48 protein-coding genes (1 of these 48 cut by a window edge) are annotated in these 57,671 nt (G+C 70.7%); 35 read left to right on the top strand and 13 right to left on the bottom strand.

Annotated features, from left to right (window positions below; translation table 11 throughout):
- From ACFYQA_RS20305 to ACFYQA_RS20260, 10 genes are all read left to right on the top strand, one after another.
- Positions 1 to 1,595: the 3' portion of a GNAT family N-acetyltransferase gene (locus tag ACFYQA_RS20305; RefSeq protein WP_388919464.1), read on the top strand. 1,315 nt of this gene lie to the left of the window's left edge; only the last 1,595 of its 2,910 coding nucleotides appear in the window; its start codon lies beyond the left edge, outside the window; it ends in the stop codon at positions 1,593 to 1,595.
- 566 nt (positions 1,596 to 2,161) lie between these two features.
- The gene (locus ACFYQA_RS20300; RefSeq protein WP_388919460.1) at positions 2,162 to 5,005 is read left to right on the top strand and encodes a Na+/H+ antiporter subunit A; all 2,844 of its coding nucleotides are present in this window, start codon (positions 2,162 to 2,164) and stop codon (positions 5,003 to 5,005) included.
- The gene (locus ACFYQA_RS20295) at positions 5,002 to 5,571 is read left to right on the top strand and encodes a Na(+)/H(+) antiporter subunit C (RefSeq protein WP_388919457.1); all 570 of its coding nucleotides are present in this window, start codon (positions 5,002 to 5,004) and stop codon (positions 5,569 to 5,571) included. Before ACFYQA_RS20300 ends, ACFYQA_RS20295 begins: the two co-directional genes overlap by 4 nt.
- Positions 5,568 to 7,127: a Na+/H+ antiporter subunit D gene (locus ACFYQA_RS20290; RefSeq protein ID WP_388919454.1), complete on the top strand. Its 1,560-nt coding sequence runs from the start codon at positions 5,568 to 5,570 to the stop codon at positions 7,125 to 7,127. The genes ACFYQA_RS20295 and ACFYQA_RS20290 overlap by 4 nt, the downstream gene beginning before the upstream one ends.
- Positions 7,124 to 7,810 carry a Na+/H+ antiporter subunit E gene (locus tag ACFYQA_RS20285; protein WP_388919451.1) on the top strand — a complete coding sequence of 229 codons (687 nt, stop codon included), beginning with the start codon at positions 7,124 to 7,126 and terminating at the stop codon, positions 7,808 to 7,810. The genes ACFYQA_RS20290 and ACFYQA_RS20285 overlap by 4 nt, the downstream gene beginning before the upstream one ends.
- The gene (locus ACFYQA_RS20280; protein WP_386396125.1) at positions 7,807 to 8,073 is read left to right on the top strand and encodes a monovalent cation/H+ antiporter complex subunit F; all 267 of its coding nucleotides are present in this window, start codon (positions 7,807 to 7,809) and stop codon (positions 8,071 to 8,073) included. The genes ACFYQA_RS20285 and ACFYQA_RS20280 overlap by 4 nt, the downstream gene beginning before the upstream one ends.
- 5 nt (positions 8,074 to 8,078) lie before the next feature.
- Entirely contained in the window at positions 8,079 to 8,453 is a 375-nt protein-coding gene (gene mnhG, locus ACFYQA_RS20275; RefSeq protein WP_388919447.1) for a monovalent cation/H(+) antiporter subunit G, read from the top strand.
- Positions 8,454 to 8,566: 113 nt separating this feature from the next.
- The gene (locus ACFYQA_RS20270; protein WP_042173127.1) at positions 8,567 to 9,154 is read left to right on the top strand and encodes a DUF5998 family protein; all 588 of its coding nucleotides are present in this window, start codon (positions 8,567 to 8,569) and stop codon (positions 9,152 to 9,154) included.
- The gene (locus tag ACFYQA_RS20265; RefSeq protein WP_388919444.1) at positions 9,154 to 10,413 is read left to right on the top strand and encodes an alkaline phosphatase family protein; all 1,260 of its coding nucleotides are present in this window, start codon (positions 9,154 to 9,156) and stop codon (positions 10,411 to 10,413) included. Before ACFYQA_RS20270 ends, ACFYQA_RS20265 begins: the two co-directional genes overlap by 1 nt.
- 98 nt (positions 10,414 to 10,511) lie before the next feature.
- Positions 10,512 to 11,156, top strand: coding sequence for a thymidine kinase (locus tag ACFYQA_RS20260; RefSeq protein WP_388919441.1), 645 nt, complete (start codon positions 10,512 to 10,514; stop codon positions 11,154 to 11,156).
- A 94-nt stretch (positions 11,157 to 11,250) separates the two neighbouring features.
- Here the strand turns inward: ACFYQA_RS20260 and ACFYQA_RS20255 are convergent, their stop codons facing one another.
- The 4 genes from ACFYQA_RS20255 to ACFYQA_RS20240 form a co-directional block, all read right to left on the bottom strand.
- Entirely contained in the window at positions 11,251 to 11,892 is a 642-nt protein-coding gene (locus ACFYQA_RS20255; RefSeq protein WP_388919438.1) for an NADPH-dependent F420 reductase, read from the bottom strand.
- Positions 11,893 to 12,199: 307 nt separating this feature from the next.
- Positions 12,200 to 13,231: an EcsC family protein gene (locus tag ACFYQA_RS20250; protein WP_388919435.1), complete on the bottom strand. Its 1,032-nt coding sequence runs from the start codon at positions 13,229 to 13,231 to the stop codon at positions 12,200 to 12,202.
- 135 nt (positions 13,232 to 13,366) lie between these two features.
- Positions 13,367 to 13,975: a hypothetical protein gene (locus ACFYQA_RS20245; RefSeq protein WP_388919432.1), complete on the bottom strand. Its 609-nt coding sequence runs from the start codon at positions 13,973 to 13,975 to the stop codon at positions 13,367 to 13,369.
- Positions 13,976 to 14,100: 125 nt separating this feature from the next.
- Complete coding sequence (locus ACFYQA_RS20240) at positions 14,101 to 14,721, bottom strand: hypothetical protein (protein WP_388919429.1); 621 nt, start codon at positions 14,719 to 14,721, stop codon at positions 14,101 to 14,103.
- A 232-nt stretch (positions 14,722 to 14,953) separates the two neighbouring features.
- Between ACFYQA_RS20240 and ACFYQA_RS20235 the strand changes: the two genes are divergently transcribed.
- Genes ACFYQA_RS20235 through ACFYQA_RS20220 form a run of 4 tightly spaced genes read left to right on the top strand, consistent with a single transcriptional unit; the run spans position 14,954 to position 23,217 of the window.
- Positions 14,954 to 17,095, top strand: a complete 2,142-nt coding sequence (locus ACFYQA_RS20235) for a hypothetical protein (protein WP_388919426.1) — start codon at positions 14,954 to 14,956, stop codon at positions 17,093 to 17,095.
- Between the two features lie 17 nt (positions 17,096 to 17,112).
- Positions 17,113 to 18,735 (top strand): type I restriction-modification system subunit M, encoded by a 1,623-nt coding sequence (locus ACFYQA_RS20230; RefSeq protein ID WP_388919423.1) that lies wholly within the window; start codon positions 17,113 to 17,115, stop codon positions 18,733 to 18,735.
- Complete coding sequence (locus ACFYQA_RS20225) at positions 18,728 to 19,945, top strand: restriction endonuclease subunit S (RefSeq protein WP_388919420.1); 1,218 nt, start codon at positions 18,728 to 18,730, stop codon at positions 19,943 to 19,945. Before ACFYQA_RS20230 ends, ACFYQA_RS20225 begins: the two co-directional genes overlap by 8 nt.
- On the top strand, positions 19,942 to 23,217 hold the full coding sequence (locus ACFYQA_RS20220) for a type I restriction endonuclease subunit R (RefSeq protein ID WP_388919417.1): 3,276 nt from the start codon (positions 19,942 to 19,944) through the stop codon (positions 23,215 to 23,217). Before ACFYQA_RS20225 ends, ACFYQA_RS20220 begins: the two co-directional genes overlap by 4 nt.
- A gap of 59 nt (positions 23,218 to 23,276) precedes the next feature.
- On the opposite strand, the gene ACFYQA_RS20215 is transcribed toward ACFYQA_RS20220, so the two are convergent.
- Together ACFYQA_RS20215 and ACFYQA_RS20210 are read right to left on the bottom strand one after the other, a co-directional pair.
- The gene (locus ACFYQA_RS20215) at positions 23,277 to 23,492 is read right to left on the bottom strand and encodes a DUF397 domain-containing protein (RefSeq protein WP_388919414.1); all 216 of its coding nucleotides are present in this window, start codon (positions 23,490 to 23,492) and stop codon (positions 23,277 to 23,279) included.
- A complete protein-coding gene (locus tag ACFYQA_RS20210; protein ID WP_388919411.1) occupies positions 23,489 to 24,436 on the bottom strand; it encodes a helix-turn-helix domain-containing protein in 948 nt (315 codons plus the stop codon). Before ACFYQA_RS20210 ends, ACFYQA_RS20215 begins: the two co-directional genes overlap by 4 nt.
- Before the next feature lie 150 nt (positions 24,437 to 24,586).
- On the opposite strand from ACFYQA_RS20210, the gene ACFYQA_RS20205 reads away from it, so the two are divergent.
- The 5 genes from ACFYQA_RS20205 (at position 24,587) to ACFYQA_RS20185 (ending at position 32,328) form a co-directional block, all read left to right on the top strand.
- Complete coding sequence (locus ACFYQA_RS20205) at positions 24,587 to 25,105, top strand: ATP-binding protein (RefSeq protein WP_388919408.1); 519 nt, start codon at positions 24,587 to 24,589, stop codon at positions 25,103 to 25,105.
- A gap of 404 nt (positions 25,106 to 25,509) precedes the next feature.
- Positions 25,510 to 27,954, top strand: a complete 2,445-nt coding sequence (locus ACFYQA_RS20200; protein WP_388919405.1) for an AAA family ATPase — start codon at positions 25,510 to 25,512, stop codon at positions 27,952 to 27,954.
- Entirely contained in the window at positions 27,954 to 28,382 is a 429-nt protein-coding gene (locus ACFYQA_RS20195; protein WP_388919402.1) for a hypothetical protein, read from the top strand. The genes ACFYQA_RS20200 and ACFYQA_RS20195 overlap by 1 nt, the downstream gene beginning before the upstream one ends.
- Before the next feature lie 130 nt (positions 28,383 to 28,512).
- Positions 28,513 to 30,591, top strand: a complete 2,079-nt coding sequence (locus tag ACFYQA_RS20190; protein ID WP_388919399.1) for a hypothetical protein — start codon at positions 28,513 to 28,515, stop codon at positions 30,589 to 30,591.
- 66 nt (positions 30,592 to 30,657) lie between these two features.
- The gene (locus ACFYQA_RS20185) at positions 30,658 to 32,328 is read left to right on the top strand and encodes an Hsp70 family protein (RefSeq protein WP_388919396.1); all 1,671 of its coding nucleotides are present in this window, start codon (positions 30,658 to 30,660) and stop codon (positions 32,326 to 32,328) included.
- 66 nt (positions 32,329 to 32,394) lie between these two features.
- Here the strand turns inward: ACFYQA_RS20185 and ACFYQA_RS20180 are convergent, their stop codons facing one another.
- Entirely contained in the window at positions 32,395 to 35,397 is a 3,003-nt protein-coding gene (locus tag ACFYQA_RS20180; protein ID WP_388919393.1) for a helicase-related protein, read from the bottom strand.
- Positions 35,398 to 35,583: 186 nt separating this feature from the next.
- Between ACFYQA_RS20180 and ACFYQA_RS20175 the strand changes: the two genes are divergently transcribed.
- Positions 35,584 to 35,910: a hypothetical protein gene (locus ACFYQA_RS20175; protein ID WP_388919390.1), complete on the top strand. Its 327-nt coding sequence runs from the start codon at positions 35,584 to 35,586 to the stop codon at positions 35,908 to 35,910.
- Positions 35,911 to 36,252: 342 nt separating this feature from the next.
- On the opposite strand, the gene ACFYQA_RS20170 is transcribed toward ACFYQA_RS20175, so the two are convergent.
- Positions 36,253 to 37,053 (bottom strand): VOC family protein, encoded by an 801-nt coding sequence (locus ACFYQA_RS20170; RefSeq protein ID WP_388919387.1) that lies wholly within the window; start codon positions 37,051 to 37,053, stop codon positions 36,253 to 36,255.
- A gap of 330 nt (positions 37,054 to 37,383) precedes the next feature.
- Between ACFYQA_RS20170 and ACFYQA_RS20165 the strand changes: the two genes are divergently transcribed.
- On the top strand, positions 37,384 to 38,235 hold the full coding sequence (locus ACFYQA_RS20165; protein ID WP_388919384.1) for a sulfurtransferase: 852 nt from the start codon (positions 37,384 to 37,386) through the stop codon (positions 38,233 to 38,235).
- Between the two features lie 94 nt (positions 38,236 to 38,329).
- On the opposite strand, the gene sepH is transcribed toward ACFYQA_RS20165, so the two are convergent.
- A complete protein-coding gene (gene sepH, locus ACFYQA_RS20160) occupies positions 38,330 to 39,382 on the bottom strand; it encodes a septation protein SepH (protein WP_388919381.1) in 1,053 nt (350 codons plus the stop codon).
- Positions 39,383 to 39,863: 481 nt separating this feature from the next.
- Between sepH and ACFYQA_RS20155 the strand changes: the two genes are divergently transcribed.
- Positions 39,864 to 40,748 (top strand): hypothetical protein, encoded by an 885-nt coding sequence (locus tag ACFYQA_RS20155; protein ID WP_388919378.1) that lies wholly within the window; start codon positions 39,864 to 39,866, stop codon positions 40,746 to 40,748.
- Here the strand turns inward: ACFYQA_RS20155 and ACFYQA_RS20150 are convergent.
- The gene (locus ACFYQA_RS20150; RefSeq protein ID WP_388919375.1) at positions 40,672 to 42,000 is read right to left on the bottom strand and encodes a D-arabinono-1,4-lactone oxidase; all 1,329 of its coding nucleotides are present in this window, start codon (positions 41,998 to 42,000) and stop codon (positions 40,672 to 40,674) included. The genes ACFYQA_RS20155 and ACFYQA_RS20150 overlap by 77 nt on opposite strands.
- On the bottom strand, positions 41,960 to 43,219 hold the full coding sequence (locus ACFYQA_RS20145) for an MFS transporter (protein ID WP_388919372.1): 1,260 nt from the start codon (positions 43,217 to 43,219) through the stop codon (positions 41,960 to 41,962). Before ACFYQA_RS20145 ends, ACFYQA_RS20150 begins: the two co-directional genes overlap by 41 nt.
- 167 nt (positions 43,220 to 43,386) lie before the next feature.
- Between ACFYQA_RS20145 and ACFYQA_RS20140 the strand changes: the two genes are divergently transcribed.
- Together ACFYQA_RS20140 and ACFYQA_RS20135 are read left to right on the top strand one after the other, a co-directional pair.
- Complete coding sequence (locus ACFYQA_RS20140; RefSeq protein ID WP_388919369.1) at positions 43,387 to 44,514, top strand: ferrochelatase; 1,128 nt, start codon at positions 43,387 to 43,389, stop codon at positions 44,512 to 44,514.
- A gap of 8 nt (positions 44,515 to 44,522) precedes the next feature.
- Positions 44,523 to 45,338 (top strand): inositol monophosphatase family protein, encoded by an 816-nt coding sequence (locus tag ACFYQA_RS20135; protein WP_388919366.1) that lies wholly within the window; start codon positions 44,523 to 44,525, stop codon positions 45,336 to 45,338.
- 133 nt (positions 45,339 to 45,471) lie between these two features.
- On the opposite strand, the gene ACFYQA_RS20130 is transcribed toward ACFYQA_RS20135, so the two are convergent.
- Entirely contained in the window at positions 45,472 to 45,645 is a 174-nt protein-coding gene (locus ACFYQA_RS20130) for a hypothetical protein (RefSeq protein WP_388919363.1), read from the bottom strand.
- Between the two features lie 534 nt (positions 45,646 to 46,179).
- On the opposite strand from ACFYQA_RS20130, the gene ACFYQA_RS20125 reads away from it, so the two are divergent.
- The 4 genes from ACFYQA_RS20125 to ACFYQA_RS20110 all read left to right on the top strand — a co-directional run bounded on the left by ACFYQA_RS20125 (position 46,180) and on the right by ACFYQA_RS20110 (position 49,781).
- Entirely contained in the window at positions 46,180 to 46,833 is a 654-nt protein-coding gene (locus tag ACFYQA_RS20125; RefSeq protein WP_332431102.1) for a response regulator transcription factor, read from the top strand.
- A 4-nt stretch (positions 46,834 to 46,837) separates the two neighbouring features.
- On the top strand, positions 46,838 to 48,085 hold the full coding sequence (locus ACFYQA_RS20120; protein ID WP_388919360.1) for a sensor histidine kinase: 1,248 nt from the start codon (positions 46,838 to 46,840) through the stop codon (positions 48,083 to 48,085).
- Between the two features lie 393 nt (positions 48,086 to 48,478).
- The gene (locus ACFYQA_RS20115; protein ID WP_003993510.1) at positions 48,479 to 48,775 is read left to right on the top strand and encodes a DUF4193 domain-containing protein; all 297 of its coding nucleotides are present in this window, start codon (positions 48,479 to 48,481) and stop codon (positions 48,773 to 48,775) included.
- 13 nt (positions 48,776 to 48,788) lie between these two features.
- A complete protein-coding gene (locus ACFYQA_RS20110) occupies positions 48,789 to 49,781 on the top strand; it encodes a hypothetical protein (RefSeq protein WP_388919357.1) in 993 nt (330 codons plus the stop codon).
- 120 nt (positions 49,782 to 49,901) lie between these two features.
- Here the strand turns inward: ACFYQA_RS20110 and ACFYQA_RS20105 are convergent, their stop codons facing one another.
- Positions 49,902 to 50,363 (bottom strand): DUF3093 domain-containing protein, encoded by a 462-nt coding sequence (locus tag ACFYQA_RS20105; RefSeq protein ID WP_388919354.1) that lies wholly within the window; start codon positions 50,361 to 50,363, stop codon positions 49,902 to 49,904.
- A 222-nt stretch (positions 50,364 to 50,585) separates the two neighbouring features.
- Between ACFYQA_RS20105 and ACFYQA_RS20100 the strand changes: the two genes are divergently transcribed.
- From ACFYQA_RS20100 to ACFYQA_RS20070, 7 genes are all read left to right on the top strand, one after another.
- On the top strand, positions 50,586 to 51,170 hold the full coding sequence (locus ACFYQA_RS20100) for a PaaI family thioesterase (RefSeq protein ID WP_388919351.1): 585 nt from the start codon (positions 50,586 to 50,588) through the stop codon (positions 51,168 to 51,170).
- Positions 51,167 to 51,742, top strand: coding sequence for a dUTP diphosphatase (gene dut / locus ACFYQA_RS20095; RefSeq protein WP_388919348.1), 576 nt, complete (start codon positions 51,167 to 51,169; stop codon positions 51,740 to 51,742). Before ACFYQA_RS20100 ends, dut begins: the two co-directional genes overlap by 4 nt.
- A gap of 1 nt (position 51,743) precedes the next feature.
- Complete coding sequence (locus ACFYQA_RS20090; RefSeq protein ID WP_386396181.1) at positions 51,744 to 52,505, top strand: DUF3710 domain-containing protein; 762 nt, start codon at positions 51,744 to 51,746, stop codon at positions 52,503 to 52,505.
- A gap of 304 nt (positions 52,506 to 52,809) precedes the next feature.
- Entirely contained in the window at positions 52,810 to 55,476 is a 2,667-nt protein-coding gene (locus ACFYQA_RS20085) for an ATP-binding protein (RefSeq protein ID WP_388919345.1), read from the top strand.
- Positions 55,473 to 56,162, top strand: a complete 690-nt coding sequence (locus ACFYQA_RS20080) for a response regulator (protein WP_388919342.1) — start codon at positions 55,473 to 55,475, stop codon at positions 56,160 to 56,162. The genes ACFYQA_RS20085 and ACFYQA_RS20080 overlap by 4 nt, the downstream gene beginning before the upstream one ends.
- Before the next feature lie 151 nt (positions 56,163 to 56,313).
- Positions 56,314 to 56,712, top strand: coding sequence for an OB-fold nucleic acid binding domain-containing protein (locus ACFYQA_RS20075; RefSeq protein WP_332431112.1), 399 nt, complete (start codon positions 56,314 to 56,316; stop codon positions 56,710 to 56,712).
- Between the two features lie 3 nt (positions 56,713 to 56,715).
- Positions 56,716 to 57,495 carry a DUF3159 domain-containing protein gene (locus ACFYQA_RS20070; RefSeq protein WP_388919339.1) on the top strand — a complete coding sequence of 260 codons (780 nt, stop codon included), beginning with the start codon at positions 56,716 to 56,718 and terminating at the stop codon, positions 57,493 to 57,495.
- The last annotated feature ends 176 nt before the right edge of the window (positions 57,496 to 57,671 follow it).

Below are 57,671 nucleotides of genomic sequence, written 5' to 3'. Positions count from 1 at the left end.
AGTTCACCCGCCTCGCCCGCCGCACCGCGGCGGTGAAGCCCCTGGTCGTGGTCCAGGGCGCCCGTCACAGCTCCGGACCCCGCGGGCACGCGGTGCGCGCGACGCGTCTGCCCCACGCCACCGTCTCCGCGCTGCTGCGGCAGGCCGGGGTGATCCGGGTGGACACCATCACGGAACTGGTCGACGCGGGCCTGCTGCTCGCCCGCCAGCCGCTGCCGTCCGGGCCCCGGGTGGCGATCCTGGGCAACTCCGAGTCCCTGGGGCTGCTCACCTACGACGCCTGCCTCGCCGAGGGGCTGCGCCCGCACCGCCCGCTGGACCTCACCACCGGGGCGTCGGCGGAGGACTTCCACGCGGCGCTGTCCCGGGCCCTGGCCGACGACACCTGCGACGCCGTGGTGGTGACCGCGATTCCGGCACTGGGGGAGACGCCCACCGACGACACGGCACTCGCCGGGGCGCTGCGCTCGGCCGCCGCCGCGACCCCGTCCAAGCCGGTCCTGGTCGTCCACGTGGAACTCGGCGGTCTGGCCGAGGCCCTGTCGGCGGCGGCCGGCACGGCCCCGCGGCCGGCCCCGGCCGCCCCGGCCCGCCCGGAAGCGCAGGCCGCGCACCCCGCCCCGCCCGAAGACGGGCGCCCGGCCGTCACAACGACGCCGGTCACCGCATCGACGCAGGCCACTCCGCAGGGCCCGGTCACCCCGCCCACCCCCGAGAGCCTCCCCGAGGACGCCCACCTCATCCCCGCCTACCCCGCCGCCGAACGCGCGGTCCGGGCCCTCGCCCACTCCGTCACCTATGCCCAGTGGCGACGGGACGCCGCCGACCCCGGCAAGGTGCCCGCGTACGAGGACATCGACGAGCGCAGCGCCGCCGCCCTCATCGACGCGCAGCTCACGCGCGGGGAGAGCCTCACCCTCGGCACCGAGGAGACCTGCGCGCTGCTCGGCGCCTACGGCATCCACGTCCACCGCGCCCTCCCCGCTCCCACCGCCGACGACGCCGTCGAGGCCGCCCGCACCCTCGGCCGGCCCGTGGCCCTCAAGGTGACCGCCCCGCACCTCAGGCACCGCGCCGACCTGGGCGGCGTACGGCTGGACCTGGCGGACGAGGAACAACTGCGCCGGGCCTACGCCGAGCTGACGGACCAGCTCGGCACGCCCGAGGAGTTGCGCCCCGTCGTGCAGCGGATGGCACCGCGCGGTGTCGACACCATCGTCCGCGCGGTGATCGATCCCGCCGCCGGGGCCGTGCTCTCCTTCGGGCTCGCCGGTGCCCCGTCGCAGCTGCTCGGGGACATGGCGCACCGGCTGATCCCCGTCACCGACCGGGAGGCGACCTCCCTGGTGAGGTCGATCCGGACCGCGCCCCTCCTGTTCGGCTGGCGCGGCTCGACCCCCGTCGACACCCCCGCTCTGGAGGAGCTGTTGCTGCGGGTGTCGCGGCTGGTCGACGACCACCCCGAGGTCGTCGCGGTCAGCCTGGAGCCGGTCGTCGTCGCCACCCACGGGGTGAGCGTCCTCAGTGCCTCCGTACGCCTGGCCCCGCCCCCCGTCCGTGACGATCTCGGCCCCCGGACCCTCCCGGCGTACTGAGAGCGGCGTGAGCCCCTGAGCGTTCCGACTCGGCAGATGGCCGTGCGTTTGACGGTGCGTCGAGCGGGCTACCCGTGCCCCCGGCCGGCAGCGGCAACTGCCGCAGGTGCGGGGCCGGCTCCCGGGCCTGCCGGCCGCGACGGCTTCCCGTCCGAGACGGCCTCCGGGCCGCTGTACGGGTGCGTCCGGACCGGCACGCTCGATGAACGGAGAGAACGGCATGCGACTCGGGGTCCTCGGCGCCGACAGGATCGGCTCCCCCCTCGCCCGGCACACCGCCGGCCACGCGAGGTCGTGGCGGCTGTCGGCCGGTGCGGATTTCCGGCCCCGTACACGCACCGGGTGCCGGCGCTGAACCACCCGCCGGCCGCGGCTCGCCGCGCCACGGGTCGCAGGCGCACGCCGGGCCCCGCTTCCGGCGCGGCGGCGCCCCGCCGGACGACTCCCCCTGCTACACAGAGCACTGCATATCGAAATGCTGATAAACGGGATATATCCTCCAGGGTCGAGTGGCAGGACCCGACCATGCGTCAGCGGTCGGCCAGCGCGAAGGAGTTGGTGCTGACGTGCTGGTCCTGCTGGCCGCCTACGCGGTGGCCGCAGTGTCGATGCCCTGGTGGGAGAAGAGGCTCGGCCGTGCGATGTGGGCCGTGGCGGCCCTGGTGCCGTTGGCGACCGTGGCCTGGGCGGGCACCCGGGCGGCGCGCGTTCTGGACGGCGACGCGTACCAGGAGTCCCTGTACTGGGCCCCGTCGCTCGGCCTGACGGTCGATCTGCGCCTGGACGCCCTCTCGCTGCTGATGCTGTGGGTGGTGGCCGGCGTCGGAGCCCTGGTGCTCCTGTACTGCCGGTACTACGTCGAGCGCGACGCCGGCCGGCTGGCCGCCCTGCTGCTGGCCTTCGCCGGGGCGATGACCGGACTGGTGCTGGCGGACAACCTCTTCGTGCTGTACGTCTTCTGGGAGCTGACCACGGTCGCCTCCTTCCTGCTGATCGCGGGCCGCGGGGCGCGGGTGGAGCAGCGGCGGGCCGCCCGTCAGGCCCTGCTGGTGACCGCGGCCGGCGGCCTGGCGATGCTGCTCGGCTTCATCGTGCTGGGCCAGGAGGCCGGCACGTACCGCGTCTCGGCGATCCTCGCCGACCCCCCGCGGGGCGGCGCGGTCCCCGCCGCCGTGGTGCTCGTCCTGGTCGGCGCGTTCACCAAGTCCGCGCAGATGCCGGTGCACGGCTGGCTGCCCGCGGCGATGGTCGCCCCCACACCGGTCAGCGCCTTCCTGCACGCGGCGGCGATGGTCAAGGCCGGGGTCTACCTGGTGGCCCGGCTGGCGCCCGCCCTGGCCGACGTGACGCCGTGGCGGCCGATGGTGCTCGGCGTGGGACTCGCCACCATGGTGGTGGCCGCGTGGCGGGCCCTGCGCGAGACCGACCTGAAGCTGCTCCTCGCCTACGGAACCGTCAGCGAACTCGGTCTGCTGACCGCCCTGCTGGGCGCGGGGACACGGACGGCTGCGCTGGCCGGGGTGGTGATGCTGCTGGCGCACGCGGCGTTCAAGTCGGCGCTGTTCCTGTCCGTCGGGATCGTGGACCACCACACGGGCACGCGCGACATCCGGGAGCTGTCGGGACTGGGACGCCGACTGCCCGTGCTGTTCGGCATCACGGCACTCGCCGCCGCGTCGATGGCCGGTCTGCCGCCCCTCGTCGGCTTCCTGGGCAAGGAAGCGGCCCTGGACGCGTTCCTGCACGGCACCGAACTCGCCGGCCACTACCAGTTGACGGTGGTGCTCGTGTGCGGCTCCGCGCTGACCGTGGCGTTCGCGGCACGGTTCCTGCACGGTGCCTTCGGCGGGCGGTCGCCGGGCAAGGCGGCGCGCGCCGTACGGAGCCCGGAACCGGGATTCGTCGTACCGGTGGCCGTGCTGTCCGCGGCGGGCCTGGTGCTGGGCGTGGCGTACCCCGGCACGGCAGCCCTCACCACGGCCTACGCCGACGCCTATCCGCCCGGGGCCGACGGACCGTACGAACTGTCCCTGTGGCACGGGTTCACGCCGGTGCTCGGCCTGTCGGCGCTGTCGCTCGTCGTCGGTGTGCTGATCCACGTGCTCCTGCGCCGCGGTACCGCGCCCGCCCGCCTGCCGCGCCTGCCCGACGTGCAGCACGCGTACGACCGTGTGGTCGAGGGCGTGGACCGGCTGGCCGTGACGCTGACCCGCAACACCCAGGTCGGCTCGCTGCCCGTCTATCTGACCGTGCTGCTCATGACGGTCGTCGCCGTGCCCGGCACGGCACTCGTGGCGGCGGCCCCGTCACTGGGATCACCGCCCCTGTGGCGGTACTCGCTCGAACCGGTCCTGGCCGTGGTGATGCTGGCCGCCGCCGCGACGGTGGTGGCCGCCCGGCACCGGCTCACCGCCATCCTGCTGACCGGGGCCGTCGGATACGCGGCGGCGGGCCTGTTCCTGGTGCGGGGAGCCCCGGACCTGGCGCTCACCCAGTTCCTGGTCGAGACGATGACGCTGGTCGTCGTGGTGCTGGTGCTGCGCCGGATGCCGGCCCGGTTCGATCCCGGCCGGAGGTCGGTGCCGGGGCGCGTGCTGCGGGGCGCGGTGGCCGTCGGGGTCGGCGCCGTCGTCACCTGCCTCGCGCTGGCGGCGGCCTCCGCGCGTACGGCTCCGGTGATCTCGACCGGGTACCTGCGCCGAGCGGCGGAGACGGGCGCCCTCAACGTCGTCGACGCGATCATCGTCGACTTCCGGGCCCTGGACACGCTGGGTGAGATCTCGGTCGTGCTCGTGGCGGCGGTCGGAGTGGGCAGCCTGGTCCGGTTCCGCGACCGCGACGCGGTACCGGTCGCCGACGAGGAGCCGCCCGCCCCGTTCCCCACGACGCACTGGGACGAGCCCCGGCAGGCCTGGCTGCCGGGAGCCGGCGAACGCCCCGGCGGCGAGCGCTCGGTGCTGCTGGAAGTGGCCATCCGGCTGCTCTTCCCCTCGATCCTGGTGCTCTCGCTGTTCCTGCTGTTCTCCGGGCACTACCGCCCGGGCGGAGGATTCTCCGGCGGCCTGGTGGCGGGGCTGGCGTTCGTCCTGCGCTACCTCGTCGGAGGACAGGCCGACCTCGGCGCCGCCGTACGCCTGCGCCCGGTCGCGATCGCGGGCGCGGGCCTGGTGGTCGCGGCGGTCGTGGCCCTCGTGCCGCTCGCCGTCGGCGGTACGCCGCTGGACAGCGACCTGGTGACATGGCACCTGCCGCTGGTGGGCGAGGTGAAGTGGGCGACCAGCCTGTTCCTCGACGTCGGCGTCTATCTGCTCGTGGTCGGTGTCGTCCTCAAGCTCCTGTCGGCGGTGGGCGTCTCGCTGGACCGGGGCGAGACGGCGGCGGTCCGGAAGGAGGAGGGATCCGCTCGATGACCGACGCGGTGGACAACACGGTGAACACCCTCGACGTGACGATGGCCGTCGTGGTCGGCGGCCTGTTCACGATCGGCTTCCACCTCATGCTGCAACGGTCCCTGATGCGGATCGTCCTCGGCTTCATCCTCCTGGGCCACGGCACCAACATGCTGCTCCTGGTCGCCGGAGGCACCCCCGGCCGGCCCCCGGTACTGGAGGGGCGGCCGGTGAACCCGGCGGAGCCCGCCGATCCGCTGCCCCAGGCCATGGCGCTGACGTCGATCATCATCACGTTCGGTCTCACGGCGTTCCTGATGGCCCTCGCCTACCGTTCCTGGCGGCTGTCCGGCAGCGACGAGGTACGCGACGACGTGGAGGACCGGCGCATCGACTTCGCCCTCCAGCGTGCCGGGACCGACGAGGTGACCGGCCCGCCCGAAAAAACCGACGGTGACGCCCTCGGCGACGGTGCCGGCCCCGACGGCGGCAGCGAACCCGACGGCGGCAGCGACCCCGGTGGCGGGGGCGACGGCAGTGAGCCGGACCACCGGGACGACGGCACCGCTCCGGGGGGACACCGATGACCGCACTGCTGCTCGCCCTGCCCGTGGTCCTGCCGGTCCTGTGCGCCGGGGTGACCCTGCTCGGACTGCCCGGCCGGGTGATCCGAGGGCTGAGCGCCCTCGTGCTGGCGGGCGTGCTGGCGGACGCGGCGGCCCTGTTCGTCCTCACCGACACCCGCGGCCCGCAGTCCGTGCACATCGGAGGCTGGCCGGCGCCACTGGGCATCACGCTCGTCGCCGACCGGCTGTCGGCACTCCTGCTCACCGTGTCCGTACTGGTGACCCTGGCCGTGCTGCTCTTCGCCATCGGCCAGGGCACCGCGGAGAAGCGCCGGAGCTCGGCGGAGGTCTTCCACCCCGCCTACCTGCTGCTCGTCACCGGGGTCAGCCTGGCCTTCCTCACCGGCGACCTGTTCAACCTCTTCGTCGCCTTCGAAATCCTGCTCGCCGCCTCCTACGTCCTGATCACCCTGGACGCCGACGGAAACCGCACCCGGGCCGGCATGACGTACACGATCATCAGCCTGACGTCCTCCCTGCTGTTCCTCACACTCGTCGGCCTGGTGTACGCGGCCACCGGCACGGTCACCCTGGCCCAGCTCGGGCCGCGGCTCGCCGAACTCTCCGACGGCCTGCGCGGCGCGCTCGCCCTGCTGCTCCTGGCAGTCCTGGGCATCAAGGCGGCGATCGTCCCCCTGCACTTCTGGCTGCCCGACAGCTACCCCACAGCTCCGGCGCCGATCACCGCCGTGTTCGCCGCACTGCTGACCAAGGTCGCCGTCTACGCCCTGCTGCGCACCCAGACCCTGCTCTTTCCGCGCTCCAGCGTGTGGACCCTGCTGGCCTGCGTGGCGATCGCCACCATGATCGTGGGCATTCTCGGCGCACTCGCCCAGGACGACATCAACCGGCTGCTGTCCTTCACCCTCGTCAGCCACATCGGCTTCATGCTGTTCGGGCTCGCGCTGTTCGACACGATCGGCCTCACCGGCACGGTCCTCTACATCGTCCACCACATCGTCGTCCAGGCGGCGCTCTTCCTGGCCGCCGCCCTCACCGTGCGCCACACGGGAACAACGGGCCTGGACCGCATGGCACAGAGTCCGCCCCCACGGCCGCTGGTGGCCGTGCTGTTCGCGGTCCCCGCTCTGAGCCTGGCTGGGATCCCGCCGTTCTCCGGGTTCGTGGCCAAGCTGACCCTGCTGCGGGCCGGCGCGTGGCAGGGCGGCACCGCCGCGTACGCCCTTGTCGCGGCCGCCCTGCTCACCAGCCTGCTGACGCTCTACGCCATGACCCGGGTGTGGACCAGGGCCTTCATGCGGCAGGAGCCGCACCCGGACCGCCGTGACGCGCCACCGCCGTGGAAGCCGGCCCCCGACACCGCCCGCCGCCCGGAGCGCCGCGCCGACCGGTACGGAGCCGGGCTGATGAACGCCGCCACCGTCGTCATGGTGATGACCAGCGTCGCGGTCGCCGTCTGCGCGGGCCCGTTGGCCCGCGTCGGCGAACGAGCCGCACACGAACTGCTCGACCCACGGGAGTACCGTTCCGCCGTCCTGACCGAGGAGGACCGTTGACCCGCCGGGAGAACGCCCGCCGAGTCCGGCACCACTGGCCCATGGTCGGATGGCTGTGGCTGCTGTGGATCCTGCTGTGGGGGTCCGTCGGCCCGGTGGTCCTCGTCGGAGGCCTGCTCGTCGCCGTGGCCGTCGTCAGGTCCTTCTCCCTGCCGCCGATCCTCCCCGGGGCCGTGCCCCGGCCACTGGCGATCGGACGCCTGCTGATCGACCTGCTGACGGATCTCGTGGGGTCCGGGGTCACCGTCGCCTGGCAGGTCCTGAGGTACGGAGGGAAGACGTCCGCGGCGATCGTCGAGGTCCCGCTGTACGTCGACAGCGACCTCCTGATCACAGCCGTGGCCGAACTCACGACGATCGCCCCCGGCACGCTGGTGGTGGAGATCGACCGGCGCCGGCAGCGGCTGTACGTCCACACGCTCCCGGTCCGCGCCGAAACCGACATCACCCGCCGCAGAAAGGCGGTGCAGACCGTGGAGCGCAGAGTGGCGCGGGCGGTCGGCCGCGGCCGACGCACCGGAGCGAGCGGAGACGACGCCTCCGGGTCCGTCGGCGATCTCGGGTATTCCGCCGGCCCCGGGTACTCCACCGGCTCCGAGTCCTCCACCGACCCCGAGTCTTTCGATCACCCGGACTCCCGGGACCACCCGAATCACCCGGATGAAGGAGGCAGAACCCCATGACCGCCCTGTACACCGCCACCCTGGCCGTGCTGTCGGCGGCCGGCCTGCTCACCCTGCTGCGCCTCGTGCGCGGTCCGGACGCGCTCAACCGCATCGTGGCGCTGGACGTCCTCCTGACGATGATCATCGCCGGGACCGCCGTGGGCATGGTCCTGCGCGAGGACACCACGCCCCTGCCCGTGCTCGTCGTCCTCGCGCTGCTGGCCTTCACCGGATCGGTGACGGCCGCCCACCTGATCGAGAAGCGGGAAGGCCTGCGGTGACCGCGGTGTCCGACGTGATCACCACCGTCCTGCTTCCGACCGGCGCGGTCTTCTGCCTGCTCGGCGCCCTGGGTCTGCTCCGCTTCCCGGACATCATCAGCCGCCTGCACGCGGCCGCCAAGGCCCAGACCCTCGGCCTGATGTTCATCCTGGTGGGAACCGCCGTGCAGCTGCCCCTGCGCTACGCGCCGGTGCTGCTGCTCGTCGTTCTGTTCCAGCTGCTCACCGCGCCGATCACCAGCCAGATCGTCGGCCGCACCGCCTACCGCGTCCAGGCCCTCGACCGCGGCGCGCTGTTCCGGGACGAACTCGCCGACCGTCTCGCGCGGGACGGCACTCCGGTGGACGAGCAGCCGCCGTACGAGGACGCGGACCAGTGAAGCCTCCTCGACCGAACGGTCCGGGCCGTTCCCGGCCCGGATCGGCCCGGCCCGCGCGGGGGAGTGCGCTGACCGGTGCCTCGCAGTCAGCGGTCCCCCGTAGGATGGGCGTCATGGCCAAGACCAGTACGACGACCCAGGGGCTGCGGGCGGCGATCGAGCGCAGCGGCTACTACCCGGCCCTCGTGGCCGAGGCGGTGGAGGCCGCCGTGGGCGGCGAGCCCGTCCGGTCGTACCTGGTCCACCAGGAGACGACATTCGACCAGAACGAGGTACGGCGCCATGTGACCGTGCTCGTCCTCACCGGCAACCGCTTCATCGTCAGTCACACCGACGAGCAGGCCGCCGACACCACGTCCCCGACCCCGTACGCCACCACGTCCACGGAGTCGGTCAAGCTCGGCCGGATCTCGTCGATCGTGGTCAGCCGCGTCGTCGCCAACCCGGAGTCGTACAAGCCGGGCACACTGCCCCGCGAGATCGTGCTCACCATCGGCTGGGGCGCGGTCGCCCGCCTCGACCTGGAGCCCGCCGCCTGCGGCGACCCCAACTGCGAGGCCGACCACGGCTACACGGGCAGTTCGACGGCCGACGACCTCAGCCTGCGGGTCAGCGAGGCCGGGGACGGCCCGGAGACGGTGCGTCAGGCGCTCGCCTTCGCGCAGGCCCTTTCCGAGGCGACCGCGGACTCCGCACGCTGATGCCGCACACCCCGCCCCCCGCGCCGTCCCCGCACACCTCCCCGACTCCGCACACCCCGCCGTCCCCGCACACCCGCGGTTGGGGGGACGTCCACCCGGAGCACCTCGCTCCGGACTCCGCACCCCTGCCCGAGTACGGCACCGGCTCGCTGGCCGACCTGCTGCCCACCCTCGCCGCCGGCATGGGCGTCCCCGGCACCACCGGCACGATCCCGGAGCTCACCCCCGCCGACCGCAACTGCGTGTTCCTGATCGACGGCCTCGGCTGGGAGCAGCTGAAGGCACACCCGGAGGAAGCCCCGTTCATGGCGTCCCTGACGGCCGCCTCGCGCGGCGGCACCGGACGGCCGATCACCACGGGCTACCCGGCCACCACCGCCACCTCCCTGGCCTCCGTCGGCACCGGCCTGCCGCCCGGCGCGCACGGCCTGCCCGGCTACACCGTGCGCAACCCGGACACCGGCGAACTGATGAACCAGCTGCGCTGGCAGCCCTGGACCCGGCCCGACACCTGGCAGCCCCACCCCACCGTCTTCCAACTGGCCCACCGGGCGGGGGTGCACGCCGCACAGGTGTCCTCACCCGCCTTCGCGAACACCCCGCTGACCAAGGTCGCGCTCAGCGGCGGCGCCTTCCACGGGAGGCTGTCCGGCGAGGAGCGCATGGACCTCGCGGCCGCCCAACTGGCCGCCGCCGACCGCTCCCTCGTCTACACGTACTACGCCGAGGTCGACGGCGCGGGCCACCGCTTCGGCGTCGACTCCGACACCTGGCGCGGCCAGCTCATGTACGTCGACCGTCTGGTCCAGCGGCTGGCCGAGCAACTCCCGCCGCGCAGCGCGCTCTACGTCACCGCCGACCACGGAATGATCGACGTGCCCTTCGACGACGAGCACCGCATCGACTTCGACCACGACTGGGAGCTGAGCGCCGGAGTCGCCCTGCTCGGCGGCGAGGGCCGCGCCCGCCACGTCTACGCCGTACCGGGCGCCGCGGCGGACGTCCTGACCTGCTGGCGCGAGGTGCTCGGCGAGCAGTTCTGGGTGGCCTCGCGGGACGAGGCGATCGACGCGGGCTGGTTCGGCCCCCGGATCGAGGACCGCGTGTACCACCGGATCGGCGACGTGGTCGCCGCCGCCCGCGACGACGTGCTGCTCATCGCCTCCGAGCGGGAGCCCAAGGAATCGGCGATGGTCGGCAACCACGGTTCGCTGACCCCTGCCGAACAACTGGTCCCCCTCCTCGAAGTACGCTCCTGACACTCGTCACACGTCGCCCGCGGACCCGGCCCACCCCCGACCCGGTCCGTCCTCACCGCCCATACCCGCCATACCCGCCGAAAGGTGCCCGACCTCCCATGCCCGAGCTGGTGTTCTTCTCCGGAACGATGGACTGCGGGAAGTCGACGCTGGCTCTCCAGATCGAGCACAACCGTTCGGCGCGTGGCCTGGTGGGCATGATCTTCACCCGCAACGACCGGGCGGGCGAGGGCAAGCTGTCCTCCCGCCTCGGCCTGGTCACGGACGCGGTGGAGGTGGGGGAGCACGCGGACCTGTACGCGCATCTCGTCGACCATCTCTCGCAGGGCCGGCGCGCGGACTACGTGATCGCGGACGAGGCGCAGTTCCTGGTGCCGGAGCAGATCGACCAGCTCGCCCGCGTGGTGGACGACCTGGACCTCGACGTCTACGCCTTCGGCATCACCACCGACTTCCGTTCCAAGCTGTTCCCCGGCTCCCAGCGGCTGGTGGAGCTCGCCGACCGGGTGGAGGTGCTCCAGGTCGAGGCCCTGTGCTGGTGCGGCGCCCGTGCCACCCACAACGCCCGGACGGTCGGCGGGGTGATGGTGGTGGAGGGCGCGCAAGTGGTCGTCGGCGATGTCACCGGGTCCCCGGACGAGGTCGGCTACGAGGTCCTGTGTCGCCGTCACCACCGCCGCCGCATGACGGCGTCGACCGCCCGTGCGGCCGCTCTGGCCCCGGACTTCCTGCCGATCACCTGACCGGCACCCCCGGCCTTCCGCGAGACGGATTTCGCGTGGCGGACCACCGTTCCGCGGACGGGCAGGTCACTCCGGCCTGACCTCGTTCAGCTCGTCACGGCAGGATCGCGATGCCGCTCGACCAGTTCAGGCCGAGCCGTTCCTGTGACGCCATGTGCAGGAACTGGAAGCCCTCCAGCTCGCGTGCCCGGCGCAACGGCCCCACGTCCAGGGGACGCATCCCCGCCGAGGAGACGAGCTCCGAGACGGCCTGCTTCGCGGCGTCGTCATCCCCGGCGACGAACACGTCCAGCGGCCGGCCGGCCACCTCACCGGTGACGAGCGGCCCGGCGAAGGTGGTGTTGAAGGCCTTGACCACCCGGGCCTCCGGCGCGGCGGCGGCGATCTGCTCGGCGGCCGAGGTGCCGGGTTCCACGACGAGTGAGTCGAAGGTGGAGAAGTCCACCGGGTTGGAGATGTCGACGACGACCTTTCCCGCCAGAGCGCCGGCCCACGCGGCGGCCACGTCGCGTCCGGCCGGGTAGGGCAGGGCGAGCACCACGATGTCGGAATCGGCCACCGCGCCTTCGTCCGCCGACGCGACGTCCGCCCCGGAAGCCTCCTGGCCCAGTGACGTGGCCAGGCCGTCCGCCTTGGCCCGGGTACGGTCGTACAGGCGGAGGGAGTGTCCGCCGGCCAGCGTCCGGGTACCGATGCCCCGGGCCATGTTCCCGGCACCGGCAATGGTGACGATCATGCGTTGCTCCGTACGTTGTCGGGTGGCTGGGGGAGGACCGTGCGCGGTTCACGCCGCTCGTGTGCCTCTTCACCGTGACACCCCCGGGCCGTCTCTGCCACCGCCCGCAGTGCTTCCGGCTGACGCCGCTGTCGGGAGGGAAGCCGGCTCCGTTTCCATCTGTGTGAACTGCTTCTCGCTTGGCCTCGGCTCGGAATCTCCCGGCAGACCCTTTACAGGGACGGCGAAGCACGACCTGACGGGGTGAGGGTGCTCGCCCGCAAGTGGGGATCCATGGAGTCTGCGTCGTGGACCCGGCGGCCATCACTTACGTGGCGTCGGCGTGGGGATCGTCGTCCCAGCCGGCCGCCAGTGCGGCAGGCAGCGGCAGCCCGTACTTCTCGCACAGGAAGCGGGTCTGGCAGTACCGCTGGGCGTCGGCGGCCACCCTGCCGAGGACCGCCGAGTTCATCCCGGCACCGATGAGGACACCCACGAATGGCACGACCTTGGCGACGTTCTTGACTGGCACCCTGGCGCCGGCCGGGCCGAGCTGCTGCATCAACTTCTCCAGGGCGGCCAGGAGGCGGTGGTCCTGGCGGAGCTTCTGTGACCAGTTCACGCGTCCCTTGACCGCGCTCGCCGCCCGTGCGGTGTCACGCAACGGCTTGGCTTTGGCCGCCTGCGCCATGAAGGACCGCTGCACCAGGCGTTGGATGAAGTCCTGCTCGTCGGGGTCCTTGGCGTCGTAGCCGTAGGAGTAGGCGATGCGTGCTGCGATCGACGTGCTCAGGACCTGGATGACGAGGATGTCCGCTGTCAGCGCGGCGGGTATACCGGCGATAGGGACCATGGCCAGCAGGCCCATGGCGCCGCCTTCGGCCGCGCCGGTGGCCCGCCACTTGAGGGTGTTACGGGTCAGCAGCCGGTCGCAGAACTTGAGTTCCTGCTGCCGCAGTTCGGTGAAACTGTCGAGTTCGAGGCCTCGCTTGCGAGCGAGCTTCTCGACGTTCTTCGGGTCGTTGAGCTCCAGGGCCGATTCGTTGACCAGCTCGAGCAACGCTGCCGCGCCTGCGAGCGCCGGTCGCATAGCCGTGTCGGCGACCGCGTCGCCCGCGCGACGGATCGGTTCCGTGACCGCCTCCGGCACGGCGTCCTTGACCCGTCTCACGGCGCTTCCCCCGACCTCACCGGTGCGACTGAGCGCGGTGCTCGCCCAGTTCGGCAGACCGCGGCGGTTGTCGCGACGCTGCCAGTGCTCATTGAGCGTGTCCCACACCTCCCGCTCATACGCGCTCATCGCGGGTGCGTCGTCCATCGGGGACGCACCGTCGGCGAGCGAGGCGGTGTAACTGCTCATTGAGGTTCTCCGTTTCGACTGTCATCGCTGGGTTCACGGTGCCCTCCCAGCCGACACGTGGGTGAAGTACATCTTTCAGTGGCGAGTTCCGGGAAAGGGGTGGAATGCGCAATCCCGATCCCGAACCGTTGACTTTCAGTCACCGAGGGTGAACGCGAGTCCTCCCGCGCGCAGTTCGTCCTCGGTCTGGGTGAGTCCGCCGCGGTGGGAGACCTCGACCGTGTAGAACTTCGAGCCCGGCGCGATGTCGTCGACCGTGAACGGGAACTCGCAGCCCAGCTCCGTCTTCCGGCCGAGGCCCAGGCTCCCCATGGCGACGAGGGTTCCGGCGGCGTCGGTGACGTTGACCTGGGTGCCGAAGTCGATGTCGGAGTAGCCGCCCGTCCCGAAGCACAGCTCCTCGGGGTCCAGACCCGCGCCGATCCCGGCGACGGTGAGGGCCCCGTCGGTGCTGAACGGCCCCTCCACGTCCTCGGTCAGCTCGGCGCTCACGGAGGGCGAAGCGGACGCACCGGCTGAGGGCGTGTCGGTCCTGCCGTTACCGGCCAGGGACGTCCCTGCCCAGCACGCTCCCACCACGGCGGCGCCGAGCCCGGCACCGATCGCGAGGACCGTGCCGCGCGACAGCCGCGACCAGCGGGAGGCGGAGCCGGAAGCGGGTCCCGGCTCCTCGGCCGTCACCCCGGGCGCCTCGGGAGCCGCGTTCGAGGGAGGGGTGTGCGGCTGCTGCTCCGGGACGGACATCGCGGGACTTCCTTTCGGGCGGGCGGCGGAGGGGGAAGCAAGGAGCGGGCGGTCCGGTCCCGGGACCGCCCGCTCCGGGTCCGCCGCGTCCCCCCCACGAGCGCGGCGGCGTATGTGGCTGCCGGTCAGCCGACCTTGGTCCACTCCTGGCAGCCGTTGGTCTCGAAGTACTCGCCCTTGTTGACCGTCACGCGGCCCTGCCCCTGGAGGTTGTCGTTGGCGATGATCGCGCCGAACTCCCCGGAGGCGTCCTTGGTGCGCGCCCAGTAGCAGTTCTCGATGATGCTGTTCTTCTCGGGCCCGGCGGTCTTGTAGGTGCCGGCCCGCATGTCCTCGCCGACGAGGTACTGGCCGTCGCCCTCGACCGTGGTGGGCGGTCCGGGCTTCTTGGCCGGCTTGGGGGTGACGGTGGCCTTCTCGGTGACCGTGGCGGCCGGCTCCGGTTCGCCGGCCTCGGCGGGCGCGGTCTCGGTGACGGTGGCGGCCGGGGCGGCGGAGTTGTCCGTACCGCCGGAGTCTCCGTCGCCACCGATGCCGACGCCGACTATGAGGGCGACGAACGCGGTCGCGCCGTGAGTGAGCCATGCCTTGCGGCGCGACGGCTTCGGCGGCGTCGGCATGCCCGCCGGAGGCAGTCCGGCACCCGCCGTCGGGGCCGGCATCGGCGGTACCCCGCCCCAGCTCGGCGCGTTCCCGGAGCCGAAGGGCTGAGGGGTGCTGGGCGGTATCGAGGGCGGGTGGCTCATCGCGGTGGTCCTCCGGTTCGGCGTCGTGGCGCTTGGTTGTTACAAGGTGCCCGCCGTTCCGGGAAAGCGGTGAGGAGATCACTGATAACCCGTATTATCAAACAGGTTTCTCTCTGGCGTTCGTCCTCGCTGTAGATTGCTGACGCCTGCCCCACGGAAGTGGGGCGGACCGCGAGACGCGAAGGCGGGAAGCCTGCCGCCGACGACCCAGGGGAGAGGAGGGACACGTCCGATGACGACGCACACGACCGCGCGGACGCCCTCCGCCATCCTGCCCGAAACACCGGCCTGGCGGATGACGTACGCCGAGATCGCCGCCCTCGCCCAGGTGAAGCGCCCGGTCCCCACCACGTGGGCCCGCCGCCACCCCGACTTCCCGGCTCCCGTCGCCCACGAGGACGGACGTCCCTTGTTCGACGCCCGCGCGGTCGTCGACTGGCTCGCCTCCACCGGCCGCGGCAACAGCGAGCCCCGCCGGCTCCGCGCCGAACTCGCCCTGCACACCCTGGCCGCCTGGCGCACCCCGGCCCTGCCGGCCTCCGTCCTGCTCGGCGCGCTGACCTCCCTGGTCTGCCTGCACCAGCAGCTCGACGCCCCCGTCGCCGACGGCCGCCCCTGGCACACCCTCCTGGAACGGGCCGCCGACCTCGACCCCGACGACCGCTTCCTCCTCTCCGACCTGCGGGCCCTGCCCGACCCGGACCGCACCGGCCCGGCCCTCGCCCACCTCGCCGACGAACTGATCGACGCCGCCTACAACCCCGCCGAGGCCTTCGACTGGATCCTCCAGGCCCGCCCCCGCCTCGGCTCCCACGACCCGGCCGCCGACGGGCCGACGTCGGCCGTGGTCCGCGCCCTCGCCGCGCTCTCCGGCATCGACACCCTCGGCGAGGGGGCCGTGGTCGCCGTCCCGCACGCCCTCTCCGGCGACCTCCCGGCCGCCCTCCACGACCAGGCCGCCGAGGACTCCGGCCACCTCTACCTCGCCGCCGACGCCGACCCGGCCCGGGTGCGCATGATCCGCCGTCGGATGCTGGTGCGCGGGGTGTACGAGTTCCGGCTCGACGTCGTCGAGGGCGAGGAACTGTCCGCCGACGAGTGGGGCTACCCGAACCTCCTCGTCTGCGCCCTGCCCTACGAGGCCGCCGAGACCCGCGACGCGAAGGCGGTCCTGGAGCAGGTCGCCGCCCTCACCGACTACCTCGACACCGGCGCCATGGCCGTCGTCCTCGGCCCCGCCGACGTCCTCACCGGCCCTCTCGCCCGGCACGGCGACGCCGACCGCCTGCGCCGCTCCTTCCTGGAGCCCGGTTTACTCAAGGCGGCGATCAGCCTCCCCGACGGCGCCTACGCCTACCGCCCCGGCTACCGCACGGCGGTCTGGGTCCTGGCGCGCGTCCCCGAGGAGCAGCGCACCGGCCTCGTCCTCCTCGCCGACTACTCCGCCCGGCCGCTCACCGAGCCCGTCCTCGACGCGCTCGCCGAGGACGTCGCCATCTGGCGCACCTCGGGCTGGACCCCCGACCCGCGACACGAACCGCGCCACGCCGCCATCGTCCACGGCACCGACCTCGACGGCCGCCCCGGTGCTGCGTTCACCCCACAGCACCGGACGCGGGCGTCCCGCCACACGCGGACAGTCGTGGAACGCCCGGCGGTCATCGCGGACTTGAAGCGTCGGCTGGGAGAACTTCAGGAGCGCGCGCGGGACGGTGAACTCCGGCTGCACGCCCAGGCGGAGCTGCGCCCCGAGACACAGCCGGTGCGCCGCACGTCCGTCGGCCGCCTCCTTCGTGCCCGCCGCCTGCGCCGCCGCCCCGGGCACCGCTTCGCGCCGGAACACCTCACGCCTGAGGGCCACTACACGGTCCTCACCCCGGAAGAGATCCTCGGCACCGCCCGCATCGGCGGCCGCCGCATCGACCGGGGCATCCTCCTCACGGCCTACGAGCACGCCCAGTTCACCGAACCCGGGGACCTTGTCGTCACCGCACACCCGCAGTTCGGCGTGTACGTCGACACGGAGGGGGTTTCGCTGGTCGCGGCCCCGGCCCGCATCCTGCGGGTACACCCCGACGCCGATCCGCCGGTACGACCCCGGGTGCTGGCGGCGCTGCTGCGGGCGGCGGCGGGGGAGCACGCTCGCACGAGCGGTGCGGTGCGCGCGTCCCGTCGTATCGAGGACCTGATCGTCCCCGACCTGAGCAGCGCCGAGGCCGATCTGTACGAGGCCGTTCTCGCCGAGATCGAGAGCCGGGTGGCGCTGCTGCGCGAGCAGACCGCCGCGCTCGACGACCTGACCCGCGTGATGGCGGCCGGCATGACCGACGGCACGCTCACCATCCAGCCACTTCCGCACACCGACGCCCCCTGAAGGAGACGGCCCACCCGATGGCTGCAAGTAAAGGCAAGCCCGCCGATCAGGCGGAGTTGTTCAGCGCCTCCACCGCCAAGGAGATCCAGGACATCCTCTGGAAGGCGGCCGACAAGCTGCGCGGCTCCATCGATGCCGCCCAGTACAAGGAGTTCGTCCTCGGCCTGATCTTCCTGAAGTACGTCTCCGACGCCTTCGACGAGCGCCGCACCGAGCTCGCCAAGGAACTCATGGAGGAGGGCATCGCCGAGGACCGCCTCGACGACTTCCTGGAGGACCGCGACGAGTACACCGGCGCGCACGTCTTCTGGGTCCCGGAGACCGCCCGCTGGTCCTGGATCGCCACGCACGCCAAGGCCCAGGGCGTCGGCAAGCTCCTGGACGACGCGATGGACGCCATCATGCGGGAGAACGCCTCCCTGACCGGTGTCCTCCCCAAGATCTTCAACCAGGACCGCGTCGACCAGAAGCGCCTCGCTGAACTCGTCGACCTCATCAGCGACGCGCGCTTCGGCGGCAACGGGGACAAGCCGGCGCAGGATCTGCTGGGTGAGGTGTACGAGTACTTCCTCGGCAACTTCGCGCGGGCGGAGGGCAAGCGGGGCGGCGAGTTCTACACGCCTCGGTCCGTGGTCCAGCTGATCGTGGAGATCCTGGAGCCGTACGAGGGGCGGGTCTACGACCCGGCGTGCGGCTCGGGCGGCATGTTCGTGCAGGCAGCCAAGTTCATCGAGGCACACCGGGGACGCGGTCACAAGGCTGACATCTCTGTCTACGGCCAGGAGTTGAACGAGCGCACCTGGCGCTTGGCCAAGATGAACCTCGCCATCCACGGCATCGACGGCAACCTGGCTGGCCGGTGGGGCGACACCTTCGCCGACGACAAGCACTCGGACCTCAAGGCCGACTTCGTAATGGCCAACCCGCCCTTCAACATCAAGGACTGGGCTCGGGACGAGACCGACCCACGCTGGAAGTACGGGGTCCCGCCGAAGAACAACGCCAACTACGCCTGGCTCCAGCACATGATCTCCAAGCTGGGGGAGAAGGGCACGGCGGGCATCGTTCTGGCGAACGGGTCGATGAGCTCCCAGTTCAGTGGTGAGGGCGAGATCAGGCAGGCGCTGGTAGAAGCGGACCTAGTGGCGTGCATGGTTGCGCTGCCCCCGCAACTCTTCCGCACGACGCAAATCCCGGCGTGCCTTTGGTTTTTGTCCAAGGACAAGTCGCCTCAGGGCGCACGTCGGTTGGACGATCGGCGAGGCGAAACCCTGTTCATTGACGCCAGGGGGATGGGGGAGATGGTCGACCGCACGGAGCGCATCCTGCCGCAGGCCGACCTCAGGAAGATTGCGGGCACTTACCACGCGTGGCGCGGTACGGCGTCGGCCCGCGAGGCAGGGCTGACGTACGAGGACGAACCGGGCTTCTGTTACTCGGCTGCCCTGGAGACGATCCGGGAGCACGGGTACGTGCTGACGCCGGGGCGGTATGTGGGGGCCGTGGAAGCGGAGGAAGAGGATGCGGAGGCTGTTGCCGAGCGGATCAGGAAGTTGACCGAGGAGCTTTACGAGCTGTTCGGCAAGTCGGCGGAGTTGGAGAAGACGGTACGTGAGCAGTTGGGGAGGGCCGATGGCTGAGTGGACTTCTCGCAAGCTGGGTGAACTCATCGCCATCAAGCACGGTTTTGCATTCAAGGGGGAGTATTTCGGAGAGGATGAGTCTGGTCCCATCCTTGTGACGCCAGGGAATTTCTCCATCGGCGGCGGGTTCAGGAAGGCTAAGATCAAGAGCTACTCGGGGCCGATCCTTGAGGAATTCGTGCTCGCGCCGGGTGATCTTGTGGTCACTATGACGGACCTGAGCAAGGCTGCCGACACGCTCGGGTATCCTGCGTTGATTCCGGAGAGGCTGACCTACCTGCATAACCAGCGAATCGGGAAGATTGAAATTCTGAACGCAAGGCAGCTGGATAAAGGATTTCTTCACTACGCCCTTCGAGTGGGTGATTACCGTCGGCATGTTGTGAACGGCGCGACGGGTTCAACTGTCAAGCACACCAGTCCCACACGTATCTGCGAATACGTCATCTCTCTTCCGAGTTTGCCGGAGCAGCGGGTCATTGCTTCCTTGCTCGGGGCACTTGATGACAAGATCGCTGTCAACGAACGTATCGCGATCACGTACGAGCGGCTGCTGCAGTGCCGTTACGCGGAGTTGGGGCTGGCTGATGAGCCGAACCCTGAAAGGGCTGTGTCTGTCACACGCTTTGTGACCTTCAACCCGAAGGTTGCGAAGCCGTCTGCGGATGATCCCATCTACGTAGAGATGGCGGCATTGCAGACTGATCGTTTTAGTATTCCTGCATGGACACGAAGGGCGCCCAAGTCTGGCCCCAGGTTCATGAACGGTGACACTCTTCTTGCGCGCATTACCCCCTGTCTGGAGAATGGCAAGACTGGCTATGTCGATTTTATGGGGAATGGCGAAGTTGGCCTAGGGTCGACCGAGTTTATCGTGATGCGCTCGCTGCCCGGAGTGCCCAGCGAACTGAGTTATTTCTTGGCCCGGGACGGCAGGTTCCGCGAGCACGCTATTCGCAACATGGTCGGCACGTCCGGACGGCAACGGGTCGGCGCGGGTGATGCTGCGAACTACCAGGTGAATCGGCCTGATTCGAATGCTTTGGTCGGCTTCGGGCGGGAGGCCTCGGCCGCCTTCGGTCACATCAAGTCGCTGCAGGCGGAGAACCGCACCCTTGCCACCCTCCGTGACACCCTCCTCCCCCAGCTCATGTCCGGCCGCCTTCGCGTCAAGGACGCCGAGAAGATTGTCGAGGACGCCACATGACGACGCCCCATGACGGAAACGAGTCCGACGACAGAACCCACCGCCGTCCCACTGAGGCCGATTGGGAGATCCTCGCCCTCGACGAGCTGGCCGAGTTGGCCTGGCAGCCGGCCTCCGGTAACGCGTTCGCACCCGGTTCCGACCACCGGAAGTCCTGGGACGACCTGATCCTCTACCCGGACCTCCGGGAGGCGATCGAGCGGTTGAACCCGGAGCTGCCCCCGGACGCCGTTCGCGAGGCTGTGGCGACCGCTGCCACCCCCGGTTCCCAGGACACCTACGAGGAGAACCGGGCCGCTCACCGTCACCTCACCACCGGCATCCGGTCCGTCACCTACACCGACTCCCACGGCGCCGAGTACAACCCCACCATCCGCCTCCTCGACCTGGCCGACCCGGACGCGAATACCTACCGCGCCCTCAACCAGGTCACGGTGATTGACGGCGACAAAAACCGCCGCTTCGACGTCATCCTGTACGTCAACGGCCTGCCCCTCGCCGCCATCGAGCTGAAGCGCGCTGGCGACGAGGACGCGACGCTCCAGACGGCCCACGCCCAGGTGGCCCGGTACGTGCAGGAATTCCCGACCGCTTTCCGCTACAACGCGGTCGTCCTGCTTTCCGACGGCATCACCGCGAAGTACGGCACCCCGTTCACCCCGTACGAGCACTTCGCCCCGTGGAACACGGATGAGTTCGGCGCCCGCGTTGACCTCCTGACCGCCGACGGTTTCTCGGAGTCGGGGCAGAACCTGGCGCTCCACGGCCTGTTCACCCAGTCCCGCTTCCTCGAACTGATCCAGTCCTTCATCAACTTCGTCCCGTCCAAGCGGATGAAGCGGATCGCGAAGCCGCACCAGTACCACGCGGTCACCCGCGCCGCCGAGGAGGTTCGTACGGCCTCGGCGAGCAACGGCAAGGCTGGCGTCGTCTGGCACACCCAGGGCTCCGGCAAGTCGGAGGAGATGGTCCTCACCACCACCCTGGTGATGCGAGAGCCAGCCCTGCTGAACCCCACCGTCGTGGTTGTCACAGACCGCACGGACCTCGACGATCAGCTCTACTCGACGTTCCAGGAGAGCGAGATCCTCCCGGAGACGCCCAAGCAGGTCGTCACCCGCGCCGAACTCCGAGAGGAGCTCGCGGCGAAGAGGACGGGAGGGATCCTCTTCACCACGCTCCAGAAGTTCGGCAAGACCAAGGAGGAGCGGGAGTCGGGCACCGACCATCCGATGCTCTCCGACCGCCGGAACATCGTCGTGATCGTCGACGAGGCCCACCGCAGCCACTACGACGACCTCAACGGCCTCGCCCGCCACCTGCGCGACGCGCTCCCGCACGCCACGCTGCTCGCCTTCACCGGCACGCCGATCTCGGAGGCCGACCGCAACACCCGCGAGGTGTTCGGCGACTACATCGACGTCTACGACCTCAAGCGCGCCGCCGACGACGGCGCGACTGTGAAGGTCTACCACGAGAGCCGCGTGATCCAGCTCGTCCTGGACCGCGACGTCGACCCGACCACCATCGACGAGGAGGCCGACCGCATCACCGACGGCCTCGACGACACCGAGCGCCGCCGCGTCGAACAGGCCGTGGCGACGATGAACGCCATGTACGGCGCGCCGGCCCGCATACGCGACCTCGCGGCCGACCTGGTGGAGCATTGGGAGGCCCGCCGGGAGCGGATGAAGCCGTTCGTAGGCGCCTCCGAGTCGGGCGGGGCGCCCGGCAAGGCGATGGTGGTGTGTGCGACCCGCGAGATCTGCGTACGCGTCTACGACGCGCTGCGCGAGCTGCGCCCCGAGTGGCACAGCGACGAGTTCGAGAAGGGCATGATGAAGATCGTCTTCTCGTCGAACTCCCGCAAGGACTCGGACGCGCTGCTCGCTCACGCGCTGACCGACAGCCGCCGCAAGGCCGTTATCAACCGGGCCAAGGACCCCGACGACGAGCTGGAGCTGCTCATCGTCAACAACATGCTGCTGACCGGCTTCGACGCCCCGCCGATCCACACCATGTACCTGGACCGGCCACTCAAGGGCGCCAACCTGATGCAGGCCCTGGCCCGCGTCAACCGCCGCTTCCGCGGCAAGGAGGACGGCCTCCTCGTCGGCTACGCTCCGCTCACAGAGAACCTCCAGCGGGCCATCGCCGAGTACACCGAGGCCGACCAGCGCGACCGCACCCTCGGCCAGGACGTCGAGCGCGCACTGGACGAGCTGCGCAACGAGTACGACGTCCTGACCGGCATCCTGCGCGGCTTCGCCTGGGAGCCGTTGCTCGACCGGCCCGGTCCCAAGGCGTTCGTCGACGCGGCCCTGCGGAGCGCCGAGTACCTGCTCGACCCCCGCACGCCCGGCAACAACCCGGAGCAGCTCGACGATCCACGCCAGACACTGAGCCGCCGTTTCCGTGAGCACGCCTACCGCCTTGAGCGCTTCTGGGCTCTGGCGGGCAGTTCGAAGCATGTCGGGGACCGGTTCGCCGACCGGCCGGCCTGGAAGCGGCACATCCAGTTCTTCGTCGAGGTCCGCGCCTACGTGGCGAAGCTGGACGCCATGAACCGCGAGGCACGCGGGCTCCCCGTCGCCCGCGACGTCGAGCTGTACCTCTCCCAGCTCACGTCATCGGTGGTGGAGACGGGCGGAGTGACGGATCTGTTCGCCGAGGCCGGGCTGGAGACTGCCGACCTCACCCACCTCACCGACGCACTCGTCGCCCAGCTCCAGAACAGCGACACTCCGCACCTGGCGGCCGAAGCGCTGCGGCGGCTCGTCGAGCGGAAGATGCGCGAGGTCACCCGGCACAACATCGTCCGGCAGACCACGTTCTCCGAGCGCCTCCAGGACCTGATGGTGCGCTACATGCGCCAGCAGTACACCAGCGCCGAACTCATCGCCAAACTGGTCGAGATGGCCAAGGAGGTCATGGCCGACGCCAACCGGGGTGAGAAGTTCGACCCGCCCCTGAACTGGCGTGAACTCGCCTTCTACGACGCCGTCGCCGACCACGGCACGGCCCGCTCGCTCATGGGCGACGAGGTCCTGGCCGGTATCGCCCGCGAACTGGTCGCCGAGGTCCGCCGCCAGCTCAAGCCCGACTGGATCGCCCGCGAGTCCGTCCGCGCCCGCCTGCGCAGCACCATCAAGCGCCTCCTGGCCCGCAACAACTACCCCCCGGACCAGCAGAAGGAGGCCATCGACCTGGTCCTCCGCCAGATGGAGCACTTCGCCAACGAGTGGTCCGAGAAGGGGGTTCCGGAGAACTGAACGTCAGAGCCCTGCCGACCAGAGATCAGGTCGGCAGGGCTCTGATGACCGTACGAGTGTCAGACGTGCCGCTCCGACGAGGCCAGTCCGACGAAGCCTGCCCAGGCCTCACGTGGGACCGTAACGACGGGCCCGGTGATGGTCTTCGAGTCACGGACGTGCACAGCAGCCGAACCGGCTGCGACCTCTACACACTGACCGCCCTCGGTTCCGCTGTAGCTGCTCTTGAACCAGGTGAGGTCGGATGCGGCGGTTGAGGACTCAGCGTTATTCATAGCGATCCCAGCAACCCTTCGATGAACTTCGTTGACTCTCGCGGACTGAGAGCTTGTGATCGGATAATCCCATAGCGTGCAGCCGCGAGAGCCGTCTGTTCCGGGTCGGTCTCAAGAGAACTGGTCGAGTGAGTCTCTGCGTAGACGAACTTCTTGCCGTCCTTCCTGGTGACAACCGTGAACGGTCCATTCACGCCTGCGTTCTCCTCGCACTCGGTCGGTACGACCTGGATCTCGACGTTCTGCTTCTGACCGGCGAGGAGAATGAGCTCCAGCTGACCTCGCAGCACATCCGTGCCGCCGTAGCGATGTCGCAACACCGCCTCATTCACTACGAAGCTCAACAGCGGGGCCGACCTGCGGTCGAAGATGTCCTGCCGGGCCAGCCGAGCGGTCACCCGCTGTTCGACCGTTTCCGGGCCAAGGGGCGGTCGCCGCATCGCGAGCAGCGCCCTCATGTAATCCTCGGTCTGGAGCAGCCCGTTGACGACATGTGTGTCGTACATGAGCAGCTCAAAGCACTCCTTCTCCAAGGCCGCCATCCCCTGGAAGAACACCGGATACTGAGCCCGCTCCACCTGCTCCTTCCACAGGCACAGCAACCCACCGGCCCTCAGTACCTCATCCGCCCGCTCGATCGTCCGGGGCGTCGGAATCCTCCGCCCCTGCTCGAACGATGCGATCGTGGACGCCGAGTACCCGAGCCGCCGCCCGAACTCCTCGCGCTCCAGGCCCTCCCGCACCCGCAGCGTCTTCATGGTCTGTCCGAACGCGACGACGACACCCCGCCCCGCCTCGTCCTCCGGTCGCCGCCCGGCCCCGTCGTCGTTCTCCCAGCCGTCTCCGAGACTCACGACTACCGCTCCCGCGCCGCCGCCGTTGCCGTTCTCACGCTCCCCGGGAACCGCCTCGGCCCCGGCTTCCGCACCCGTGCGCTCCGCCATGTCCACCACCGCCTTCTCTCGCTCAACGCCCCCGCAAGGGACGCCGTCACGGCGCGCAGCTCCTACTCGCGCCGACAGCGCGGGTACAGCCGCCCCCTGTCGCTGCGTCACTACTGGTCACGCTACGCGACCGACGGGACCGTGAGGGGCGTGACGACGAAACCCATCAATCTCACCGACACCACCGAAACCGGTCAACCCGCCACCCCCTGGTCCCCCTTGAAGATGGTCCCGCCCCCGTCCCGCACCTTCGAGATGCGCTTCACCTCCACGCCCCGCGGAGCCCGCCTCGCCCGTCGCCTCGTAGCCGTCCGTCTGGACGTGTGGGGCGTCCCGTACGGCACCGACCCACACGACGCGATCGTGCTGATCGTCGCGGAACTCACCGCGAACGCCGTACAACACGGCCACGTCCCCGGCCGGGACTTCCACCTTCGCCTCCACGCGACCCCCGACGGCCGCACCGTACGCGTGGAGGTCACCGACACCCGCACTGAACGCCACCCTCGCCGCCCCACCGCCCCGGAGGAGCCCGACGGCACCGCTGAGGCCGGCCGCGGCCTGCTCCTCGTATCGCGGCTCGCGACCCGCTGGGACTGGCACCCGCGCCTGGACGGCCCGGGCAAGACCGTCTGGGCGGAGTACACGTTCCCGTCCTGGCCCCGGTAGTGAACCGCCCCTCCGGATTGCACCGCGCGGAGGGCTAGGACGTCGAGCGCGCGGCTCGCGCCGAGCAGGCACGCGCCGCTCTGCGGAAGTGAAACGGCTACGACCCCGACGTCAGGCAGCAGGCCGCGCTGGACGCCGAATCGGACAGGCGGCTCGGTCAAGCGAGGGCAAGGTGGCCCCTCACCGACTGGATGTGTCCGGACAGCCTTTGGCACCCTCCGAATGCCCATGCATCTTCATCAACTGCCTTGCTAACCAGGGTTATCAGGCAGGAGATCCTGCAAGAGATCCGCCCGCTCCTACGGTTCCGTCCATCGACAGGCCCCCGGCGGCCCAGCCGCCGCCCCGGCGCCTGCCGGTGCTCGCCCCTTCCACGTCAGTACGGGAACCACGGGAGACACTTCATGGACGACGCCACGGATCGGACCCCCGACCACGCACTGCCGCTGCCCGAGCTGGTGGAGGCCCGGCTGGCCGGTGACCGGAAGCTCACCGATCCGGTGAAGGCCCTCATCCGCGAGGCACTCGGCGACTCCGGGAACGCCGAAGACGGCGCAGGCGCCTCCTCCGCTGGCCCCCTCTACCTGGGCAAGGTCACCGTCACCGGATTCCGCGGTGTCGGCTCCCGGACGCTGCTGAAGCTGAAGCCCAAGCCCGGAGTCACCCTCGTCGTCGGACGCAACGGCTCCGGCAAGTCGAGCATCGCCGAGGCCGTCGAGACCCTGTTCACCGGTACCAACGCCCACTACGCGGGACAGCACCCGAGCCACGCCGTCCGCTGGCGCAACCTGCACCAGGGCGAACAGACCGTCGTCGAGGCCAAGCTGACCGTCGAGGGCGACCCGTCGCCGAGCACCCTCACCCGCACCTGGACCGGCGACGCCTTCACCGACTCCGAGGCCGTGCTCAGGCGGCCGGGACACGGCACCGTGCCGCTGGAACAGGCCGGCTGGGAGCGGGCGACCCGCGCCTACCGCCCCTTCCTGTCGTACGCCGACCTGGACAACCTGATCAACGGCAAGCCGTCCGAGATGTACGACAACATCGCCGTGATCCTCGGCCTCGACCACCTCAACGCCGCCGCGCGGTGGCTGACGGCGGCGAAGAAGGAACTCGACACCGTCGTGAACGCGGAGAAGGACAAGAAGCCGCTCCTCCACGCGGCCCTGGAGGAGGTCGGGCACGACGACCGGGCGCTCAAGGCCCTCCTGGCGATGGAGGAGAACGGCGGACCCGACCACGCCGTGCTCGACGCCCTGATCGTCGGAGCACCCACGTCCGACGAGGGCCGGCTGCGGGAAGCCCGGCTGGAGGCCGCCGCCGAGACCGAGGGGCCCGACCTCGACAAGGTCGGCGCCGCCGTCGACGCACTGCGGCACGCCGTCGCCGACCTCGACGACCTGAAGGGCACCGCGGCCGCCGACGCCCACAGCAGGGCCGAACTGCTCCAGGCAGCCCTCAGCCACAGCGACCGCCACGCCGACGACACGGCCTGCCCGGTCTGCGGTACGGAACAGGTCCTGGACCGGGAGTGGGCCGCGCGCGCCGAGCAGCAGATCGCCGCCCTCCTCCGCGAGGCCGCAGCCGTACGCGAGGCCGAGGCCGGCCTGCGGACCGCGACGCGCACCCTGCACAACCTGGTGCTCCTGCCTCGGGAGATCCCGGCCGTGCTCGCCGAACCGTGGGAGGCCTGGGGAGACTGCCGTCGGATCACCGACCCCGCCGAACTCGCCGAGCGCGCGCTCAAGGCGGCGGTGACACTGACGGACGCGTGCGCGATCGTGGCCGGTGCGGCGCGCGAGGAACTGGCGGCCAAGGACGAACGCTGGCACGCGGTCGTCGGCCTGCTCGCCGAGTGGACGAAGCTCTCCCGGGAGGCCGAAGCCGCCAAGCCCCGTAGGACCGAGGTCAGCGCCGCCCTCAACTGGATCAAGAAGCTCACGACCGAGGTCCGCGACCTCCGCGTCGACGCCTTCGCCGGCCACACGCAGCGGATCTGGGAGAGGCTGCGCCAGCAGAGCAGCGTCGACCTGACCCACGTCGGCCTGCACGGCAGCGAGAGGGCCAACGTGCGCAAGCTGGTCATGGACGTCACCGTCGACGACACCGAGGCCTCCGCCCTGGGCGTCATGAGCCAGGGCGAACTGCACTCGCTCGCCCTCTCCCTGTTCCTGCCCCGCACCGCCACGGCCGACAGCCCCTTCGGCTTCGTCGTCATCGACGACCCCGTGCAGTCCATGGACCCGGCGAAGGTCGACGGCCTGGCCCAGGTGCTCGACGAACTCGGCCGCGACCGGCAGGTCGTCGTCTTCACCCACGACACCCGGCTCCCGCACGCCTTCCGCAGCCAGAACCTGCCGGTGACCGTGCTGAGGGTGGAGCGCGGCGAGAAGTCCAAGGTGCACGTCACCTGCGACACCGACCCGGTCAAGGAGGCCATCGACAACGCCATGGCCCTCGCCCAGACCACGAACTGCTCCGAGACGGCCCTGCGTCACGTCCTGCCGTCCCTGTGCCGCGAGGCCCTGGCGACGGCACTCGTCGAAGCGGCCTGGCTCCGCCGCAACCGCACCGGCCAGTCCGCCGAGCACCTCCAGTCCGCCATCGACGCGACCGAACGGCTCATCCCGCTCGCGTCGTTCGCCCTCTTCGACGACGGCCTCGTCCACCCCGACGACGACGTCAAGAACCGCCTCCGCCACCTCTACGGCAACGAGTGCACGACCCTGATCCACCAGTGCCAGCAGGGCGCCCACCCCGGCGGCTTCCTCCCGCACCACCCGGTGGACTTCGTCCGGAGGGTCGAGGCCCTCGCCGCTCGGCTCCGCACCCCGGAGGTGAACGCCTGATGCCCGCCACCCGCACCGGCGCCGACACCATCACCGCCCTCCTCACGACCGCCGACGCCCTCCTCGCCGAAGGCCTGGACGGCGGCGGCCCGCTGACCCCGGCAGGCCGTGCCCGTGGCGCGGCCTACGCCCTCCGGATCGCCCTGGAAGCGGCCGTCGACGCTACCCTCACGGCTGAGGAAGCCGGACTCGGCACGATCAGCATGCGCGCGAAGCTGCTCTGCTTGCGCCACTACGCCGGCCCCGCCCTGGCCCATCGCGTCAACGCCCTCTGGAACCGGCTCAGCGAGGGCTGCAAGTACCACCACGACGAGATCGGACCGCGTCACGCCCAGGTGCACGCCTGGCGGGCGACCGTCGGGACGCTCGTTGCGGAACTCGCCGCAGCCAGGGCGGTCGTGGCGTTCCCCCAGCAGGCGGGAACATAGGGGACCAGCGGTATAGGGCTCCGGACCGCCGGAGCCGCCACAACGGCCGATAGGGTTTCGCGCTGTGGAAATCGGATCTTTGGTTGAGCAATGTGACGGCAGTGCCGTACGTCGTGTAGGTACCGTTCGTGTGCTGGACGAGAAGGAGGTCGTCGTTGAGTGGGAGGGGGGTGAGAGCGAGCACTTGCCCGTACCCGTACCGGAATCGGTGAGAACTCTCGCCCCAGGCACGATCCGGTACAAGGCCGCCACCGACCTCGCGGCGCTTCAGGGTGAGTTCGAGAGTGATCCCGTGAAGGTGTTGGTCGAACTGCTCCGCGAACTGGACGAGCGGGTCAACATCACCGTGTTGCGGAAGTACGTGGAGGACATGGGGCTCGTTGCGAACATGTCGCTCAAGTGGAGTCAGGTGCGTGAGTTGCTCAGTGCCCATCCCGAGGTGCGCACAACGAGCAAGGGCATGCGATGGGGCGGGGGCGGGATAGAGACCAGCAGCTCCTCTCGGCAATGGTCCGCTTCCGAAGCACTTCGAAAGCTGGTGGACAAGTCCCCCAAGCCGAGGGGCACCAAGCGACCGTTGTTCGCCGCCGTGTCCGCCGGGCTCGACGAGTTGTCGCCGTACGAACTCCTGGCGGTACACGCACTCGACATGCCCGTGACCGAGTGGCCGCGGCACTGGACGGAACCCCACCCCGAGCGCGTGCCCGAAGAGATCAACCTGATCGCTGTCGAGCACATCCTCGAGATGTCGCGCGCCAGGAAGCGCATCGTTCTCCCCGGTACCAAACCCAGCCCGGTCGCGAAGAAGGCTGCGGAGATCCCGTCGTCCCTCGATCTCCTTCCGTTGCTCGTCCCCCTGGCGGCGATGCCCGCTTCGAGCCCCGCGGCGGACAGGGCGGCCAAGGCGCTGAGCGGCGAGCAGGCATGGAATGCCTTGCGCACCGGGATGGAGTGCTTCGAGCAGGCGCTGTCCACGAGCCCTGGCTTCGAGGACACACGGGCTCAGGGGGAGCGGTTGGCCCCTCTCTCGACCAGGGCCAGGGAACTCCTGAAGACGGTGCTGATGAGACGGCCCAAGGAGGACGATCTTCCATGGTTGGACTTCGCGGAGGAGATGGCCTTCCGGGCCTGCGCGTTGCTGGCGGATCCCCGGATCCAGGAGCAGCCGAACGGACTCGTGCGGGATTGGGCCCAGCACGTCGCCGACCATCCGGGCATTCCTGTCGAGCTGCGAGAAGCAGCCAGAACGGCCCAGGCCGCCGCGGCGGCCGAAGCCGCCGATGCGGCGGAGGCGGATGGCACGGGTGACGGCGAGAGGACGAAGGAAGGTAGGGAGGCCGAGGCCTCACCCGAGACGCCCACGGTGTTTTCGGAGGAGACCGAGTCCACGGGAGTTGAGGACGGAGGCGACACCGACGCCGAGGCGGGCGAAGCCGACACTGCCGAGCCCGCGGACGCCACGATCGCGACCGACGAACCTCTCCAGGAGGTGACGGAGGACGCCCCGGACGGGACACCGGAGGCGGCGCAGGAGTCCGAGCGGGACCCGCAGGCCGAGATCGAGGCCCTGAAGCACCTGCTGGAGGAGGAACGGAGCAACGCCGATGCGGCCCGGACCGAGTACGAGCAGCAGCGCCGGGCCGCATCGGACGCACTGACCGAGGCAGAGGCAACGGCGAACCGGTTGCGGCTCCGCATCGCGGACGAGGAGAAGCGCCGCGCCGAGGCCGAGACGCGTGCTCACGCTGCCGAGGCCAGGTGGGAATCGGCCCAGCGGGACGTGGAAGAGGCGGCTCAGCGCGCCGAGGCGATGGCACGTCAGCTCCGGCGGCGGGACGACGAGCTCCGGCAGTCCCGGCAGACCGCGCGCGGGGCATCGCAGGCGCAGTTGCGGCAGGCGAGGATCGACACACTGCGCGTGCTCGCCGCGGTGCTCGCCGAGGTCGCGGACCAGGCGGTCCACGAGGGGGAGGAGACAGGGCCGGCGAACGCTCTGTACCGGAGGGCCCTGGCGCGCTCGGCGGCGGCCGGGGTGGTGGACGTCGGCGTACTCGGCGAGGAGACGGACTACGACCCTGTGCTCCACCGGGCCCCTGGTGGACCGGCGGCACGGGTGGTGGTCGAACGGCCCGGCTATGCGTGGCAGGGCCCTCGTGAACCGGAGCCCATCGTACTGGAGCAGGCCATCGTCCGCAGGGCCGAGCAGTAGGCATAACAGTTGATTTCCGCTGCCGGGGTTGAGGTCCCCGGCAGCCAATGCCCATGGAGGACATCGGTGCAGCACGACAAGCCCTTGATCGGCATCGACTTCGGTACCGCGACCACCTTGGTGAGCCAGCGGCTTCCCGGCGGCTCACCGGAGGTCGTGCCGATCGGGCACGGTACTTCCTGGATGCCGAGCGTGATCGCCGTCTCCGCCTCCGGTGAGCCTCTGTTCGGCGAAGGCGCCGAGGCGGCGGCCGGGGCCTCGGCGCTGCGGTCGGTGAAACAGTGCATCACTCTCGACCTGACGCCCGAGGAGCTCCCGGGCCGGGAAGGGGCCGGCACGATCCGGCACTCGGCGGACGACATGATCGAGCAGCTGCTGAAGCACGTGCTGCTGCGTGCCAAGGCCGCCGGAGCGGACACCGAGGACGCCCACTTCCGCCTTGCCTGCCCCGCCATCTGGGACGGACCGCGGCGCAGGCGGCTCGCCACTCTGGCTAGGGCCGCGGGCATCCCGGTGGCTGTCGGGGACATGGTCGACGAGCCCGTGGCCGCCGGACTCGCCTGGTCGGAGGGGCTCTACTGGGAACTCGGCGAGGACCGGCCCGACGGGACCACGCTGGTCTTCGACTTCGGCGGGGGCACCCTCGACATCGCCGTGGTCGAGGTCACCGAGTCGCTCCAGGACGGCTCCCCCGAGCTCACCGTGCTCTCGGCACGCGGTGTGGCCAGGGCCGGTGACGCTTTGGACCTCCGGATCGCCCAGGACCTCGAACAGGACTTGGAAGCCATGGGCATAGTGGTGAAACGGATGCCCGACCCCGCCACCCTCAGGGCGCTGATCTTGGCGGCCGCCCGACGGCTCAAGGTGCTGCTCTCGGACACGCGGTACGACGAACAGGCGGTTCCGGTCGGCGGCGGATACACCAACCTGCCGCTGCTCAGCTACACGCGCCGACGGCTTGAGGACGCCTTCCGGCCCCAGATGGAGGAAGCCCTGGAATTTGTCAGGGCCGCCCTGTGCGAGGCGCGGCTGCGGCGGCGTACGACGCCCGACATCGCGCAGCTGGCCCGCATGCCCCTTTCGGAACTGGCGACCGACGTGCAGCACGTGCTGCTCGCCGGCGGCATGTCGCAGGTACCTCTGGTGCGCCAGGCCTTCGAGAAGAAATTCCCCCACGCAGAGGTGGAGTTCGACAGAGCGCTGGAATCACCGGAGCAGTCGGTCGTGACCGGCCTGGTGGTGCACAACTACCACCGGCTCAACCTCCCCCGGCCCGGCTTCGACCTGATGCTGGAGTGGGACGGCTTCGACGGGGGCCGACGCGGCGAACTGCTCTATCCCGCCTTCCAACCGCTCTACACCGCGCACCAAGTGATGCGCCGCGAGGAGCTGGCCTATCGCTGGAGGGGGACGCCGGATGTCCAAAGGGTCACCAAGGCGCGGATCCGAGCGCTGGCGGTGGACGGGGAACCGATGGACTTCTCGGTGGAAGGCAGTGCGCTGCCGTATCTACCCGTCGTACTCCACCCGAGGACGGCGTTCTCGCTCGCCCTGCGGCTCAATGGCGAAATGGTTGTTCATGACTCCACCGCCCGGCCCATGACGTTCAGGGTGGAGAGGTGGCCTGTGCTCCGGGCGGGGGAGCAGGGTGCCATCCGTCTGACGCGTGTGCGAAGGGACGGCCAGGAGTACCAGTCTCATTCCTTCACCGACCTGTACTCCCATCCGTGGCAGTGAGGTTCGCGGCAGTAAGGTGTCGGTCGGTGGCCCGGGACGCGCCCGTGGCCACCGGCCGACGTCCGGTCAGGCACCCTCGACCAGGACGAGGGCGACCGTCTCAGTGGACAGGCTGAAGCGGGAGTCCCGCTTCATCTGTGCCAGAAGGGCATCCTGGCGAGTCTCCAGATGCGTCACCCGGCTCTCGTGGAGGCGGCGGATCGAGGGGTGGTCCACCTCGTGGGCGAGACGCCGGGCCCGCGCGATCTTCAGTTGAAGGGTGTCTCTCACCGTCGCGCGTCGGCCTTCGGCGAGCCGGGTGTTCTCGGCCTCGTAGAGCCGTTTGGTCGTCCGCTCCTGCACGGCCGCGAGGGCCTGCACCTCGTCCAAGGCCTCGACGATCAATGCGTCGACGTCGTCGGGCAGCGGCTCGTCGGTGCCGGTGAGTTCACCGCGGGCGAGAGAAGTCAGAAGCGCGGTCCCGACCTCGGGCACTTCCCGCATCGTCTGGCTGTCGACCGCGGTGGTCCACAGCTCGCGGCGCGAACGAGTGCCATCCGTACGCGCCAGCCGGACCTCCACCAGATAGCGGGAGCCGGGCGGCAGGCCGGGCAGCCGTGCCCGGCCGTAGCGCAGGAGCAGCTCGGGGCGCTCCTCGTACCACCACTGGGCGGTGCGCACCAGCGGGTGGCGGACACTGAGCAATGGAGCTCCACTCGCCGACGAGGCACTCGCGGTCAGACAGAAACGCGTCGACGAGCCGCTCCTGAGCCTGCCCAGCAGATCACCGCGAGGGTGGGGGAAGGCGCCCGTGTCCATCGCCTCGTACATCGCCTTGAGCAGGTCGCCGCTGCCTGTGACGTCCACCAGGTCGTCCTCGTGGGGGACGTCACGCAGCAGTCCGTACCCGCTGTCGGTGAGGAAGCACTCGACGAGTCCGCGGATCTCCTGGGGGCCCAGATAGCGCCCTCTGCCCGGGCTGGTTTCGTCAAATCCCTCAATGAGTAGACCGTCCAGGCCGGTGAGAAGAGCCTGGGCGTCGTTCAGGCTTTCCAGGTCTTTCTCGCGATCCACCCGCGCGACCGCGATCCGGTCGACCTGGTGACGCCGCTGCTCCAGGGTGAGGTGAGGGTCCAGGACGATGCGGTGCAACTCTTTGAGGCGTCCGCGGAGGATCGGTTCGAGTTCTCCGATCGAGTCCTGGAAGACCCCGATGCGTGCGTAGAGGCGCTGGAAGATGTCGGTCTCGATGGTGCCGGGCACCTGCATGTTGAAGATGAAGATCTTCTCGTGCTGCTGCCCGAACCTGTCGAGCCGTCCGATGCGCTGCTCGACCCGCATGGGGTTCCAGGGCAGGTCGTAGTTGACCAGGACGTTGCAGAACTCGAAGTCCAGGCCCTCGCTGCCCACCTCGCTCACCAGAAGCAGATCGAACGCGCCGGCACGGAAGTCCCTCATAATGCGTTCCCGCTCGCTCGGCGGGGTTTTCCCGTGCATGACCCGGACCTTGAACTCCGGTGCCAGCCTTTCCTCCAGGTACTCCAGGGTGCGGGTGAAGAAGGAGAAGACCATTGCCTGCCGCATGCCCTTGGCGCGGGCGCTGCGCAGCATGTCCGCGAACCGCTCGAACTTGGTGTCCACAGGGAGGCCCCGCAGCAGGGAGTGCAGCGTCGAGAGATCGTCGGCCTGCTCCGCCAGTTCGCGGGTGAGATTCGCGGGTGAGGTAGTCGGTCTTGTACGGCGGTCGTTCGGGGCGTCCTCGGAGTCGTCGACGACCCCCGACTCGTAGAGGAGTTCCTCAACGGCCTCCTCCTCGGCAGGTCGGGGCGAGAAACGCTCCCGCAGCCGCCGCTGCATGGCCGGGATACAGCTGGCCGCCTGCCGCAGCCACATCTGTGCGGCGAAGCCGGCGGCCATGCCGCTGCGGGCGGCGCGCTTGAGACACCAGGCGTGCAGGTCGTCGTAAAAGGTACGCTCCTGCGGGGTCCAGCGAACCGCGACGTCCGCAGCTTCACGCAGGGCCTTGCGGTCGGGAGTGTCGGCCTTACGTGTCCGATTGACGACACCCGCGAGGGCGTTGAGTTCGGCGATGCACCGCCGCGCCTCGGCGCGCTGCTGGGGGGACAGCGGCGCGCCGGTGCTCAAAAGTTCTCGGAGGCGCCGGAACTCAGGTCGTTGAGCGGTGATCCTTCCGTGCGTGGAGGTCTGGACTCTCATGAGCCGGGAGTGCAGGGCTCGAGCGCCGTCCGTGGTGTCCGTGCCGCCCTTGGCGAGTCCGACGGCCACGGCGTTCAGGTGGCGGTTGGGTTCGAGCTGGTTCTCGAAGACCTTGGGTTCCGGGAAGGACGCCTCGTCGAGAAGGTGGACGAGGTTGTAGAGGTCCTGGTTGCCAAGATTGAGAGGGGTGGCGGAAAGGAAGATCAGCGCGTCGGCCCAGTCGGCGAGCAGGGCTGCCGCGGCGTGGCTTCGGCTGCTCGCGTTGCGCAGGTAGTGCGCCTCATCCACGATCACGAGGTCGAAGCGGGGCTGGAGTTCAGCGAGCTCATCTAGCTGCCCGGCCCGCCGGAGTCGCTCCAGAGACACCACTCCGGCGAACGGCTCGCTGGTGTCCCCGCTGCGGAACAGTTCCACCAGCTCCGCCATGCCCTCTTTGTCGAGGACGCGGAGGTGCCGGTCGAAGCGGTCGCGCATTTCGTTCTGCCACTTGGTGACAAGGGCGGCAGGGCACACGACGAGCCCTCGGAAGTGGGTGCCACCGCGCCGTCCCGAGGTACGCCGCAGGTGGGTGCGCTGCTCCAGTTCGTTCCAGATCAAGCCGGCTTCGATGGTTTTACCGAGACCGACTTCGTCCGCGATCAGCAATCGCTGGCGATCCGAACTCATCAGTTTGAGCACGGGACGGAACTGGTAGGGCCGGAAAATCGTGCGGCTCGACTGGTACGAGTACACGACATCCGTGAGGGGCGTGCTCAGCTTGGCGAGGGTGAGCGCGAGGGCGGTCCGGTCGGCGGGAGCGGGCGGACGGAGAATCCAGTCCTCGGGGTCGTCCGAACTGGGCGGAAGTGCCTCAAGGTCCTCCTCAAAGGCCATGCGGGAGCGTCCGCCGCTCGCGTCCTGCAATTTGTACTGGACGCCTCCGTCCCGCGTCGGCGTCGCCTTGATCACGGTAAAGGTTTCCCGCCTGCCCGCAAGACGGACGAGGTCGCCACGGACGAACACGGGTGTGACCTCTTCGGGGACAGCGGCACACCAATCCCTGTACTGAGCGAGGGCTTGGTGAAGCAGATGACCGTCGTCTATGTCACGGAGGCGCTTTCGCTGAGGGGCAACGGCATCTCCACCGTTGCTCAACGCGAACCCGACGAGGATCTGGCTGGCCCGCGACTCGAAGAGGTAGATGCCATCGGGCAGCTTGCTTGGGGTGTCGCTGCGCTGTGCTTGCGGCACGGGATGCTGTCGTGCCGCGGGCACCGGAATCCGTTCGGAGCATTCCGGGCTGTCGTAGAAGAAGTGTTGCGCTTCGCTGAGCGCCTCCAGAGCCGTTGCTCCGGTCGGCTCACTCCAGGGGATGTACTGCAGCCGGAGCCGGTCGTCATTGAGTGACACAGTTGCTGCCGCAGAGCACTTCTCGCTCTCTGATGCCGCTTTTTCCCTCACTTCATCCCCCTGTCCTATGGACACTGTGCCCAGGCACTCAGCGGATCATCTCCCGCCGTCCCGAAGGAGCCGGTGCGGCCAGAGCCGTCAAATCGGCTAACAAGGGGTGGAAGTGATCTGCTGCTGGGTTGCTGCGTGGCGCCGAAGCCTTCTCATGGGAGCCGGTTTGGCCCGAGTAAGACTACTTGGCGGCACTCGGTGGTCATGTGTCCCCTCTGTGAATGCCACCGGCGCTTGTCGTCCACTGCCTCAGGTCTGGAGGCGTCCTGGCTCGGTTCCGACGGGCCGTCACAGGACCTGCAACAGCGAGAACCGCGCCCCCTCCGAGTCCGTCACCGTCGCGATCCGGCCGTGGGCGCTGTCGTGGGGCCGCTCGAGGAGCTGGCCGCCCAGGTACAGGACGTGGTCCACCGTGTCGTCGACGTCGGCCACGGTGAAGTACGTCGTCCAGTGCGGTCCGCGCTCCCTCAGGAGGCCGTTGCCCACGCCGTGGATCCCTGCCACGGGCCGGCCCGCCACGCTCAGGGTCACGTGGTCGAGGTCGGTGGAGACCTCGGGCTGTGCGGTGTGGCCGAACACCGTCGCGTAGAACTTGGCCACGCGCTCCGACTCGAAGGTCGTCAGTTCGTTCCAGGCGGGCACACCGGGCACCCCGGTGACCGCCTGGCCCAGGTGCGCGGACGCCTGCCAGATACCGAAGACGGCGCCCGAGGGATCGGAGCCGATCGCCAGCCGCCCGGCCTCGGCGAGGTCCAGCGGGCCGACGCCGATGGTGCCGCCGCACGCCCGCACGGTCTCGGCGGTGCGGTCCACGTCCACCGAGGCGAAGTAGGGCGTCCAGGCCACGGGAAGATCCAGATCCGGCGACAGCATCCCGATACCGGCCACCTCGCAGCCGTCGAGCAGGGCCCGCGCGTAGGGGCCGAGTTGCTGCGGACCGGGCCGGAACTCCCAGCCGAACAGCGCTTCGTAGAAGCTCCGGGCCCGGTCAGCTCCATGCACCATGAGACTCACCCAGCAGGGTGTACCGGGTGTGTACCGAACAGGCGCTTCACCGTCTCGGCGGGCGGACCCCCGTGCGTCGGTCATCGTCACTCTCTTCTCGGCCGCCCTGGCGGTGGCCGTGCTCTTCTCGACCCGGGCGAGAGACGCGTCGCGCCCGCTCTGTGGATTCGCCCCCGTGCCGGCACTGGCATCGGCCACGGCGTCGCGTGCTCCGGCCCGCCCCGTACGGCGGTTCCTGTCTCCGGAGGATGCCCGATGTGCGGGTCCCCGTCCTTTTCGGCACGCTTGCCGGAGGATGTCGATCGGTAGTACAGCATGTGCCCGATCCCATACGCCTCGTGATCGGGTCTGCCCGGCCGAGCAGAGTAGCCGGACCTGGACGAGACGGCCACCCCGTACGTCAGGATGGTGCCCATGAACGCCATCATCTCCACATCCGGACTCGCCGCCGAGCTGGCGGGCGGCGACCCGCCGGTACTGCTCGACGTCCGCTGGCGGTTGAGCACGGCAGCGACGGCCGGTGAGCCACCGTTCGACGGACGGGCCGCGTACCGCGACGGGCACCTTCCCGGCGCCGTATTCGTCGACCTGGAAAGCGAGTTGGCCGCAGTGCCGGCCGGGCGGGGGCGCCATCCGCTGCCCGATCCGGAGGAGTTCGGTGCGGCGATGCGCCGGGCGGGCGTGTCGTCGGGCGCGCCGGTGGTCGTGTACGACGGCGGGATGGGCTGGGCGGCCGCCCGCGCGTGGTGGCTGCTGCGGTGGGCGGGTCACCCGGACGTGCGGGTCCTCGACGGCGGGTTGCCGTCCTGGGACGGTCCGCTCGAGACCGCGCAGCCGGAGCCGGCCGAGGGCGACTTCGTGCCCGTATGGGGAGCGGCCGGCCTGCTCGACGCCGACGGAGCGGCGGCGCTGGCCCGGTCCGGGCTGTTGCTGGACGCCCGCGCGGGAGAGCGCTACCGGGGCGAGGTGGAGCCGATCGACCCGGTCGGCGGCCACATTCCGGGCGCGGTCTCGGCGCCCACCACCGAGAACGTCGGCCCGGACGGACGCTTCCTGCCCGCCGGGGAACTGGCCGCGCGGTTCCGGGAGTTGGGCGCGTCCACGGACAAGCGGGTCGGTGTGTACTGCGGTTCGGGGGTTTCGGGGGCGCACGAGGTGCTGGCGCTCGCGGTGGCGGGCATCCCGGCGGAGTTGTACGTCGGCTCCTGGTCGGAGTGGTCGTCGGACCCGGAGCGGCCGGTCGCGGTCGGACCGGACCCGCAGTAGACCGAAAGGGTGAAAGGGGCACTCGTGCATGACGAGCGCCCCTTTCATGGCAGCTCAGGCCGGTTCGTCCGATGCGGTGGCCGCTCCCGCGGGGTCACTCCTGCTTCTTGCGCCGGGTCCCGAACACGATCTCGTCCCAGCTCGGCACCGCCGCGCGGCGGCCCGGACGGACTCCGTCCGCCTCCGCCTGACGGTCCGTGGAGCCGACGAGACGGTCCCGGTGACTGGTGACGGCGCGGGGCATCAGGACGTCGGCGTAGGCGGAACCGGCCGAGGCCGCGGGAGCCGGCGGCTCCTCCGCCTCGGGTTCGCCGTCCGGCTCCTCGGCGGCCGGCTCAGGGGTCCGCTCGGGAACCACCAGGTCGCCCCGGAAGCTCGGCACCGCCTCCAGCAGGCTGGTGAGCGAGTCCCGCTCACCGCCGGCCGTGGCCACCAACTCCTCATCGGGTTCGGAGTCCTGGCCCGGTGGCAGGCTCTGCCGCTCGCGGTCACCCGGACGGTCCAGCGGGCGGTCGCGGGGCAGCCGGGCGATGCGTGGCACGAACGGGAAGCTGGGCTCGGGCGTCGCGGCGAGGTCGTCGGACTCACCGATCAGCGAGCGCGCCTCGTCGTCGACGGCCTGGACGAGCCGCCGGGGCGGGTCGTACGTCCAGCCGGCCGAGTGCGGTTCGCCCGCGACCCGGTAGACCAGCAGCACTTCCCAGGTGCCGTCGTCGCGGCGCCAGGAGTCCCACTGCACGGTGTCCTTCTCCGCGCCGCGCAGTGTCAGCCGTTCCTGCACGGCCTCGCCCAGCGGCGGACCGGAGTTCTCACCGGGGCGGCGGACAGGGGTCTTGCGGGCACGTTCCGCCATGAAGGCGCGCTCGGCGAGGACAGGGCCCTCGAAGCGGCGGACGCGGTCCACGGGGATGCCGGCCATCTGGGCGACCTCTTCCGCGGTCGCACCGGCTCGTATGCGTGCCTGAATGTCGCGGGGGCGGAGATGGCTCTCCACCTCGATCTCGATCTGGCCGAGGCGGGGACGGTCGCCGCGCACCGCGGCGCGCAGGCGTTCGTCGATCGGAAGCATGTACTCCGTGCTGTCCGCAGCCTTCAGCACCAGCCGTGTGCCGTCATTCGAGACGGCCACGACACGCAGTTCGGGCATGGGGACCTCCCGGGTGGTGCCTGCCGACGTCACGTGCGTCGCTGCTTCCGCTAGTCGAGTGTGACCTGCCCGGGTGCAGCCTGCCACAACCTTGCCGAGTTGCCCGGCGTGTCGGGCGTGGGCCCCGGCTCGCCGTTATGGCACGGTTACCTATTCGCAACGCTGAGTGAGCAACTGCGTCACCCTGTGCAACTGGCCCCCTCCCCGGCGGTCCTCAAGGAACCCGAGCGCCCTGATGGGCGACCGGACCCAGGGCTCGCAACAGTACTCCATTCGGGCCAAGTGAGTGGATCGGCGCGCTGTCCCAACTTCCCGCAAGGGGTGCTACTTGGCCGCGCCGGTCCGGATCCGTCGAATCCGGGCGTGGGGAACCTCACGTAATCACCAGAAATGGAACTAATGGTTTCGGTCGGGCGTCCACTTGTCGTGTAGTTGATCGTTCGTGTGTGGGAATGTGCGGGAAGGCTGGCAAGATCAAGGAATGCGTGAAAGGTCGGTTGTCGCGGGTGAGCACGGTGGAACGGAGGAGGGGAAGCGCGCGCGGATCGATCTGAGCGTGCCGCAGGTCGCGGGCAGCGGGGTGGCCGCGGTGCTGGGTGCCCAACTCGCCTCGTCCTTCGGCGTCTACGGGACGATCATCGGCGCCGGAGTCATGAGCATCGTCGCCACCTGCGGCGGAACGGTCTTCCAGCACTTCTTCAAGCGCACCGGTGAGCAGCTCCGGGTCGCCGCCGCGGCGCCGGGCCGGGCATCCGCGGCACCGGCCGGGAGGCAGCCCGCGCGGGCGCCGGGCGAGTTCACCGAGGGAACCGTGTACCGGGGCCGGGCCAGGGGAGTGCGGCGGGGCTGGAAACGGGCCGTGGTCGCGGCCGCGCTGGTGTTCGGGGTCACGATGGCCGGAATAACCGTCTACGAACTCGTTTCGGGCCAGAGCCTCAGCGGCACACCGAACACCACCGTCGGCAACGCGGTCACCGGTGAGAACACGTCCGGCTCCGGTGACTCGTCCGGCACCGGCGGTCCGGACGAGCAGGACCCCGGTACCTCCGGCGACTCGGGGACGCCGGACGACTCCGGCACCTCGGACGACTCCGGCACCTCGGAGGACTCCGGCGGCTCAGGCGAGGACGGACCGGCCCCCGCGCCCTCCGCGACGCCTCAGGGCGAGGGCGCGGCCACCGGCTCCGGCGGCGGTGCACCGGACGGCCAGGACACGCCGGCGGGCACCCCGGACGGCACCGGGAACCAGGACTCCGACGGCACCGCGAGCCCGGAACCGAACGCGTTCGCTACGTCCCCAGGACCCTCCGCAGATAGTCGTTCCGGAACAGGCGTTCCGGATCAAGACGATCCCGCAGTGCCGTGAACTCGGCGAAACGCGGATACACACGGGAGAAGTACTCGGCGTCCCGGGTGTTGACCTTCCCCCAGTGGGGCCGGCCCTCATGGGCGGTGAAGATGCGCTCCGCCGCCGTGAAGTACCCCTGATAGGGGGTGCCCCGGAACATGTGGACCGCGATGTACGCGGTGTCGCGGCCGGAGGCCGTGGACAGGGTGATGTCGTCGGCCGGGGCCGTGCGCACCTCGACGGGAAAGCTGACCCGCAGGGGGGAGCGGTCGACCATGGCCTTCAGTTCGCGCAGCGTGTCCACCAGGGCCTCGCGCGGCACCGCGTACTCCATCTCCACGAAGCGCACCCGGCGCGGCGACGTGAACACCCTGTACGGGAGGTCGGTGTAGGTCCGCGCGGACAGGGCCCTGCTGGAGACGCGTGCGATGGCGGGGACGGTCGCGGGCACCGCGCGGCCGACCCAGTTCGCCACCTGGAAGACGCCGTTGGAGAGGAACTCGTCGTCGATCCAGCCCCGGACGGGATGCACCGGCCGTTCCGGACCGGCGCTGCGGTTGTTCCGTTTGGTGTTGGTGCTCCCGGTGTGCGGGAACCAGTAGAACTCGAAGTGCTCGTTCTCGGCGTGCAGTTCGTCGAACTCGGCCAGCACCCGGTCCAGGGGCATCGGCTCCTCGCGGGCCGTGAGCAGGAAGATCGGCTCGACCGCGAAGGTGATCGCGGAGACGATACCGAGGGCGCCGAGACCGATCCGGGCGGCGGCGAAGACCGCGCGCTCCTCGTCGGTCCCCTTCTCCGAGCAGGTGAGCACCGAACCGTCGGCGGTGACCAGCTCCAGGCCCCGGATCTGCGCGGCGAGGGAGGCCGAGTCGCGGCCGGTCCCGTGGGTGCCGGTGCTGGTGGCCCCGGAGACGGTCTGCTCCATGATGTCGCCCATGTTGGTGAGCGACAGCCCTTCCCGCGCGAGAGCCGTGTTGAGCCGCTTGAGCGGGGTGCCGGCCCCGACCGTGACGGTGCCGGCCGCGCGGTCGATGTCACGGATGCCCGCCAGCAGATGAGGGCGGATCTGCACGCCGTCGGTGGCCGCGATCGAGGTGAAGGAGTGCCCGGTGCCCACCGCCTTCACCGGGAGGCCGTCCTCGGCGGCCCGGTGCACGGCCGCCGCCAGTTCGTCGACGGAGGCCGGCGTGACCTCCCGCGCGGGGTGGGCGAGGACGGTACCTCCCCAGTTACGCCATGTTCCGTTCCTCGTGCTCGCCGTGCTGCCCAACGGAGCCTCCCCGACCCGGAGCCGGCCGCTTGAGCCGGCGGTACCCGAGGAAACCGACCGCGACCGCGACGGCTCCGGACACCGCCGGAACCCCGTACCCGGCGCGTGCCCCGGCCGCGTCGATCACCCAGCCGGACGCGGCGGAGCCGAGAGCGACCCCGACCGCGAGCCCGGTGCTCACCCAGGTCATGCCCTCGGTGAGCTGTGCGCGTGGTACGTGCTCTTCGATGAGGGACATCGTCGTGATCATCGTGGGAGCGATGGACAGACCCGCAACGAACAGCGCCACGGCCAGAAACGGCAGGTTCCCGACCAGTAGGAGGGGGATCATACTCACGGCCATGGCACATACGCCCAGCAGCCAGCGGCGCTCGGGTGCCCCGGCGAAGCGCATCAGCCCGAACGTCAGGCCCGCCACGCAGGAGCCCAGCGCGTACGCGGCGAGCACCACACTGGCGGCGGCCTTGTGCCCACGCTCCTCCGCGAAGGCCACGGTGACCACGTCCACGCCGCCGAAGATCGCCCCCGTCGCCGCGAAGGTGGCCACCAGGACCTGCAGGCCCGGCGAGCTCAGCGCCGTACCGCCGCCCGTGCCCTTGCCGCCGTCGCCCGTGCGCTCGCGCGGGTGCGGGGCCGGCTCGGTGGCGCGCTGGGCCGTCAGCCAGAAGACGCCGACCGCGAGGAAGCAGGCCGCGAGCAGCGGACCGGCCTCGGGGAACCACGCCGTGGACAGCCCGATGGAGATGATCGGGCCGAAGACGAAGCACATGTCGTCCACCACGGACTCGAAGGAGTACGCGGTGTGCAGTTGCGGGGTGCCGCGGTACAGGGCGGCCCAGCGGGCTCGGATCATCGCGCCGAGGCTCGGCACGCAGCCGATGCCGGCGCAGGCGACGAAGAGCACCCAGTCCGGCCAGCCGTAGTGCGCGGCGAACAGCAGCAGCGCCGCGGCGGCGAGCGCGAGCGACGTCGCCGGACGCAGGACCCGCCGCTGTCCGTACTGGTCCACCAGGCGGGAGATCTGCGGGCCCGCCAGCGCGGCGGCCAGGGCGACGGTCGCCGACAGGGCGCCGGCGAGCCCGTACCGGCCGGTCAGCTGGGAGATCATTGTGACCACGCCGATGCCCATCATGGACAGCGGCATCCGGCCGATGAACCCCGCGGCCGAGAAGGCCCTGCTGCCGGGGGCCGCGAACAGGGCGAGATAAGGGCTGGGCACGAGGTCTCCGGAGATCTCGGTAAGGCGCGACAGATCTGAGTAAGGCGCGACCGCGGACGATACGGCTTACTGGTTAGGTAACCCTAACGTCTCCTGGGTGTGAGGTCGCGGCCCCGTCGGCCCCCCGCCGTTGCCCGGCCGCCCGCGACGGGTGGCAGGATCGAGGCATGCCTGACGAGCTCGATCCCACCCCCTACGACGCCCTGCTCCTGCTCTCCTTCGGCGGCCCCGAAGGCCCGGACGACGTGGTCCCGTTCCTGGAGAACGTGACGCGCGGGCGCGGCATCCCCAAGGAACGCCTGAAGGAAGTCGGCGAGCACTACTTCCTGTTCGGCGGGGTCAGCCCCATCAACGAACAGAACCGCGCCCTGCTGGACGCCCTGCGCAAGGACTTCGCCGGCCACGGCCTCGGCCTCCCGGTCTACTGGGGCAACCGCAACTGGGCGCCCTACCTGACCGACACCCTGCGCGAGATGATCCGCGACGGCCGCCGCCGCATCATCGTCCTGGCCACCAGCGCCTACGCCTCGTACTCCGGCTGCCGCCAGTACCGCGAGAACCTCGCCGACTCCCTGGCGACGCTGGAGGCCGAGGGCCTGGAGCTGCCCCGGGTCGACAAGCTGCGGCACTACTTCAACCACCCGGGCTTCGTGGAGCCCATGGTCGACGGGATCGTCCGCTCGCTCGCCGACCTGCCCGAGGAGGTGCGCGAGGGCGCCCACATCGCCTTCTGCACCCACTCGATCCCCACCGCCTCCACCGACACCTCGGGGCCCGTCGAGCAGCACGGCGACGGTGGCGCGTACGTGGCACAGCACCTGGACGTGGCCCGGCTGATCACCGACGCCGTGCGGGAGCGCACCGGAGTGGAACACCCCTGGCAGCTCGTCTACCAGTCCCGCTCCGGAGCCCCGCACATCCCCTGGCTGGAGCCCGACATCTGTGACCACCTCGAGGAGCGGCACGCGGCCGGGGTCCCTGCCGTGGTCATGGCCCCCATCGGATTCGTCTCCGACCACATGGAGGTCCTCTACGACCTCGACACCGAGGCCACGGCCAAGGCCGGGGAACTGGGGCTGCCGGTGCGCCGCTCGGCGACCGTGGGCGCCGACCCGAGGTTCGCCGCCGCGATCCGCGACCTGGTCGTGGAGCGCGCCGCCACCGAACGCGGCCAGGAGGTCACCCCCTGCGCCCTGGGCGAGCTCGGCGCGAGCCACAACCTCTGCCCGGTGGGCTGCTGTCCGGCCCGTGCTCCGCGTCCCGCCGCCGCGGGCGCCGACAGCCCCTACGCCTGAGGAGCGCCGTGACCGACCCCCTGCACGCGGAACTGTTGCAACTGGCCCGCGAAGCGGCACGCCGCGCGGGCGAGCTGCTGCGGGACGGCCGCCCGGCCGACCTCGAGGTCGCCGCGACCAAGTCCAGCCCGATCGACATCGTCACCGAGATGGACATCGCGGCCGAGAAGCTGATCACCGGGCTGATCGCCGAGCACCGGCCCGACGACGGCGTCCTCGGTGAGGAGGGCGGCTCGACGGAGGGCACCAGCGGCGTCCGCTGGGTGATCGACCCGCTCGACGGCACGGTCAACTACCTGTACGGGCTGCCCACGTGGGCCGTCTCCATCGCCGCCGAGCAGGACGGCGAGACCGTCGTCGGGGTGGTCGCCGCCCCGATGCGGGGTGAGACGTATCACGCGGTCCGCGGCGGCGGGGCACGGGCCACCGGCGCGTGGGAGGGCGAGCGCACGCTGACCTGCCGCCCGGCGCCGCCCCTGGACCGGGCGCTGGTCTCGACCGGCTTCAACTACGTCACCGAGGTCCGCGCCCACCAGGCCGGTGTCGCGCAGCGGCTGATCCCGCTCCTGCGGGACATCCGGCGCGGCGGCTCGGCCGCGGTCGACCTCTGCGACCTGGCCTGCGGCCGGCTCGACGGCTACTACGAACGCGGGCTGCACCCCTGGGACCTGGCCGCGGGGGACCTGATAGCCCGGGAGGCGGGCGCGCTGACCGGTGGACGGCCCGGTGAGCGCCCTTCGTGGGACCTCGCGGTCGCGGCCACCCCGGGTGTCTTCGAGCCCCTCCAGCGGCTGCTGGAGGACTTCGACGCCTGGCACGACTGACGGGCGGCCGGGACGCCGGTCCCGGAGAACCCGGAGAACCCGGAGAACCCGGAGAACCCGGAGAACGACGAAGCGGGCCCCGGCGCTGGATTCGCCGGGGCCCGCTCATGTCGAACTCATTGCATCGGGCTGATCAGACGCGGGCCACGCCGACCTGCACACCGTGCTCGGCGGCGAGCCGGCGCAGGTCGTCGAGCTCGCTCTGCTCCACCTCGGCGAGGAAGTCGTCGCCCTCGTCGCGGGCCCGGGACAGATCGGACTCGGTCGTCCTTATGCGCTGCAGAAGTCCTGCGGTGAAAGCGTCCATGCTGCGCCCCCTCGTCCTGGGTCGTGGGTCGATGGCACGGGGGTGTGCCGGTTCGAAAGGGACGATCACGTCTGCGGTGGATGACCGGCGCCGCTCGGCCGGGGGGCTACGGCTTCGGGCATCCGGGTCCGCTCTGCGGAAACGGACCGAAGCGCACCGCATGGTGGCGCGGTGCAAGCAGAGCGTGATCGCGGGATGTAAACCCGTCCTCCCCAAGCTCCCTTCCGCGGAAACCTCACCGGACGAGAAAATCTCGTATTCCCCTCCCGTCCCCGGGACGTTCCCCGGTCTTCCGCCCCCGCGCCACCGCCCGTTTCCCGGACCCGTGCCGACCCGGCACCGCCCGTTTCCCGGGCCGGTGGCCGTCCACCGAGGCATGCTGTCCGGCCCCGTCCCCTTCCGCCGCCCGCCCGTTCCCCGGCTTACGGCCGACTTACGGCCGAAAAGGGCAGGATGGAGGCGACACACTCACCAGGACCCTGCGCGCGTGCGCTGTGGAGCGCTGCCCGGCAGGACGTAGGAAGGACAAGCGACGTGCGCGTACTCGTCGTCGAGGACGAGCAACTGCTCGCCGATGCGGTGGCCACCGGACTGCGCCGGGAGGCCATGGCCGTCGACGTCGTGTACGACGGTGCGGCCGCCCTCGAGCGCATCGGCGTCAACGACTACGACGTGGTCGTCCTCGACCGCGACCTCCCCCTCGTGCACGGCGACGACGTGTGCCGCAGGATCGTCGAGCTCGGCATGCCCACGCGCGTGCTGATGCTCACGGCCGCCGGCGACGTCAGCGACCGCGTCGAGGGCCTGGAGATCGGCGCCGACGACTATCTGCCCAAGCCCTTCGCCTTCAGCGAGCTCATCGCGCGCGTGCGCGCCCTGGGACGGCGTACCAGCGTGCCGCTGCCGCCGGTCCTGGAGCGTGCCGGGATCAAGCTCGACCCCAACCGCCGCGAGGTCTTCCGCGACGGCAAGGAGGTCCAGCTCGCGCCCAAGGAGTTCGCCGTCCTGGAAGTGCTCATGCGCAGCGAGGGCGCCGTCGTCTCGGCCGAGCAGCTCCTGGAGAAGGCCTGGGACGAGAACACCGATCCGTTCACCAACGTGGTGCGGGTGACCGTCATGACCCTGCGCCGCAAACTGGGCGAGCCGCCGGTCATCGTGACCGTGCCCGGCTCGGGCTACCGGATCTGATCCCGTGGCCACCACCCCCACCCCCACACCGCCGTCCCCACCGGCACCTCCGAAGCCCACCTGGGACCCCCGCAGGCCCGTACCGCCCTTCCCGTGGCTGCGTCCGACCATCCGGATACGGCTCACCCTGCTCTACGGCGGCATGTTCCTGATCGCCGGGATCCTGCTGCTGTCGATCATCTACCTGCTCGCCGCGAACGCGCTGAACGTGGGCAGCGACCTGCCCTTCCGGATCCTGTCCGGGGAGGTGTCGAGCGACATCTGCCATCTGCGCAGCGCCCGGCTGCCCGCCGACGAGCTGAACGCCGCGCTGAACGCCTGTGTCAACGAGCAGCGCCAGCACGCCCTGGACAACCTGCTCAGCCGCTCCCTGCTCGCCCTGCTCGGCCTCGCCGTCATCGCCTTCGCCTTCGGGTACGCCATGGCCGGCCGCGTCCTGTCGCCGCTGGGCCGGATCACCCGCACCGCGCGCGCGGTGGCGGGCTCCGACCTGTCCCGCCGGATCGAGCTGGACGGCCCGGACGACGAGCTCAAGGAGCTGGCCGACACCTTCGACGACATGCTGGAGCGGCTGCAGCGGGCCTTCACCGCCCAGCAGCGCTTCGTGGGCAATGCCTCGCACGAGCTGCGCACCCCGCTGGCGATCAATCGCACGCTGCTCGAGGTGCACCTCTCCGACCCGGACGCGCCGGTCGAGCTCCAGCAGCTCGGCAGGACGCTGCTGGCCACCAACGAGCGCAGCGAGCAGCTCGTGGAGGGCCTGCTGCTGCTCGCCCGCAGTGACAACCAGATCGTCGAGCGCAAGTCCGTGGATCTCGCGGAGGTGGCCTCCCAGGCGATCGACCAGGTGCACGCCGAGGCGCAGGCCAAGGGTGTGGAGATCCGCGGAGTGCAGAAGCCCGCGGTCGTCCGGGGCAACGGCGTCCTGCTGGAGCGGATCGCCCTGAACCTGGTCCAGAACGCCGTGCGCTACAACGTGGCCGAGCGGGGGTGGGTGGAGGTCACCACCGACGTCGAGCACGGACAGGCGGTCCTGGTGGTGTCCAATACGGGCCCGGTGGTACCGGCGTACGAGATCGACAATCTGTTCGAGCCCTTCCGGCGGCTGCGCACCGAGCGGACGGGCAGTGACAAGGGGGTCGGCCTGGGGCTCTCCATCGTCCGGTCGGTGGCGCGGGCCCACGGCGGGCACATCTATGCCCAGCCGCGTGAGGGCGGCGGGATCGTGATGCGGGTCACCCTGCCGATCTGACATCATGTCGCCGACACGACGGGGTGTTCGCTTTGGGCGGAATCGCCGGAGGGCTCCTCCGGTGCCCGCCTGTGGGATCGATCACAGGGGGGATGTTCGACCCGTCGACACTCCGTGACCATGAAGTCCCCGGAAGGCCGGGTACATCCCGGTTTTCAGGGGCTTCGATTACGGGAAGTACACGGTGAGGCGGCTTTGAAGTGCCGCGTTCGGACCGTGTACGGTCCCCATCGCCATCCAAGCCGAGCACTCATGAGGGGTTCGGTTGGGTGTCGATTGAGTAACAGACCTTGATGTGAGGCAAAATCTCCGCCTCGGGTCGGGCACAAGTCCGGCCCCTCGCGCGTTACGTGCGCTGAAGAGACCGCATACACCCAGAGGGGGAGAGCGACCATGGCAACCGATTACGACACTCCGCGCAAGACCGACGACGACGTCGACTCGGACAGTCTCGAAGAGCTGAAGGCCCGCCGCAACGACAAGTCGGCCTCGGCCGTGGACGTCGACGAGTTCGAGGCTGCGGAAGGCCTCGAACTGCCCGGCGCGGACCTGTCGAACGAAGAGCTGGCCGTCCGAGTCCTGCCCAAGCAGCAGGACGAGTTCACCTGCATGAGCTGCTTCCTGGTGCACCACCGCAGCCAGCTGGCCCGGGAGAAGAACGGCCAGCCGATCTGCCGCGACTGCGACTGAGGGCGGGTCGGCCGTGACTGGCTCGACCCCTCCTCGGAAGCGCCGCTTCCTCTCGAGGGGAGCGGACTCGGGGCCGCAGGACGGCCCCCGGCGCGACGCGCGCGACCACGAGCGAGGCTCAACCGGTATCGGCTCGACCGATACCGGGGCGGCCTCGCTCGGACCCGTAACCGACCGCGGTGACCTCCCGGCACCCGTGGAGGTCACCGCCACCGCCCCGGTGGCCCACAGACGTGCCGCGGCGTTCCGGGACAAGGCCAGGGAAGGCGCCCGGAAGGGCGGTGACTGCGCGCGTGCGGGCCTGGCGTACCTCGCGGACCGAATCATCGAACTCACCCCGCGGGTGCCCGTACGGGACCTGGAGACGCTGCGTAGGCAGTTCCCCGGGCTGGATCCCGAGGAACTCGCGGAGAAACTCGTGGCGGGCGCCTCCAGGGCCACGGCGACGGTCGGGGCCGGCGTGGGCGCGGCGGCGGCGATGCCGGTGCCTCCCGCGATGCCTACGGAGCTGGCCGCCGAGGTCACCGGCGTCGCGGCGATCGAACTCAAGCTGATCGCCGAACTCCACGAGGTCTACGGCGTACGTCCGGACGGCAACCTCGGGCAGCGCAGCACCGTGTACCTGAACTCCTGGTCGCAGGAGCGCGGGATCGAGGCGAGCAAGCCCTCGGCCGTGAGTGCCGCACTGAACAGCCGCATGAAGCGCGAACTGCGTCAGCGGATCATGAAGCGCACCCTCCGCAACCTGCCGAACCTGATGCCGTTCCTGGTGGGAGCCGCCGTCGGCGCGGTCATGAACCGCCGGGACACCAGAAAGCTCGCCACCCGTATCCAGGCCGACCTCCGCAAGATCCAGGTGCCCTGGGACACGTTGCCCGCCCTCCCCGCCCTCGAGATCCCGGCCGACGCCCTGGAGATGGACAAGCTCACCGGCGGCGCCCTCCGCAAGGAACTCGGCAGAGGCGACGGCCACCCGGACGGGAGTGACAGCCCTGGGAGGGGCTGATCCGGCAGATCCGGGTACGGCACAGCGGAAACGGAACAGGTCAGTGGGCGACGAACCTCGTCGGGCTCCCCGATCCCACTACTCGCCGGGCGACAGTGGGCCCGGGTGCTCCCCGCCGCGCTACGCGGCGGCCTTCGCCGCCCGCAGGGCCTCCGCCAGCCGTTCCGGCTCACGCGTCGACAGGAAGGCGTACGGCGTCGGGTCCTCCGGGTCGGTGATCTCCACCCGCAGTGCCCCCGGCACGTAGGCCCGCAGCAGCATGAAGCAGCGCGGATCCGCCCGGTGGGTGCGCCAGGCACGAGCCTCCTCGGCGTCCAGAACTTCCATCGCGCCCAGCGCCGACACCGGGATCTTCGCCTCACCGGCGATCAACAGGCCGCCCACGACCCGGATCCGCACCGAGCCGTACGCGCTGGCCACCACCGCGGCCGCCGCGCTGCCGCAGGCCAGGCCGCCGAGCATCGGCAGGATGCCCAGAGGCAGCACGATCAGCGCCATCGAGACACCTGAGAGCAGGCAGATCAGCCACCAGGAGCGGGGAGCGGTCAGGCGTTCTTCGTAGGGCAGAACGGAGAGCTGCATGGATCCAAGCTTGGCACGGTGCCGGCCCAGGGCCGCAGCCAGGGCGCTCGGCGTGAAGTGCTGTAGGGCGGGGCGGTGGTGGGTGACGGGCGGGCGGGGTGGTCGGCGCGAAGCGCTGTCGAGTAGGGCGGTGGTGGGTGACGGGCGGGCGGGGTGGTCGGCGCGAAGCGCTGTCGAGTAGGGCGGTGGTGGGTGACGGGCGGGCGGGTAAGGTCTGCGCCTGTGAGTGGTACTTCCTCAACTCTTCATCCCCCCGCCGACGCCTTGCCGCCGGTGCGCCACCCGGATGCTCCCGCACCGGGTGAGCTGCTCGGCGCCCACTACGACCAGTGCTTCGGCTGCGGCGGCGAGCAGCCCCACGGGCTGCACATCGAGGCGCGGGCAGGCGAAGGCGTGTCGGTCACCGCCGTGTTCACCGTGCGCCCCGTCCACCAGGGCGCCCCCGGCCTCGCGCACGGCGGGGTGCTCGCCAGTGCCCTGGACGAGACGCTCGGCGCGCTGAGCTGGCTGCTGCGCACGATCGCCGTGACCGGCAGGCTCGAGACCGACTACGTCCAGCCCGTGCCGGTCGACGCCACCCTCCATCTGGAGGCGGCGGTGACCGCGGTGGCCGGACGGAAGATCTACTCCACCGCGACCGGACGCATCGGTGGCCCCGACGGCCCGGTCGCGGTCCGCGCCAACGCGCTGTTCATCGAGGTCAAGATCGACCACTTCGTCGACCATGGCCGCGAGGAGGAGATCCAGGCGGCCATGGACGACCCGGACCAGTTCCGTCGCGCCCGCGCCTTCGAGGTGAACCCGTGACCGGACCGCACGGCGACGCGCGCTCCGACGGCCGGCTCGAGGTGCTGATCCGGTGCGTCGACCCGGACGTACCGCTTCCGGCGTACGAGCACCCCGGTGACGCGGGTGCCGATCTGCGGACCACCGAGGCGTGCGAGCTGGCGCCCGGGGAACGGGCCGTCCTGCCCACCGGAGTGTCTGTGGCGCTGCCGGAGGGGTACGCGGCCTTCGTGCACCCGCGATCCGGACTGGCCGCGCGCTGCGGCGTCGCCCTGGTGAATGCCCCGGGGACGGTTGATGCCGGGTACCGTGGGGAGATCAAGGTGATCGTGGTGAATCTCGACCCGCGCGAGGCTGTGCGGTTCGAGCGTTTCGACCGGATTGCCCAACTGGTCGTTCAGCAGGTCGAGCGGGTCCGTTTCGTGCCGGTCGCGGAGCTGCCCCGCTCGGTACGGGCCGAGGGGGGCTTCGGATCCACCGGCGGCCATGCCGCGGTGGAAGGTAAGAGCGGCACAAGCGTTCAGGCCGCCGTCGGCGGCACAGCGGGTGGGAATCGATACGCTTCGGTCGTAGCCGACCGGGAAGGACAATGACGTGTTCGGACGTCGCAAGAAGAGGGATGCCGCCGAGGACGCGGCCGGCGAGGCCGAGCAGGTCGTCGACGGTGTCGACACGGAGGCGGACGGCGGGACCGAGAGGCTGAGGCTCGAGCCGGCGCCGCGGCCCGACGGGCCCTGGGACGGCTCCGAGGTGAGAGAGCCCGGCGAGGGCAGGGTCGACCTGGGCGGTCTGTTCGTGCCCGGAGTGGACGGCATGGAGCTGCGGGTCGAGGTCGCCGGCGACGCGATCGTCGCGGCCACCGTCGTGCTGCGCGACAGCGCCATCCAGCTGCAGGGTTTCGCGGCCCCCAAGCGTGAGGGCATCTGGGGCGAGGTCCGCGAGGAGATCGCGGCCGGCATCACCCAGCAGGGCGGCATCATCGACGAGGTCGAGGGCCCGCTGGGCTGGGAGCTGCGGGCCCAGGTGCCGGTGCAGCTGCCGGACGGTACGGGCGGTTTCCAGGTCGTCCGGTTCGTCGGCGTGGACGGCCCGCGCTGGTTCCTGCGCGGGGTGATCTCGGGTCAGGGCGCGGTGCAGCCGCAGGCCGCCGGGCTGCTGGAGCAGATCTTCCGGGACACGGTCGTGGTGCGCGGGGAGGGCCCGATGGCGCCGCGCGACCCGATCGTCCTGAAGCTGCCCGACGACGCGCAGATGGTCCCCGAGGGCGTGCAGCAGGAGGAGGCTCCCGAGGGCTCCCGCTTCGCGGGCGGCATGGGACAGCTGGCGCGCGGACCGGAGATCACCGAGGTCCGCTGATCGCGTAGCGCTTCACAGCCACGACGGCGGGGCCGCATCCGACCGGGACACTGTCGACCGACAGTGTCCCCACCGGGCGCGGCCCCGCCGCCGTCGGCGGGTTCCCCGACGGGAACTCCGACGGCCCGCCCTCAGCCGCCCGTCAGGGTTCCGTCAAGCACGTCAGGGTTCCGTCAAGGACGCGTCACCGCATCCCGGCCGCCGTCTTCGGCCGCCCCGGACGAACGTATGGTCGACTCCGCGCAGACAGCGGTGAACCGGTGACCGGCGACCGCACTGCCCGGGACCGGAAGACAATGAGGGCATGGGACGCGGCAGACTTCGGATTCACCTCGGCGCGGCACCGGGCGTCGGCAAGACGTACGCGATGCTGTCCGAGGCGCAGCGCCGTGTCGAACGGGGCACCGACTGCGTGGTCGGGTTCGTCGAGCACTACGACCGGCCGCGTACCAGGGCACTGCTGGAGGGCCTGGAACAGATACCGCGCCGGGAGCTGGAGTACCGCGGCGCCGTCCTCCCCGAGATGGACCTCGACGCCGTCCTCGCCCGCCGCCCCCAGGTGGTCCTCGTCGACGAACTCGCCCACACCAACGTGCCCGGCTCGCGCAACGCGAAGCGCTGGCAGGACGTGGAGGAGCTGCTGGCCGCCGGGATCGACGTGCTGTCGACCCTCAACATCCAGCACCTGGAGTCCCTCGGCGACGTCGTGGAGTCGATCACCGGCGTCCGGCAGCAGGAGACCGTACCGGACGAGGTGGTGCGGCGGGCCGACCAGACGGAGCTGGTCGACATGACGCCCGAGGCACTCCGCCGCCGGATGGCGCACGGCAACGTCTATCAGCCGGACAAGGTCGACGCGGCCCTGTCGAACTACTTCCGTCCAGGCAACCTCACCGCGCTCAGGGAACTCGCGCTGCTGTGGGTGGCCGACCGGGTCGACGAGTACCTCCAGCGGTACCGCAGCGAGCACGACGTCTCGGCGATCTGGGGGTCACGCGAACGGATCGTGGTCGGTCTGACCGGCGGTCCCGAGGGCCGCACCCTGATCCGCCGTGCCGCGCGGCTGGCCGAGAAGGGCGCCGGGGGAGAGGTGCTCGCGGTCTACATCGCCCGCGGGGACGGTCTCACCGCGGCCTCGCCCGGCGAACTGGCCGGGCAGCGGACCCTGGCGGAAAGCCTGGGCGGCACCTTCCACCACGTGGTCGGGGACGACGTCCCGGCCGCCCTGCTCGCCTTCGCGCGCGCGGCGAACGCCACCCAGATCGTGCTGGGCTCCTCGCGCCGCAAGGCGTGGCAGTACGTCTTCGGCCCCGGCGTCGGCGCGACCGTCGCGCGGGACTCCGGTCCCGACCTGGACGTGCACATCGTGACCCACGAGGCGATCGCCAAGGGACGCGGACTGCCGGTGGCCCGGGGTGCCCGGCTCGGGCGGTCGCGGGTGGCGTGGGGCTGGGCGGTCGGAGTGGCGGGCCCCGCGGTGCTGGCCGTGCTGCTCAGCGCCTTCGACCCGGGCCTGGCCAACGACATGCTGCTGTTCCTTTCGCTGACGGTGGCCGCGGCGCTGCTCGGCGGGCTCAGGCCGGCCCTGGCCTCGGCGGCGTTCGGCTCGCTGCTGCTGAACTACTTCTACACACCGCCCCTGCACCGCTGGTCGGTCTCCGACCCGAAGAACATCATCGCCATCGTGATCTTCGTCGCCGTCGGCGCGGCGGTGGCGTCCGTCGTCGACCTCGCCGCCCGCCGTACGCACCAGGCGGCCCGGCTGCGCGCCGAGTCGGAGATCCTGTCGTTCCTCGCCGGCAATGTGCTGCGCGGCGAGACCGGCCTGGAGGAGCTGCTGGAACGGGTCCGCCAGACGTTCGGCATGGAGTCGGCGGCGCTGCTGGAACGCGCGGGCGACGTCGAGCCGTGGACCTGCGCCGGACGGACCGGCACCGGACCGGCCCTCGAACGGCCCGACGACGCCGACGTGGACGTTCCGGTGGGGGACCACATGGCGCTCGCGCTGACCGGCCGGGTCCTGCCCGCCGAGGACCGCCGGGTGCTGGGCGCCTTCGCAGCCCAGGCCGCCGTCGCCCTGGACCGCCGCCGGCTGCGCGCGGAGGCCGACCGGGCGCGCACCCTCGCCGAGGGCAACCGCATCCGCACCGCCCTGCTGGCCGCCGTCAGCCACGACCTGCGCACCCCGCTGGCCGGGATCAAGGCGGCGGTCTCCTCGCTGCGCTCAGAGGACGTCGACTGGTCGCCCGAGGACCGGGCCGAGCTGCTCGAGGGGATCGAGGGCGGTGCCGACCGCCTGGACCACCTGGTGGGCAACCTGCTCGACATGTCCCGCCTGCACACCGGCACGGTCACCCCGCTGATCCGCGAGGTCGACCTGGACGAGGTGGTGCCCATGGCGCTCGGCGGGGTGCCCGAGGGCAGCGTCACCCTGGACGTCCCGGAGACACTCCCCATGGTCGCCGTCGACCCCGGGCTGCTGGAGCGGGCGATGGCCAACCTGGTCGAGAACGCCGTCAAGTACGCTCCCGAAGGCACCCCCGTACTGGTGGCCGCCAGCGCGCTCGCCGACCGGGTCGAGGTGCGGGTGGTCGACCGCGGTCCCGGCGTCCCCGACGACGCGAAGGACCGCATATTCGAGCCCTTCCAGCGCTACGGCGACGCCCCGCGCGGGGCCGGGGTGGGCCTCGGCCTGGCGGTGGCCCGCGGCTTCACCGAGGCCATGGGCGGCTCCCTGAACGCCGACGACACCCCGGGCGGCGGCCTCACCATGACACTGACCCTCCGCGCGGCGACGACGACGGCGACAACGTCGGCGACGCAAGCAACGGCCGCGACGCAAGCAACGGCCGCGACAAGGGCCCCGACGGCGACCCGCGCGGCGCCCGCGGGTCTCGCCGGCCCGGAGCCCGTTCGCCCAGCAGAATCGGAGCCCGTAGGCCCCGCAGAACCGGAAAGGCACTCCTCATGACCCGTGTGCTGGTGGTCGACGACGAACCGGCGATCGTGCGCGCCCTCGTGATCAACCTCAAGGCCCGCTCGTACGAGGTCGACTCCGCCCACGACGGCGCCGAAGCCCTCCGCCTGGCCGCCGCCCGCCACCCCGACGTGGTCGTCCTGGACCTGGGCCTGCCCGACATGGACGGCGTCGAGGTGATCCGGGGCCTGCGCGGCTGGACCCGGGTGCCGATCCTGGTGCTGTCCGCCCGGCACGCCTCCGACGAGAAGGTCCAGGCGCTCGACGCGGGAGCCGACGACTACGTCACCAAGCCCTTCGGCATGGACGAACTGCTGGCCAGGCTGCGGGCCGCCGTGCGCCGAGCCGAGCCCTCCGGCGATAACGAGGACGAGGGCGACCTGGTGGTGGAGACCGACGGGTTCACCGTCGACCTGGCCGCGAAGAAGGTGCACCGCGACGGCAGGGACGTACGGCTGACCCCCACCGAATGGCATCTGCTGGAGGTGCTCGTACGCAACGGCGGCCGGCTCGTGGCACAGAAGCAGTTGCTCCGGGAGGTCTGGGGGCCGTCGTACGGCACGGAGACGAACTACCTGCGTGTGTACATGGCGCAGCTGCGCCGCAAGCTGGAGGCCGACCCGGCCCACCCGAAGCACTTCATCACCGAGCCGGGCATGGGCTACCGCTTCGAGCGGTGAGTGACCGCCCGCGGTGCGCGCCGCGCGCGGTGCCTGCCGCGCATGTGGTGGGCGCCGCGCGTGTGGTGGGTGCGCGTGGCAGGGAGCGGCCGGTTCGGGCCGGGCGGGCAGCGGGTACGTAACCCTCGGAGCACCCCGGTACGCTTCACGTATGGGTGCTGTTCCTCGCTCGGAGAAACCGGCGGGCCGGTTCCGGCGCATGCTCGACCGGCTCTCCTCGTCGCAGGAGGACCTGGAGTCCGAGGAACTGCGCGAGGACACCGAGACCGCCGGCTGTACACGGATAGGTGACTGCCAGGACCGGCAGATAGTGACGGTTACTGGTACCTTGCGCACGGTCACGCTGCGGCCGCGTGCGGGAGTCCCGGCCCTGGAGGCCGAACTGTTCGACGGCTCCGCCGCGCTGGATGTGGTGTGGCTCGGCCGGCGCTCCATCGTCGGGATAGAACCGGGGCGCAAGCTGATCGCATCGGGCAGGATCTCCCTGAGCAGAGGCCGCCGGGTGCTGTTCAACCCGAAATACGAACTGAGACCCCTCGGACGGGAGTAGCCGGTGACGTCGCTCGACAAGCCGACAACCGAAGACACATCCGCGGACGATGCCAGGGCGGTGACCGAGGCCGCCCTGTTCGAGGCGTTCGGCGGGGTGCGGGGCATGGTCGAGACGGTGCTGCCCGGTCTCCTGTTCGTCAGCATCTACACGATCAACAAGAACCTGCACATGGCGGCGATCGCGGCACTCGTCGTGTCGCTGGCGATGGTCGTGGTCCGGCTGGCGAGGAAGGACACGGTCAAGCACGCTTTCAGCGGCGTCTTCGGCGTCGGCTTCGGCGTGGTCTTCGCGATGATGACGGGCAACGCCAAGGACTTCTACCTGCCGGGCATGCTGTACACCACGGGCCTGGCCCTGGCGTACATCATCACCGCGATGGCCGGTGTCCCGCTGATCGGCCTGATGCTGGGCCCGATCTTCAGGGAGAACCTCTCCTGGCGCACCCGCAACCCGGGCCGCAAGAAGGCTTACACCAAGGCCAGTTGGGCCTGGGGTCTGATCCTGCTCGGCAAGAGCGCGATCCTGTTCCCGCTGTACTGGTGGGCGGACACGACACAGCTGGGCTGGGTCCTGATCGCGCTGAAGATCCCGCCGTTCCTGCTCGCGGTGTACCTGACGTGGGTGTTCCTGGCGAAGGCGCCGCCGCCGATCGACGTGTTCGCGGAGATGGAGGCGGAGGAGCGCGCCGAGGAGGAGCGCAAGGCCGCGCGCGAGCAGGAGAAGGCGCAGTACGCGGAGGACGGTGAAGCGACGACCACGGGCCGGCACCGCCGCCCCTGAGTAGCCTCATTCGCCTCATTGGCCTCGTCCGGCATGTGAGTACGTGAGTATGTGAGTGGGGGGGGCGGGGGCGGCCGGGCGCCCCCCCCCCCCCCCCCCCGGCCCCCCCCCCCCCCCCCGGGGGGGCGGGCCGGGGGGGGGGGGGGGGCCGGCCCGCCGGCGCGCCGGCCCGCCGC

Origin of the sequence: Streptomyces sp. NPDC005774 (assembly GCF_042871645.1) — a bacterium.
In the GTDB taxonomy this organism is placed as follows: domain Bacteria; phylum Actinomycetota; class Actinomycetes; order Streptomycetales; family Streptomycetaceae; genus Streptomyces; species Streptomyces pratens.
Note: the sequence above shows the minus strand (reverse complement) of the source record. Positions and strands in the feature narration are given on the sequence as shown.

Bases quoted from the DNA above. Each gene is read 5' to 3' on its own strand.
- ACFYQA_RS20215 (WP_388919414.1), bottom strand. From the start codon at position 23,492: ATGAATAACGCTGAGTCCTCAACCGCCGCATCCGACCTCACCTGGTTC.
- ACFYQA_RS20290 (WP_388919454.1), top strand. From the start codon at position 5,568: ATGACCGCACTGCTGCTCGCCCTGCCCGTGGTCCTGCCGGTCCTGTGC.
- sepH (WP_388919381.1), bottom strand. From the start codon at position 39,382: ATGCCCGAACTGCGTGTCGTGGCCGTCTCGAATGACGGCACACGGCTG.
- ACFYQA_RS20220 (WP_388919417.1), top strand. From the start codon at position 19,942: ATGACGACGCCCCATGACGGAAACGAGTCCGACGACAGAACCCACCGC.
- ACFYQA_RS20155 (WP_388919378.1), top strand. From the start codon at position 39,864: ATGCGTGAAAGGTCGGTTGTCGCGGGTGAGCACGGTGGAACGGAGGAG.
- ACFYQA_RS20235 (WP_388919426.1), top strand. From the start codon at position 14,954: ATGACGACGCACACGACCGCGCGGACGCCCTCCGCCATCCTGCCCGAA.
- ACFYQA_RS20085 (WP_388919345.1), top strand. From the start codon at position 52,810: ATGGGACGCGGCAGACTTCGGATTCACCTCGGCGCGGCACCGGGCGTC.
- ACFYQA_RS20260 (WP_388919441.1), top strand. From the start codon at position 10,512: ATGCCCGAGCTGGTGTTCTTCTCCGGAACGATGGACTGCGGGAAGTCG.
- ACFYQA_RS20240 (WP_388919429.1), bottom strand. From the start codon at position 14,721: ATGAGCCACCCGCCCTCGATACCGCCCAGCACCCCTCAGCCCTTCGGC.
- ACFYQA_RS20200 (WP_388919405.1), top strand. From the start codon at position 25,510: ATGGACGACGCCACGGATCGGACCCCCGACCACGCACTGCCGCTGCCC.
- ACFYQA_RS20195 (WP_388919402.1), top strand. From the start codon at position 27,954: ATGCCCGCCACCCGCACCGGCGCCGACACCATCACCGCCCTCCTCACG.
- ACFYQA_RS20265 (WP_388919444.1), top strand. From the start codon at position 9,154: ATGCCGCACACCCCGCCCCCCGCGCCGTCCCCGCACACCTCCCCGACT.
- ACFYQA_RS20295 (WP_388919457.1), top strand. From the start codon at position 5,002: ATGACCGACGCGGTGGACAACACGGTGAACACCCTCGACGTGACGATG.
- ACFYQA_RS20180 (WP_388919393.1), bottom strand. From the start codon at position 35,397: ATGGCCTTTGAGGAGGACCTTGAGGCACTTCCGCCCAGTTCGGACGAC.
- ACFYQA_RS20140 (WP_388919369.1), top strand. From the start codon at position 43,387: ATGCCTGACGAGCTCGATCCCACCCCCTACGACGCCCTGCTCCTGCTC.
- ACFYQA_RS20165 (WP_388919384.1), top strand. From the start codon at position 37,384: ATGAACGCCATCATCTCCACATCCGGACTCGCCGCCGAGCTGGCGGGC.
- ACFYQA_RS20210 (WP_388919411.1), bottom strand. From the start codon at position 24,436: ATGGCGGAGCGCACGGGTGCGGAAGCCGGGGCCGAGGCGGTTCCCGGG.
- ACFYQA_RS20270 (WP_042173127.1), top strand. From the start codon at position 8,567: ATGGCCAAGACCAGTACGACGACCCAGGGGCTGCGGGCGGCGATCGAG.
- ACFYQA_RS20105 (WP_388919354.1), bottom strand. From the start codon at position 50,363: ATGCAGCTCTCCGTTCTGCCCTACGAAGAACGCCTGACCGCTCCCCGC.
- ACFYQA_RS20115 (WP_003993510.1), top strand. From the start codon at position 48,479: ATGGCAACCGATTACGACACTCCGCGCAAGACCGACGACGACGTCGAC.
- ACFYQA_RS20245 (WP_388919432.1), bottom strand. From the start codon at position 13,975: ATGTCCGTCCCGGAGCAGCAGCCGCACACCCCTCCCTCGAACGCGGCT.
- ACFYQA_RS20130 (WP_388919363.1), bottom strand. From the start codon at position 45,645: ATGGACGCTTTCACCGCAGGACTTCTGCAGCGCATAAGGACGACCGAG.
- ACFYQA_RS20170 (WP_388919387.1), bottom strand. From the start codon at position 37,053: ATGACCGACGCACGGGGGTCCGCCCGCCGAGACGGTGAAGCGCCTGTT.
- ACFYQA_RS20080 (WP_388919342.1), top strand. From the start codon at position 55,473: ATGACCCGTGTGCTGGTGGTCGACGACGAACCGGCGATCGTGCGCGCC.
- ACFYQA_RS20075 (WP_332431112.1), top strand. From the start codon at position 56,314: ATGGGTGCTGTTCCTCGCTCGGAGAAACCGGCGGGCCGGTTCCGGCGC.
- ACFYQA_RS20280 (WP_386396125.1), top strand. From the start codon at position 7,807: ATGACCGCCCTGTACACCGCCACCCTGGCCGTGCTGTCGGCGGCCGGC.
- ACFYQA_RS20255 (WP_388919438.1), bottom strand. From the start codon at position 11,892: ATGATCGTCACCATTGCCGGTGCCGGGAACATGGCCCGGGGCATCGGT.
- ACFYQA_RS20230 (WP_388919423.1), top strand. From the start codon at position 17,113: ATGGCTGCAAGTAAAGGCAAGCCCGCCGATCAGGCGGAGTTGTTCAGC.
- ACFYQA_RS20250 (WP_388919435.1), bottom strand. From the start codon at position 13,231: ATGAGCAGTTACACCGCCTCGCTCGCCGACGGTGCGTCCCCGATGGAC.
- ACFYQA_RS20225 (WP_388919420.1), top strand. From the start codon at position 18,728: ATGGCTGAGTGGACTTCTCGCAAGCTGGGTGAACTCATCGCCATCAAG.